Here is a 57266-nt window from a genome sequence, read left to right as displayed (position 1 = left end):
CGTGATCGTGCTGATCTCCAACTGCCCGCAACTGAACAACCCGTGCAACGCCTACAACCCGACACCTGCGCAGTTTTTGATATGGGACTGACCATGAAAAGTCTTCGCCGGTGGCTGTTCGTTCTGTGCCAAAGCCGGTCCGGACAGTGCCTCACGCAATCCTCTGTAGGAGCTGCCGAAGGCTGCGATCTGCCGCGTTAGCGGCAACCCCTACATAAGAACCAGAATCCTCCATCGGGGACGGCCTCGATGTACGACGAAAAACAGCGGGACGGCCCGCTTCCCATTACGAAACCGTGCAGCCAGCGGTTTCCGGGGTTTATGCCATGTTCGACACACTGCTGATTGCCAACCGTGGCGCCATCGCCTGCCGCATCCTGCGAACCCTGCGCACTTTGCAGGTCAAGGGCGTGGCGGTTTACTCCGAAGCCGATGCCGCCAGCCTGCACATCCTCCAGGCCGACGAAGCCCACAGCCTCGGTGAAGGCGGCGCGGCCGGAACCTACCTGGCAGTGGATAAAATCCTCGCCATCGCCAAGGCCACTGGCGCCAGGGCGATCCATCCCGGTTACGGCTTCCTCTCGGAAAACGCAGCCTTCGCCCAATCCTGTGAAGACGCCGGGATTGCCTTCGTCGGCCCGACGCCGGAACAACTGCGCGTATTCGGTCTCAAGCACACCGCTCGCGCGCTGGCCAAACAGCATGGCGTGCCGATGCTGGAAGGCACCGAGCTGCTCGACAGCCTCGACGATGCGCTGGGTGCCGCCGAACTGATCGGCTACCCGGTGATGCTGAAAAGCACCGCAGGTGGTGGCGGGATTGGCATGCGCGTGTGTCGCAGTGCTGCCGAGCTGAGCGAATCCTTCGAAGCGGTGAAACGTCTTGGCCAGAACAACTTCAGCGACGCTGGGGTGTTCATCGAGAAGTACATCCAACGCGCCCGCCATCTCGAAGTGCAGGTGTTCGGTGACGGCCAGGGCGAAGTCATCGCCCTCGGTGTACGTGACTGTTCGGTACAACGCCGCAACCAGAAAGTCCTCGAAGAAACCCCGGCGCCGAACCTGCCGGCAGGCATGGCCGACGAACTGTGTGCAGCCGCCATCAAGCTGGCCAAGGCGGTCAACTACCGTAGCGCCGGCACTGTGGAGTTCGTGTTTGACAGCAAAGACCAGCGCTTTTACTTCCTCGAAGTGAACACCCGTTTGCAGGTCGAGCACGGCGTCACCGAGCAAGTGTGGGGCGTTGATCTGGTCAGTTGGATGGTGCAGTTGGCGGCAGGTGATCTGCCCCCACTTGGCCAGTTGCGCGACGGCTTGCAACCTCAGGGGCACGCGATTCAGGCGCGTCTGTATGCCGAAGATCCGGGTCGGGATTTCCAGCCTTGCCCTGGCTTGCTGACTGCAGTGGACTTCCCGGTGGCCGACGGCAAAACGTTGCGCATCGACACCTGGGTTGAAGCCGGCTGCGAGATTCCGCCGTTCTTCGACCCGATGATCGCCAAGCTGATCAGTTGGGCACCGACTCGTGAACAGGCCAGCGCCGGCCTTGAGCAAGCGCTGGCGGACAGTCATCTGTACGGCGTGGAAACCAATCGCGATTACCTGCGCCAAATCATCGTCGACGCACCGTTCGCCAGCGGCCAGCCGTGGACCCGTTGCCTGGAAGCGCTGGTGTATCGCGCCAACACCTTCGAAGTGCTGAGCGGCGGCACCCAGACCAGCGTGCAGGACTATCCGGGGCGCCTGGGTTTCTGGGCCGTCGGTGTGCCGCCGTCGGGACCGATGGACAGCCGCGCGTTGCGTCTGGGCAATCTGCTGTTGGGGAATGCCGAGGGCTGTGCCGCGCTGGAAATCACCATGAGCGGGCCGCTGTTGCGCTTCAATACCGATGCGGTAGTCGCTGTTACTGGCGCGGTTATTCCAGTGACGCTGGATGGCGAACCTCAGGCGATGAATACGGCGCTTCTGCTGCCGGCAGGTTCGACCCTGTCCCTCGGCACCATCGCCGGTGCCGGCGCGCGCAGTTATTTGTGTGTGCGCGGCGGTCTGGAGTTGCCGGATTACCTGGGCAGCAAAAGCACCTTCACCCTTGGCCAGTTTGGCGGCCATGGCGGCCGTGCCTTGCGCGCTGGCGACGTGCTGCACATTCCTGCGCTGAGTGATCGCAGTGTCGGTCAGCGTGTACCTGAAGAGCAGCTTCAAGACCTGCCCGCCGTGCGCCAGATTCGAGTGATCTATGGCCCCCACGGCGCGCCGGAATACTTCACCGAAAACTACATCGAGACCTTCTTCGCCACCCATTGGGAAGTGCACTTCAACTCCAGCCGCACCGGCGTGCGCCTGATCGGGCCGAAGCCGGAATGGGTCCGCGCCGACGGTGGCGAAGCCGGGTTGCATCCGTCCAACATCCACGACAACCCTTACGCCATCGGCGCAGTGGACTTCACCGGCGACATGCCGGTGATCCTCGGCCCCGATGGCCCGAGCCTCGGCGGTTTTGTGTGCCCGGTAACCATCATCGAGGCGGATCTGTGGCAACTGGGGCAGCTCAAGGCGGGAGACAAAGTACAGTTTTCTCCGGTAACCGTCGAAGCCGCTCGCGCCGCCTTCTGTAGGAGCGGGCTTGCCCGCGATGCGGCCGGTACATCCGATACATCCCTGGTGGATGACAATCAGTCATCGCGGGCAAGCCCGCTCCTACAGTTGATGTCGCCGATTGTGTTGGACATTGGTCAGGACGACACCCGCCTCGTCGCACGCCTGTCCGGCGACACCCACCTGCTGCTGGAAATCGGCGCCCCGGAGCTGGATCTGGTGCTGCGGTTCCGTGGCCATGCCTTGATGCAAGCGCTGGAAGCCAAGGCGTTGCATGGCGTCATCGATCTCACCCCGGGCATTCGTTCGCTGCAAGTGCACTACCAACCCGAGCAATTGCCGCTGGCAAAACTGCTGACCATCGTCGCCGGCGAATGGGACGCCGTGTGCGCCAGCAAGGACCTGCAAGTGCCCTCACGCATCGTGCATTTGCCGCTGTCCTGGGACGACCCGGCCTGCCAACTGGCCATCGAGAAATACATGACCACCGTGCGTAAAGACGCACCGTGGTGCCCGAGTAATCTGGAGTTCATCCGCCGCATCAACGACCTGCCGAACCTCGACGAAGTACAGCGCACGGTGTTCGACGCCAGTTATCTGGTGATGGGGCTGGGCGACGTGTACCTCGGCGCGCCAGTCGCCACCCCGCTCGATCCGCGCCACCGTCTGGTGACCACCAAATACAACCCGGCGCGCACCTGGACCGCCGAGAACTCGGTAGGCATCGGCGGCGCGTACATGTGCGTGTACGGCATGGAAGGCCCCGGCGGTTACCAGTTCGTCGGGCGCACGCTGCAGATGTGGAACCGCTACCGCGAAGTCGCCGCGTTCGATGGCAAACCGTGGCTGTTGCGCTTCTTCGACCAGATCCGTTTCTACCCGGTCAGCGCTGACGAATTGTTGCGTATCCGCCGCGATTTTCCGCTGGGTCGCTTCGAGCTGAACATCGAACACAGCACCCTGAACCTCGCCGATTACCAAGACTTCCTCGCCCGCGAAGCCGAGGGCATCGCCGCGTTCCGTGCGCAACAGCAAGGTGCGTTCAACGCCGAGCGCGAGCGTTGGATCGCCAGCGGTCAGGCGAATTTCGAGAGCGACGAAGCGGCCGCACCGGCCACCGACGATGCGCCGTTGGACGCCGGGCAACACAGCATCGATAGCCATATCGCCGGCAACCTGTGGCAAGTCCAGGTCGAGGTCGGCCATCGGGTCGAAGTCGGTGATGTGTTGGTGATTCTCGAGTCGATGAAGATGGAAATCCCACTGCTGGCGACCCTGGCCGGCACCGTGCGCGAGGTCCGTGTGCAACCCGGATCGGCGGTGCGCGCCGGGCAACGGGTCGTGGTCCTGGAAGCAGACTGAATCTTTTAATTTTTAACGGAATTTCGCCATGACACTCACTGTTTTGAACGACCTACGCCTCGACAGCGTACGTGCTGCCTATTCAGCTGGCAGCCAGACACCTCGCCAATTGATTCTCGCCCTGCGCGACAAAGCCGCTGCGTTGAACCCGGATTATCACCTGTTCATCCACCTGCTCAGCGTCGCCGAACTGGAACCGTATCTGATTTCACTGGAAAGTCGCGACATCAAGGATCTGCCGCTGTACGGCGTGCCGTTCGCGATCAAGGACAACATCGATCTGGCCGGCATCCCGACCACCGCTGCCTGCCCTGATTTCGCCTATACGCCGCAGCACTCGGCGACCATCGTCGAACAGTTGATTCAGCTCGGCGCGATCCCGCTAGGCAAGACCAATCTCGATCAATTCGCCACCGGATTGAACGGCAGTCGCTCGCCTTACGGTGCCTGCCCGAACAGCGTGTTGACCGATTATCCATCGGGCGGCTCCAGCGCCGGCTCGTCGCTGGCAGTGGCTTTGGGCGTCGCCAGTTTCTCACTGGGCACCGACACCGCCGGTTCGGGTCGCGTACCCGCCGCGCTGAACAATTTAGTGGGCATGAAGGCCAGCAAAGGTCTGATCTCCACCGCCGGTGTGGTCCCGGCCTGTCGCACTTTGGATTGCGTCACTACCTTCACCGCCACCGCACGGGAAGCCAGCCAGTTGCTGGGGCTGACCGCCCGCCTCGACCCGCGTGATGAATACAGCCGCAGCAACCCGCTGTGGAACGACGGCTCGGCATTCGGCGCACCTCGGCCGTTCCGTTTCGGCGTGCCTCGCCCGCAAGACCTGGAGTTCTTTGGTTGTGAGCAAGGCCCGGCTCTGTTCGATGCCGCCATTCAACGCTTGATCGCGCTGGGCGGCGAAGCGGTCACACTCGACCTGTCACCCTTCCTCGAAGCCGCGAGCCTGTTGTACAACGGCCCGTGGGTCGCTGAGCGTTACAGCGTCGCCGGGGAACTGATGGAGACCCGTCCAGAAGCGGTGCTGCCGGTGATTCGCGCTGTGTTGGCCAAAGCCCCAGCAGTCGACGGCGTACAGACCTTTCGCGCGCAATACCGCCTGCAGGCACTCAAGGCGCTGTGCGACAAAGCGCTGGAACCTCTCGACTGCGTCATCACCCCGTCCATCCCGCGCCCGGTGACCCTCGCCGAGCTGGAAGCGGAACCGGTGCTGCGCAACTCGGAGCTGGGTTACTACACCAACTTCATGAACCTGCTGGACTACGCCGCGGTCGCCGTTCCCAGCGCCTTCATGGCCAACGGACTGCCGTGGGGCGTGACCTTGTTCGGTCGCGTGTTCACCGATCAATACCTGCTGAGCCTCGCCGACGCTCTGCAACGGCACAGCGACTTGCCGGTGATTGGCGGCCATCCACTGAACCTGTCGGCACCCGCCGCCACCGCTCGCAATGACAAAGCGCGTCTGGTGGTTTGCGGCGCACACCTCGACGGGCTGGCGTTGAACTGGCAACTCAAACAACGCGGCGCGCGCTTGCTGGAAGCCACTCATAGCTCGCCGGACTATCAGCTCTACGCCCTGGCTGGCGGCCCGCCATTTCGGCCGGGCATGGTGCGTGTTGCGCAAGACGGCGTGGCGATTGCCGTGGAAGTCTGGGAACTGCCGAGCAGTGAATTGGGTTCGTTCCTCACCGGTATTCCGGCACCGCTGGGAGTGGGCAAGGTGCAGTTGCACGACGGTCGCTGGGAAAGCGGATTTATCTGTGAACCCTACGGTCTGGAAGGCGCCACCAACATCAGCCATCTGGGCGGCTGGCGCGCCTATCTGAACGCGTAAAAAAAACCCCATAGCAGTCCGGCTTGCTGGCGTCAGTGCTCATAAAATCGCCATCGCCGGCAAGCCACGCTGCTACGACGGGATCATGATTTTACCGCTTGCCGTACATAGCTATACGATGTGAGGGCGCTTCAGGCGACATAGTGAGTGCTCACTTTCGCCAGCCCTTACGTCGACATGACCGCCACGCTCCCCCCGGTAACACCGCCCCCTGACCTCAACCAAAAAAGGCTCGAAAGCCTGAGAAAAAGCCCCGTTGCCCGGATGTTGACGGGTGCGACGCTGGTGCTGAAAGCCTACCAACTGGACATGGACTGGCCGCCGCCCGTACGCACTTACCTGCAACAGCGGCTCTCCCGCGCGCTGCAGGACACTGCCGGCAAACCGTTGTCGCCCGACGACCTGCATGTGCACTTCAGCACCGAGGACAATCCGGCGGTGGAGGTCGACGGGCACGAACACTACTCGCTGCAACTGTCGCTGACCGATCTGGCGCTGCTGTCATTTACTCCTCGAGATTTTCTGGCCTTGATTCGCTGTATCGAGCCCGATCGCCCGCTGGATCACTCAAGCCCACAGCTGACGACCACCGCAGCAGTACGACTGATCATGAACGCGCGCTGGACCGATGATTATGCCGTGTTGTGGGAGGTATTCTGGGCCCGGCATGAGGCCACCTACTGCGCCCTTGCCAAGCTTTCCTTCCTGGCAGGATTGGCCAGACAGTACCGCCAGAAAAAGATCAGTCGTGACGGTTACCACCTCGCACTCGACGCTTTGGGTCTGACAGCATTCCCCAAAACGCCTGACTGCCTCGAACGCCCGGCCAGGGCCACTCGCGCCGCCATCAGTCTGTTGTCGATCAACGAGCAGTGCATCCCAGGTGTTTTTCAGCTGCGATCAGCAACCACCTCCCATTGTTTTATCCACACCCTTGGGCGCAAACCGTCCGCCCTTGAATACATCAGCGACAACCCGGAACACATGACGAACAGACTGCTGGCCGCGGCCAATGCATCGCCATGGCTCGCGCCCTGCCTGGACGTCGTGCATAGCGAGAGCAAGGAGCTCGCCACTCTCGGGAGCAAAACGATTGAAGGCGATGTATTCGCGGCACTGACGGCGGCGCAGAAGCGATTCTCCCTGGATCGCCTGGACACCGATATTCATCAAACTGGCGACGACGCTGCCCTGTTCGAACCCATCGCACGAGGCCTGCGGATTATCAGCACCCTGGATCTTTGGCAATCAGAACCGCCCATTCTGGAGCGAGTGCCGGTGGCGCTCAAGGTCGCCGGGCGCGTCATGCGCACCCTGATCAAGCGGCATCACGGATTGGCAGTGAACCCGGATCAGGTGTTCATTCGCTACGTGCGCGGAACGTCGACCAGCCCCTTGGGCAACGCACGTACGCCCACCACTCACGTTCATGTACCGAATGAAAAACCGATCAGCTTGAGTCAGGCACTGATGACTAACTATCGCGTCGAACACGCCGAGGGTTATCTCGATCACGGCGCTCGCAACATCGTCTACACCGACCCTGATGGCAAGGGTCAGTGGACTGACGACAGGTTGTTGGCCATCGACGCCGATGCCATTGAACGTCTGGTCAAAGGCATCGATTTTCTCGCCCAGATGACTCAGGCCATCGATACGTTCTGGGACAATCAACAGGCGTTTATCGAGCAATCATTCAAGACAACGTTTCTCGCCCAGGCCGTGATCAGCCTGAAGAGAGGCACGCTGTCACGCGTTGGTTTCGATACCGTGGTCCAGGCGTTGGACACCCGCATCGACGCTGTGCGCTGGGTGGCGCTCGGTCTCTATGTGCAGTATTCGCTCATCGATGGGCCGCAGGAACACTATTGCGCCGGCTTGCTGGTACTGGTCCCTGCGGGCAAATCACCGAGAGTGCTCTATCAGGCCGGGCAAGCCCAAGCCTTCATCGAATTCAACAGCAGCGACGAACTGAACCAGCATATCGAAACCGCTGCCAAGGCCGCGCAGTGGCGGCAGGTAGTCCTGAGTTACCTCCCGGTCCGGCATCATCAACGGTTCGACTACCTGCTGAAACTATGGGCCCACGAGCAACAACCCACGGCACCGACGTCGGTGTTTCGGCCATGGACGGACGTTTTGTATAACCATGACGTGCGTAAGGCACAAGCTCACTCATTGTGCGAAAAAGCCCTGACCGGGTCGCCTTTCGCCTTCATGCGCGAGACCTTGAAGCAAAACTGTCTGGATGATGCGCAAGATCAAATCATCACCTCGAAACAGGTAGCGCTCGACTACTGGACACACCAACTCAATCGTCTACAGCTCCTGCTGGCACCCTTGGCATTTTTCCTGACACCCGCCGCGATGGCCTCTCTGGCCACCGAGCTCGGTGTCCTGTCACTGAACATCAGTTCGGCACAGTTACCCGGCGGCCGTTATCGCGAAAAGAATCAGGCATTGGTCACTGCACTCTCACTTGGTCTACTGCAAGCAGCACCCTCTACCCCGCGCTTGCTGCGTGCGCTCCGAAAAATCGCCACCCCAGCGCTCACTACCCGGCTGAGCATTCCTCTCAACTCAGTTATCCGCAGCAAATCGTTTAGCGCACTGCTCAATCGCTTGGTCAATGCGCGCAAAACCCGATTAGAGCGTTTCTTCAATACCGACAGCCTGCTCAAGACTTGGAACATTCCCGGTCATCCTGCTTTCGGTACCTTGCCGGTCAACGTCTGGAAACTTGAACGAAATTTCTTGCTGTGGACGTCAGACACCGCTCAGGCAAGGACGCTGTTGGTCAGTACTCATGGGTACGATCTGCCGTGGGGCAAAACCGCACAGATCCCCAACGGCACCGAACTCAGGACGTATGTCCCCCATGGTTACTCACTGCCCGACCCTGGTCTGCATCGGGTTATCCGCAAAAGAATCAAAACCTTCTCGATCCTGAACAACGTCGATAACACGCTGGCGTCGACATCGAACCTTCCAACGCCGTATGTCATGACGGACAAACTACTGGCTGGCACGTCGCGTCCGGGAATGATCAGAAATTATCGTCTGTCGAAATTTCAGAGTCAGGATGGCGAAAGCTATCAAGACATCAGCTACCTGGTGCGCAACTCGAACCTGTCACCGCTACACGGCCAGCTGGCATCGACACCGGTGGACGTGCTGACCGTCAGAAATCGCCTGGGCATCGCCCATCCCACGCTGGAAAATCTGTTCAATGCGTTATCCGCCCAAGGTATTCATTACGACAAAATCTTGCTGGTGCATTGTCGCTGCTCCGCGTTTAAAGGCCTGTTCGGACTTGCCCCGACGTATCAGCCACCCGTAGCATGACGCCATGAACGATCCCACAACGCACTCCAACCCGATCAGCCCTGACCTGTGCCCGGTCTGTGGCCTGAGCAACCGCTGCACCCTGGCCGACCCGCGCAGCGCGACCAAGCCCTGCTGGTGCTTCGCCGTGAGCATCGATCTCGCGGTGCTTGAAGCGTTGCCCGAAGCGGTGCGCAACCAGGCCTGCCTGTGCCCGGGCTGCGCTCGCATTGAAGTCGACAGCCATTCGCCACGCAGCGACTAGCTCGGTATGCGCCTGGATCGATTCCTCAGCAACCTGCCACGTTTCAGTCGCAAGGACGTGCGTTTCGCGTTGGTCGCCCGACGGATCAAAGTCGACGGATTGGTCGTCAGCGATCCGCTGTTCGAGGTGCGCGAATTCAGTCGAGTCGAGTGCGACGACGAGGTGCTGCAGGATGGCAAACCCGCACGTTATTTCATGCTGCACAAACCGCCAGGGTGTGTCAGTGCGACGCTCGACCCGCAGCACCCGACCGTCCTCGATCTGCTGGACGAGCCGGATAAGCAGGATTTACACATCGCCGGTCGGCTCGACTTCAATACCACTGGTCTGATGCTGATCACCAACGATGGCCTCTGGTCCCGCCGTTTGACCGAACCAAAAACCAGACAGTCAAAGATTTACTACGTCGAAACCGAGCAAGAAATCGGCCCGGACTACGTGAAAAAATTTGCCAAAGGTTTTTATTTTGCCTTCGAAAACCTCACCACCCAGCCTGCCGAACTGGAGGTTTTGGGCCCGCATTCAGGGCGCCTGAGCATCGTCGAGGGCCGTTATCACCAGGTCAAACGCATGTTCGGCCACTTCAACAACAAGGTGTTGCGCCTGCACCGGGAACGCATGGGACCGCTCTATCTCGACCCCTTGCTTGCACCTGGCCAATACCGCTCCCTGACCACAGAGGAAATTCTCGCCGTCTGAACCTCTGCTACCGTTCAGCAGAAGTTGTCCAACAATTTCCCCAACGGCACTTGCGACATCCCCGTGAGCCTGCTTGAATGAAATCGCACGGTCCACATGTGACTTGCCAGTCACGAGTGCCATCCAAGAAACCTTTTGCCGCGCCGAGAGCCTCTGGCTCCGAGCCGACAAACCGCCCGCCAATAACAATACCTGTCGACCAGACCACACGGGATCGACATGGGCTCACTTCCAAGGCGTATGCCTACCTGTCATGAAACTCGTGCAGTCTCATCTGCGCGCATACCTGTTCTACGCCAGGAGTCCTACGACATGAGGCCAGAAATCGCTGTGCTTGATATACAAGGCCAGTACCGGGTTTACACGGAGTTCTATCGCGCAGACGCAGCCGAAAAGACCATCATCCTGGTCAACGGCTCAATGGCCACCACTGCGTCCTTCGCTCAGACCGCTCGCAACCTGTACCCGCAATTTAACGTGGTGCTGTACGACCAACCCTACGCGGGCAAATCCAAAGCCCACAACCTGCACGGCAAACCGCTGACCAAAGAACTGGAAGGCCAGATCCTTCTGGAATTGATCGACCACTTTGCCGCCGAGCACGTGCTGTCTTTCTCATGGGGCGGTGCCGCCACCCTGATCGCCCTCGCGCAAAAACCGCGTCGGATCGAAAAAGCCGTGATCAGTTCGTTTTCGCCAGTGGTCAACGAACACATGCGCGACTACCTGGAGCGCGGCGTTCGCCACCTTGGCGCGTTCGACCGGCATGAAGTCGGCCATCTGGTGAACAACACCATTGGCAAACACCTGCCGTCATTGTTCAAACGCTTCAACTATCGGCACGTCAGCGGCCTCGATATCCATGAATACGTGCAGATGCACTTTCATATCAGCCAGGTCCTGTGCAAAGACCAGCTGTGCTACCTGAGCGCCGCACAAAACATCGACGTGCCTGTGTTGTTCCTCAATGGCGAGTGGGACGAATACACCGCAGTCGAGGGCGCGCGCCTGTTTGGTAACCACGTACGCAACTGCGAGTTCAGCACCATCAAGAGCACCGGACACTTCCTGGACATGGAGCACAAAGCGGCCTGCTGCGACTCGCAAAAAGCCCTGCTGGGTTTCCTGAAACCAGAACCGGCCCCGCAACGTAAACGCTATACCCAAGTCCAAAGCCACTATGCCTTTGCGCTTTGAAGGAATGCGTGTCTGTGGGAACCGGCTTATTTGCGTCCCCACAGACATTGCAGCGCATTCTATGACTGCGGCAGCAGGCTTCTCGGATCACCGCACCGCTGCTAAAGCAGTCTGCCGGGCAGTGTTGCTTGACCTGTAAAACGCGAAAAATCGCCTTCAGAAAAAATTAGCACTTCAACTCGGCGCTGACATCTGGTACAAAGTCAGCCGCTCTGAGCGGGTATAGTTTAATGGTAGAACAGTAGCTTCCCAAGCTTCCGACGAGGGTTCGATTCCCTCTACCCGCTCCACCTCTGCTTCCTTGCCAAACCGTAAAATCCCCCCCTGCTTTAACCCTCGAAGCTTGTTCGCACCGTTGTCGCCAGACAAACGGTAGAGTCGCTGCTGCCTTGATCAAATCAGGATTCAAACCAGACTGGGGATTTTCACCCGGAATGGGTGGGGAATGGGGGGGACGTGGATACTGCCTTGGTTCGACATACAAAACCCGTCCCCGGAATTTTGCATGAATGAATCAGTTGCCGTCAGGCGCCGCCCCGATCATCGCCCGGCTCGCCATTGGCGTGAACGCCATGATCATCGCCGACCTGGCCGGCATGGTTACCGTGGTCATCGCCGACTTCACCAGCATGATTACCGTGATCATCGCCGACTTCGCCAGCATGGTTGCCGTGGTCATCGCCGACTTCGCCAGCATGGTTGCCGTGGTCGTCGCCTGGTTCGGCATGTTCACTGTTGCGCCCGGAAGTGGCTACGCCAGCTGCATTTCCAGGTCCGGAATTAGCGCCGGGGCCGCTGTTGCTTGAGCCCGAGTGACCGCTGCTGGCGCTGGAACCGCCGTGACCGCTGCCGCTGGAACCGCCACCGCCGTTTCCACCGCCACCACTTCCGCCGCCGCCCCCACTACCACCGCCCCCTCCGCCGCTACCGCCTCCGCCACCTCCACCACCTCCACCGCCGCCTCCACCGCTGCCTCCGCCTCCACCGCCGCCTCCGCCTCCGCCGTCCTTGGCATAAGCACTGGAGTCGTGGGAAATGGTGTCCGGAACCAGCACGATGGATGCCGACAGCACCCCACCGATAGCCAACGTCAGTAAAACTTTCTGGAATAGCATATGAACCTCCGACTTGCGTCTGGTGGTGATTTACCACGCTCAAGGCTAGTGCAAATGAGGGGCCATTCTGCGAAAGCCCGACGGGAGTGGCTTGCGCGGATGTAGTCGCACTTGAGAGATGACCTGACGTTATCCCCAGTACTAAAGGATTTTCATACTGTTTTACGTCGGCAAATAAGAACTATTCCAGCTGAAACCATTCATCGGTTTACCACATCCGCCAGCCTGCGAATCAAGGGCGCTGCCATCAGCAGGATGGGCAGGATGGTGATCGAGGACGGCAGCCAAACGCCGAGCCAATGAACCACAAAATCTCCGGTGACCATGAACGACAGGCTGGCAATCGCCGCTGCGACGGAACAGGTCAGACCTGTCGCTTCTTCTTGTAAAGTGCTGCCGACAACTCTTCCACGCGCCGTTCCAGCTCTCGGGACCTCTTTTTCTCCTCGATCACGTTCAAGACCGCGCGCCGGTCTTCGTCCGTCAGCGCCCTCATATGACCGATCGCCGACGCTTCCCAATCACTGAGCGCCGGGCCACCAGCGCCCGCCATCGGCTGCTGATCACTGCGCATCGGGCCTTCGCCGGCAAAAAACCAGTTCAACGAGATCGACTCCGCCTCACATACTTTTATGCATAATGAATAAGGAATTGAGTTTCTGCTCCTCCAGCTGCCTAAGGTCTGTCGGTTCACATCGAGCTTTCGTGCCAAATCGCTATCAGTCTCCAGCCCATATATGGAGAGCAAGCGCTCAAGAACGGCATTCAAGGATCTGTTCTGCATCAAAATATGTAATCGCTTGTTTTATCATTTAATAGTAAATAGTCTGCGCGCAACGGGGCCATCTTAACCAACAACAAAACCCCGAACCACGCCTCTCCCGGGAAAAGCTATTACCTTTCACTACCAGGAACGACACGCGCTGCCGAGGAACTGCATCCCGACACCGGTCACACTCAAGGAGCTACACCATGCAAGTAAAACTCAGTCTTTGCCCCGCCAACTACAGGTTCCGAATCGGCGACAGGGCTGCCTGTGTCAAAGTTATCAACCGGCCGAAAATGGCGCACATTTACCGCTCACACGGTGTGATCATGAAGATCAGGGGCGACCGCGCGACGCTTAAATTCCCGAACGGCCGAGCCTCGTCCATCCCGCTGAAAAGCCTGAGCCCTTCCGGCACCCAGAATGAACTGACCCGGGCCCTTTCACGCCGCGCAACCCGTCGTAGTCGACGAGGCTGATAAACGGCAGGCGGTCGCCCATCCATCCCCCGGGCGAATCCGCCTTCCCTGCCTACACTCAAAATTCGATTAACCCGAACACTGCGGAGGCATTATGAAACTCAATACCTATCTCATATTCGACGGCCAGTGCGAAGCGGCTTTCAAGCATTACGCCCAGGCCCTCAACGGTAATCTGGCAATGATGATGCGTTTCGGCGAAGGCCCCGAGAGCGCAAAGCTGGCAGAGCAAGACAAGAACCGCATCATGCATGTTCGCCTTGAAGTCGGCGACCAGGCACTGATGGGCTCGGACACCACTGCCGACTACCCTTTCCAGGGTTCCAAGGGCTTTTCCGTGTCGGTCAATGTCAACAGCGTCGCAGAGGCCGAACGTGTATTCAGCGCGCTGGAAGCCGGCGGCTCGGTGACCATGCCACTGAGCAAAACCTTCTGGGCCGAGCGCTTCGGCATGTTGACCGATCGCTTTGGCGTGGCGTGGATGGTGAATTGCGAGAGTGCTTGAGCACCCCGCCCCTTTCCTGACTGTAGCAGTCCGGCTTGCCGGCGATGACGGGCTTATAAGCGCTGACACCGGCAAGCCGGACTGCTACGGAATCAGCGCCTCAAAGCGTCAGCAGCACCAACAACCCGAATTTACGACGTTGTCAAAACAAGCTATCCGTTCTCCGCATCAAGTTCTAAAGGCACCGTGCTAAAGTCCCCTCCCGCGCTGCCCCTCCCGATTTTGATAACGACGAACTGAGATTATGGAATTCACGGATTTTGATGCCGAACTGGCCCACTGGGACGACGTGCGTGCGAGCACTGTGTTTTCCGGCTTGTTGGTCGGCAATGGCGCGAGCCTGGCGATGTGGAAGAACTTTTCCTACGACGCATTGTTCGACGTGGCCGAGACCACCCGCAACAAACCGTTGAGCCAGACCGAGCTGGCGGTGTTCAAAGCCCTGGACACCAGCAATTTCGAGCCGGTATTGAGTGCGTTGAAAAGCGCCATGCGCGTCAATGCGGCGCTGACCATCAGTTCGTCGTCGCCGCGCAATCGCTACTTCGCGATCAAGGAAGCGCTGATCCACGCGATCCGCTCGGTTCATATTCCGTGGCGTCTGGTCGACGAAAAATCCTTGGTCCGGATCAATCAGGAACTCAGCCAATATCGCACCGTGTACTCGACCAATTATGACCTGCTGTGCTATTGGGCCGTGATGCAATCGCCGCAGAAATTCAACGATCAGTTCGACGAAAACGCCAGCTTCGACCGCTATCAGACGACCGCCAAAACCACGCGCATGCTGTACTTGCACGGTGGCCTGCACTTGGTGAAAAACCTCGACGGCAGCGTGCGCAAACTGCAGTCGTCGGAGAGCACCTTACTCGGCAGTTTTGCCATCAATGCGCTGGACGACGTGCCGATTTTCGTCAGTGAGGACAGCAGTGCCAACAAGCAGAAAATGATCCGTCACACCGACTACTTGTCGTTCTGCCACGCCCAATTGGCCAGTCACAAGGACGCGTTGTGCATCTTCGGCCACGCACTGGGCAAGCAGGATCGGCATATCGTTGACGCGATCAAACACGCAGGGATCAAGACCATTGCGTTGTCGATCCTGCCCCGCAGCGACGCGTTTATTCAGCATCAGAAGCGCCACTACAGCAGTCTGTTCGAAGGCCTTGGCGTGGCCCTGAAGTTCTTCAACGCCAAGACCCATCCGCTGGGTGATCCCGACCTGTCCGTGTCGATCGAAGGTCTGAATACGCCGCTGCCAACCCCTAAGCCTTAGCGCCAACAACTGGCCAACTGTACGGATAAATCTGTTACTAGCTGTGAGGGCGCTGAGCGACGGTTTGTGGCTAGATAACGCTTAACAAAACCAATAACCACAGGCCTTGCTTCGATCATGTCCTCTCGCGAAAACACCGGTATGGCCCTGGGCCTGATCGGGGTGATTATTTTCAGTCTGACCCTGCCCATGACCCGCATCGTGGTTCAGGAAGTCCACCCGCTCCTCAACGGCCTGGGCCGTGCACTGCTGGCGGCGATTCCAGCGGCGCTGTTGCTGTTGATCCGTCGAGAGAAATGGCCGACCTGGGCACAGATCAAAGGCCTGGCCCTGGTGGCGCTCGGCGTCATCATCGGCTTCCCGGTGCTGTCGGCCTGGGCGATGAAAACCCTGCCCGCGTCCCACGGCGCGCTGGTCAACGGCCTGCAACCGTTGTTCGTGGCGATCTATGCGGCGTGGCTGTCCCACGAACGACCGTCGAAAGCCTTTTGGGGCTGCGCGGCGTTAGGTAGCGCGTTGGTATTGGGCTATGCCCTGATCAGCGGCGCGGGCAGCATCCAGCCGGGCGATTTATGGATGCTGGCGGCGATTGGCATCGGTGCGCTGGGTTACGCCGAGGGTGGCCGACTGGCCAAGGAAATGGGCGGCTGGCAAGTGATCTGCTGGGCTCTGGTGCTGTCGATTCCGGTACTGATCGGGCCGGTGGTGTATCTGGCGATGCAACATCAAGGACCGATCTCGACCGGCGCCTGGTGGGCCTTTGGTTATGTGTCGATCTTCTCGCAGTTCATCGGGTTCTTCGCCTGGTACGCAGGTCTGGCCATGGGCGGTATCTCGCGGGTCAGTCAGGTGCAGTTGCTGCAGATCTTCTTCACCATGGCCTTTTCCGCACTGTTTTTCGGCGAACATATCGACCCGATTACCTGGGTGTTTGCTGGCGGCGTGATCCTCACCGTGGTTCTGGGGCGCAAGACCACAGTCATTGCGCCCAAAACCCTGGTCAGCAGTCGCTGATCAACCGATAAGGCCATCTGCCTGGAGCAAGGTTTCCAGGCAGTGTTCCTGAATCCCGTAGAACGTCTTCAACTCCTGGATTTTCGCCAGCAGTTCCGTCTGCTTCAGCGGTTCGGCGCGCTTCACCGCAAGAATCATTTTGTTCTTGTTGGTGTGCTCCAGTGAGATGAACTCGAAGACCTTGGTTTCGTAACCGCACACTTCAAGGTACAGGGCGCGCAGGCTATCGGTGACCATCTCCGCCTGCTGGCCCATGTGCAGGCCATATTGCAGCATCGGCCGCAGCAGGGCCGGGCTCTGGATCTGCAAGCGAATCTGTTTGTGGCAGCACGGCGAACACATGATGATCGCCGCACCGCAGCGAATCCCGGTGTGGATCGCGTAGTCGGTGGCGATGTCACAGGCATGCAGGGCGATCATCACATCCAGCTCGCTCGGCGCCACCGTGCGCACATCGCCGTGCTTGAACACCAGCCCCGGATGGTCCAGCCGCTCGGCAGCGCTGTTGCACAGGGTCACCATGTCTTCGCGCAACTCGACGCCCGTCACCTCGCCTTCGGCTTGCAAGGTATTGCGCAGGTAATCGTGGATGGCGAACGTCAGATAGCCCTTGCCCGAACCAAAGTCGGCGACCTTGATCGGTTGGTCCAGCTTCAGCGGCGACGTGCTCAAGGCGTGGGAAAACACCTCGATGAACTTGTTGATCTGCTTCCATTTGCGCGACATGGCCGGGATCAGTTCGTGCTGCTTATTGGTCACGCCGAGATCGGTGAGAAACGGCCGCGTCAGCTCCAGAAAGCGCTTCTTCTCGCGATCATGCCCGGCCGAAGGCGCTTCACGCTCCTGCTGCGCCTTGCTCTTGAACAGTGTGCTTTTGCCTTTCTTGCTGAATTCCAGCTGCACTTCGTCGGTCAGGGACAGCAGATGTGCATTCTTGAACGACTCCGGCAGCAGATCGGCAATCAGCGCCACCCCTTCCGACAGTGGAAAATTCTTGGTGATGTCGCGGGTTTTGTAGCGATACACGAGCGACAGGTGCGGCAGTTCCTTGATCGTCATCAGTTTGATGATGATTCGCTGCAACTCGACCTCAGCGCCAACGTACTTGGCCAGCACCAGCTTGATAAAGGAGTTCTGCGACAGACTGGTGTCGAGCAGGCTCAAGAATTGCGCACGGTGGTCCGGCACAGGCTGGGTGGAGGTTGCAGTGGCTGACATCAGAAAACGCCTCGGGGGGCTGGCAATAACGAGGCGGCCATTTTAGGCGGGTTGTCGGTGGAGGGTTAATTTAATTGCCGGCAGGCGATTGGCGGCACCCACTTACCCCAATATCACCAGCCGATTCGGCAATTCATTGCGCGTGTGTGTCACCGGCACATGCATCGCCAACAACTCACCACAGGCCTCGATACACCCCAGAAAACCCTCCAGAACCTGCCCGTCGGTCACGCGCTGGGTAAAGGTATCGATCAGCGCCTGCCAGACCTGATCATCCAGACGACTGCTAATGCCCCGATCGACCAGGATTTCCACATAACGCTCGGCTTCCGAGACAAAGATCAAAATCCCGGTTCCACCCACCGTGTGATGCAGGTTCTGCTCCAGAAACTGCCGCCGGGCCAGGTTGCTGGCGCGCCAATGACGCACTCCAAGCGGGATCAACTGCGAGGTCACCGTCGGCACGCGCATGATCAGCGCCGCCACAACAAAGGTGATGATTTGACTCAACAGCAGCTCATTGGCGCTCAGCCAGCCCGGAAAGTAGTTGAGCAATCCCGGCCCCAGCAACGCCAGCAACCCGGCCCAGATCAAGGGCACATAGGTGTAGTCATCCGATTGTGCGGTCAACACCGTCACCAGTTCGGCATCCGTGCGTTGCTCGACCCGAGCGACCGCTTCGGCCACCTGACGCTGTTCGTCGTAACTCAGTAAGGCCATGGCGTACATTCACTCGCAGATTCATTGATGACCAACGACTCGCTTCTATTTATTACCAACTGCCGGACGCGCCGCCCCCGCCAAAACTCCCGCCACCGCCACTGAAACCTCCGCCCCCGGAACTGCTGGAACCAAACCCGCCGCCACCGATGAATCTTCCCCCCGAACGTCCGCCACCACCCCAGCGTGAACTGATAAAGATGACAAACACCAGCAACACGAAAAACAACACGGTCTGAGTGATGTCCTCGCCAGGCGTGTTGCCAAGGTCCGCTGCCAACGGTTCGGGCTCGGCCAACGGATCGCCGCCCAGCACCTGAATCATTGCCTGCACGCCCTGCGTGATGCCGCCGGAAAAGTTACCCGCTTTGAACGACGGGGCGATGATTTGGTTGATGATCACCGACGACTGGGCGTCCGTCAGCCGATCCTCAAGGCCATAGCCGACTTCGATGCGCATTTTGTGATCATCCCGAGCGACGATCAGCAGCGCGCCGTTATTCTTGTCTGCATGCCCGATGCCCCAGGCACGCCCCAACTGATAGCCGTAATCCTCGATGGTAGTGCCCTGCAGGTTGGGCAACGTGACCACCACCAGTTGTTCACCGGTGGACTTCTCATGGGCGGCGAGCATTTCGGTCAATTGCGTACGGTTTTGTGCGTCAATCAGCTGCGCGCTGTCGACCACTCGTCCGGTCAAGGTCGGAAATGACAAATCGGCCAGGGCCAAGGTGGCAATCGTCAGCAACGCAGCCGCCAAAATCCGCCGCAGGGTTTTCATCAGAACTTCACTTGCGGAGCGGTATCCGCGCCTGGGGTGGTTGCGTCGAAATTCGGCCGAATCGGTAAATCGCTGTACATCAACGAGTGCCAGAGCCGACCGGGGAAGGTGCGAATTTCAGTGTTGTAGCGTTCGACCGCAGCGATGAAGTCCTTGCGCGCCACGCTGATGCGGTTTTCCGTGCCTTCCAGTTGCGATTGCAAGGCGAGGAAGTTCTGGTTGGATTTCAAATCCGGGTAACGCTCTGACACCACCATCAAACGACTCAACGCGCCCGTCAGTTGACCTTGCGCTTGTTGAAACTGTTTCAGCTTTTCCGGATCGTTCAAGCTATTGGCGTCGATCTGGATCGAGGTCGCCTTGGCCCGCGCCTCAATGACGGCAGTCAGGGTTTCCTGCTCTTGTTTGGCATAGCCCTTGACCGTCTCCACCAGGTTGGGGATCAGGTCGGCACGACGCTGATACTGGTTCTGCACCTGTGCCCACGCGGCCTTGACCTGTTCGTCATAGGTGGGAATGTTGTTGATACCACACCCGGTGAGCAGCGTGCTCAGCAACATCAAGGCTGTCATAGACCAACTGAAGCGGCGGCCCCGTGGGGTTTGCATGTCCTTTTCTCCCTTTGAAATACATTTTCTTTCGAGCCAGTAGACTGACTTTAGCCAAATCCAGCGAACCCCGGCATAATCCGCGCCCAAGACTGGTGTCCTGACGCGCAATGCGCTAAAACTCGCAGCGCTTGAAAGATGCTCTGCGCCATAAAGAGTTCAGCGGCGGCTCGCCCTGATCGATAACACGCGCACCAGACTCATACCTTAAAAAAATTGGCTGACCAGTACTTGCTCTGAGTGGCTGAAGAACGCCTTGAGAAAATATTCATGAATAAGCTGTGTTTGCTGGGCCTTGTTGTAGGCCTTGCCAGTCAATCGGTCATGGCCGAGACCAACGCCACCCTGTTGCACAATAAAAACGCATTCATTGCCAATTTGATGAAGCAAATGACCCTCGATGAAAAAATCGGGCAATTGCGACTGATCAGTATTGGCCCGGAAATGCCGCAGCCTCAAATTCTCAAGGAAATTGCCGCCGGTCGCATTGGCGGCACGTTCAACTCCATCACGCGCTCGGAAAACCGTCCATTGCAGGACGCGGCTGTCGCTCACAGCCGTCTGAAAATTCCGATGTTCTTTGCCTATGACGTCATTCACGGCCAACGCACGATTTTCCCGATCAGCCTCGGCCTGGCCGCCAGCTGGGACATGGACGCCATCGGTCTCGCTGGTCGTATCTCGGCCATCGAAGCGACCGCCGACAGTCTGGACATGACCTTCGCACCAATGGTCGATATCTCCCGCGATCCGCGTTGGGGCCGCAGCTCCGAAGGTTTCGGCGAAGACACCTACCTGGTGTCACGCATTGCCAAAGTCATGACCAATTCCTTTAACGGCCAGCATCCGGGCGGTGCCGACAGCCTGATGCCGATCGTCAAACACTTCGCCCTGTACGGCGCCGTGGAAGGTGGCAAGGACTACAACAGCGTCGACATGAGTCCGACGCGGATGTACCAGGATTACCTGCCGCCTTATCGCGCCTCCCTCGACGCCGGTGCCGGCGGGGTGATGATCGCCCTCAACGCCGTCAACGGTGTTCCAGCAACCGCCAACACGTGGCTGTTGAAAGACCTGCTGCGCAAGGAGTGGGGCTTCAAAGGCGTGACCATCAGCGACCACGGTGCGATCAAGGAACTGATTCGCCACGGCGTCGCTCGCGATGACCGTGAAGCCGCGAAACTGGCAATCAAGGCCGGCGTCGACATGAGCATGAACGACAAGGTGTACGGCGAACAGCTGCCGGCGCTGCTCAAGGACGGCGAAATCGCCCAGCAAGACATCGACAACGCCGTGCGTGAAGTGCTCGGCGCCAAGTACGACATGGGCCTGTTCGCCGACCCGTACCGCCGCATCGGCGCTGCCGCCCAGGACCCGCAAGACACCTACGCCGACAGCCTGCTGCACCGCCCGCAAGCGCGTGAAGTGGCACGCAAGACCCTGGTTCTGTTGAAAAACGACAACCAGACCCTGCCGCTGAAGAAACAAGGCACCATCGCGGTAGTCGGCGCCTTGGCGAAAAGCCATCTGGACATGCTCGGCAGTTGGTCCGCCGCTGGCGTGCCGAATCAAACCGTGACCGTGTTTGAAGGCCTGACCAATGCGGTCGGCAATAAGGCCAAGTTGATCTACGCCCGAGGCGCCAACGTTTCTGACGATCCGAAGATCCTCGAGTACCTCAACTTCATGATCACCGAGGTGGAAGTCGACCCGCGTCCAGCCCAGGAAATGATCGACGAAGCGGTCAAGGCCGCACAGCAGGCCGATGTGGTGGTCGCTGTGGTCGGCGAGTCGCGGGGCATGTCCCACGAATCGGCCAGCCGCACCACCCTCAACCTGCCAGGCCGCCAACGGGATTTGATTGCCGCGCTGAAAGCCACCGGCAAGCCATTGGTGCTGGTGCTGATGAACGGTCGCCCGCTGACCCTGGTCAAGGAACAGCAACAGGCTGACGCGATGCTGGAAACCTGGTTCCCGGGCACCGAAGGCGGTAACGCGGTGGCCGACGTGCTGTTCGGCGACTACAACCCGTCGGGCAAGCTGGCGATGTCCTTCCCGCGCTCAATCGGACAACTGCCGGTCTACTACGCGCACTTCGGAACGGGTCGCCCGTACGTGCCAGGCAAGCCGGGTAACTACACCTCGCAGTACTTTGAAGAAACCAACGGGCCGCTGTTTCCGTTCGGTTTTGGCCTGAGCTACACCCAGTTCAGCCTGTCCGACGTGACCTTGTCCAATGACACCCTTAAGCGCGGCGGCAAGCTGACCGCCAGTGTCACCCTGAAAAACAGCGGCAAATATGACGGAGAAACCGTTGTGCAGCTTTACCTGCACGACGTTGCGGCCTCGATCAGCCGTCCGGTCAAAGAGCTGAAGAACTTCCAGAAAGTCATGCTGAAGGCCGGGGAAGAGAAGGTCATCACCTTCACCCTGAGCGAAGATGATCTGAAGTTCTACAACTCGCAGCTGAAGTACGCCGCTGAGCCCGGTGTGTTCGACGTGATGATCGGCCTCGATTCGCAGGATGTGAAACAGCAGAGTTTTAGCCTGCTGTAACCCGATTGGCAGGAGCGGGCTTGCCCGCGGTCAGCTTGACGCGGTGTGTCAGAAACGACGCCATCGCGGGCAAGCCCGCTCCTGCACACCAACGGCCTGCCCGGCGACACACTATCTGCCAAACAGCTGATTATTCTCCACCTCGCCGCATGCTAAGGTGCCCGCCGGTTCACCTATGCTTGCATCATCATGCCCTTTACCCCTCGCCTTTTGCGCCTCTGTTCCTACGTGCTGCTGATTCTCGCTGGCGCGGTGCTGGCTGCCGGGTTGGCGATACGTCAGGCCGAGCGCCACGCTTTGGCCGACGATGCCACGCGCGCCAGCGAGCAACTGGCGTTGTACGGCAATACCTTGCACACCCTGATCGAACGCTATCGCGCCCTGCCTGCCGTCCTCGCACTCGACCCTGAACTACGCTCGGCGCTGCTTGGCCCGATCAGCCCTGAAACCCAGGATGCGCTGAATCGCCGGCTGGAACGAATCAACAGTGCCGCGCAGTCTTCAACCCTGGAACTGCTGGACCGCACCGGCCTGGCCATCGGCGCGAGTAACTGGCGCTTGCCCAGCAGCTACGTCGGGCATAACTACGGTTTTCGCCCGTACTTCCTGCAGACCAAGGCGCAAGGCACCGGGCACTTCTATGCCGTAGGCGTCACTAGCGGCATTCCCGGTTATTTTCTGGCTAATGCGGTGACCAGCGACAGCGGCGACTTTCTCGGCGCCATGGTGGTGAAACTGGAGTTCCCGGATCTCGAACGCGAATGGGGCCAGGGAGAAGACGTGCTGTTGGTCAGCGACGCCAAGGGCATCGTGTTCCTTGCCAGCCAGGACGCCTGGCGGTATCGCGAGTTGCTGCCGGTTTCGCCCGCAGACCGCACAGAACTGGCGGCCACCCGACAGTACGACAAGCACCCGCTGTCAGCGCTGAATCGCCAGGTGATTCGTGAGTTCGACGCCAACAGCCACTTGAGCCGGGTCGACGCGCCCGATGGCAAGGCCGACTACCTGTGGGAGTCGCTGCCACTGGCCTCCGAGGGCTGGACCTTGCACCTGCTGCGCAAACCCGTGGTTCCTGCCGAGGACACCCGTAATGCGGCTCTGGCTGCCGCAGGTATCTGGCTGACCCTGGTGTTTCTCAGCCTGTTTCTTTATCAGCGCTGGCGCCTGGCGCGCCTGCGGCAGCGCAGCCGCGAGGAACTGGAGCGCTTGGTAGAGGAACGAACCCGTGACCTGCGCACCGCTCAGGACGGCTTGGTGCAGTCCGCCAAGCTGGCGGCGCTGGGGCAGATGTCGGCGGCGCTGGCCCACGAAATCAATCAACCGCTGACCGCTCAGCGCATGCAACTGGCCACGCTGCGCCTGCTGCTGGACCACGGCCGGGTCGATGACGCCTACAAGGCGCTGACGCCCATCGATCAGCAATTGACCCGCATGGCCGCATTGACCGGCCACTTGAAGACCTTCGCCCGCAAAAGCCCCGGTGGCCTGCGCGAACGGCTGGACCTGGCGACGGTGGTCGATCAGGCCCTGTTGCTGCTGGAGCCCCGCGTGCGTGACGAACAGATTGAATGCGTCCTGCACCTGACGCGCCCGGCCTGGGTACGAGGTGATGCCATTCGTCTCGAGCAAGTGCTGATCAATCTGCTGCGCAACGCCCTGGACGCCATGCGTGACAAGCCGCTCAAGCGACTTGAAGTCTGTATCGACGCCATACCCCCCGGTTGGTGCCTGAGTGTCAGCGACAGTGGCGGCGGCATTGGCGCGGAATATCTGGCCAACGTGTTCGACCCGTTTTTCACCACCAAGCCGGTGGGTGACGGTCTGGGGTTGGGGCTGGCAGTGTCTTACGCCATCATCCATGAATCCGGCGGGACGCTGACCGTGGCCAATCATGGCAACGGCGCACGCTTCATGCTTACCCTGCCCACTGATCCCGAGGCCTGATCCTACATGCTGAACTCTGTAATGGTGGTCGACGACGAAGCCAGCATCCGCGATGCAGTGCAGCAGTGGTTGTCGCTGTCGGGCTTCGACGTGCACCTCCATCGTCGCGCCGAAGACTGCCTGGCGGCCCTTCCCGAGCACTTCCCCGGCGTGATCCTCAGTGACGTGCGCATGCCGGGAATCGGAGGCCTGGAACTGCTGGATCGTCTGCAAGCCCTCGACCCGGATTTGCCGGTCATCCTGCTCACCGGCCATGGCGACGTGCCGATGGCCGTGGATGCCATGCGCGACGGTGCCTACGACTTTCTGGAAAAACCCTTCAGCCCGGAGAGTCTGATGCGCACGCTGCGTCGGGCATTGGAGAAACGCCAACTGGTGCTGGAGAACCGCCGCCTGCATGAACAGGCCGACGCCAAGGCACGGCTCGACGCAACCCTGCTCGGCGTGTCCCTTGGCTTACAGACCTTGCGCCGACAAGTGCTGGATTTGTCGGCATTGCCGGTCAACGTGGTGATTCGCGGCGAAACCGGCAGCGGCAAAGAACTGGTCGCGCGCTGCCTGCATGATTTCGGTCCGCGCGCCGGCAAAGCCTTTGTCGCCCTGAATTGCGCAGCGATTCCGGAGCAACTGTTCGAAGCCGAGCTGTTTGGCCATGAAAGTGGCGCCTTCACCGGCGCCCAGGGCAAGCGTATCGGCAAGCTGGAATACGCCGACGGCGGCACCTTGTTCCTCGACGAGATTGAAAGCATGCCGCTGGCCCAACAGGTAAAACTGTTGCGCGTCCTGCAGGAGCAACGCCTGGAACGCCTGGGTTCGAACCAGAGCATCCACGTTGATATCCGCATCATCGCCGCCACCAAACCGGACTTGCTGGACGAGGCGCGGGCCGGGAGGTTCCGCGAAGACCTGGCGTATCGCTTGAACGTCGCGGAGCTGCGCCTGCCGCCCTTGCGAGAGCGCCGGGAAGACATCCCGTTGCTGTTCGGCCATTTCGCCCGCACCGCCGCCGATCGCCTGGGGCGCAAGGCACCTGTTCTAAGCGGCATGCAATTGAGTCAGCTGTTGAGTCATGACTGGCCTGGCAACGTGCGTGAACTGGCCAACGCGGCAGAACGCCAGGTGCTCGGACTGGGTCAGACGGAACCTGCGGCGATTGAGGCGGGGCAATCGCTGGCCACGCAACAGGAAGCTTTCGAAGCTCACTGCCTGCGCGCGGCGTTGGGTCGGCACAAGGGCGACATCAAGGCCGTGTTGCAGGAACTGCAACTGCCGCGCCGAACCCTTAATGAAAAAATGCAGCGTCACGGGCTGCAACGGGAGATGTTCCTTCCCAACCCTTAGCCCTTCAGCAATAGGCAAAATTCCGCTTATGCAAACCAACGCACTAAGCGGATTTTCGCCGATAAAACCGGCAAAACCCCTCTAGATCGGCCCTCTCGGCACTGGCACAGCTCCTGCTATAGGACAGTCAGGCTGCGCTTGCGCGCGCTTCACTAAAAACAATGACTTACAGGATCCGTGATGGAAACTTCCAATACCCTGTCTCAAGGGTCGGCTGCCGTGTCGACCAAAGAACGCAGCACAGGCAATCGCCTGAAATCGATTTTCAGCGGTTCCGTCGGCAACATGGTCGAGTGGTACGACTGGTACGTCTACGCTGCCTTCTCACTGTACTTCGCCAAATCCTTCTTCCCAAAAGGCGACACCACCGCGCAATTGCTGAACACAGCTGCAATCTTTGCCGTGGGCTTCCTGATGCGTCCGATCGGTGGCTGGTTGATGGGCCTGTACGCTGACCGTGCCGGTCGTAAAGCGGCGCTGATGGCCTCGGTGCTGTTGATGTGCTTCGGCTCGTTGGTCATTGCCCTGACCCCGAGCTATGAAGTCATCGGCGTCGGCGCCCCGATCCTGCTGGTGTTCGCCCGTCTGTTGCAAGGTCTGTCAGTGGGCGGCGAATACGGCACCTCCGCGACCTACCTCAGCGAAATGGCGACCAAGGAGCGTCGCGGCTTCTTCTCCAGCTTCCAGTACGTCACGCTGATTTCAGGCCAGCTTATCGCCCTGGGCGTGCTGATCGTCTTGCAACAGACCCTGACTTCCGAGCAGCTGTACGCGTGGGGCTGGCGGATCCCGTTCGTGATCGGCGCGCTGTGTGCCGTGGTCGCGCTGTATCTGCGTCGTGGCATGGAAGAAACCGAGTCGTTCACCAAGAAGAAAAAGGAGCCAAAAGAAAGCCTGATGCGCACACTGATGCGTCATCCGAAAGAGCTGATGACCGTGGTCGGCCTGACCATGGGCGGCACGCTGGCGTTCTACACCTACACCACTTATATGCAGAAGTACCTGGTGAACACCGTCGGCATGAGCATTTCCGATTCCACCACCATCTCTGCGGCCACCCTGTTTCTGTTCATGTGCCTGCAACCAGTCATCGGCGCGCTGTCGGATAAAATCGGCCGTCGTCCGATCCTGATCGCCTTCGGGGTGCTGGGAACGCTGTGCACGGTGCCGATCCTGACCACTCTGCACACGATTCAAAGCTGGTGGGGCGCGTTCTTCCTGATCATGGCCGCCTTGATCATTGTCAGCGGCTACACCTCAATCAACGCGGTGGTGAAGGCTGAACTGTTCCCGACCGAAATCCGTGCGCTGGGCGTAGGTCTGCCTTATGCCCTGACCGTATCGATCTTCGGCGGTACCGCTGAATACATCGCCCTATGGTTCAAGAGCATTGGCATGGAGACCGGCTACTACTGGTACGTCACTGCCTGCATCGCCATTTCGTTGCTGGTGTATGTGTTCATGAAAGACACCCGCAAGCATTCGCGGATCGACACTGACTGATGTTCATAACGGTTTACTGATCAGCGATCAGGTAAAAAAACAGGGGTGGCCACTGCATGTGACCGCCCCTTTTTGTTGCCTGTAGTGCCTATCAATACTGCCCTTCGACCTCTCAAAACCTGCGTCAAAACCACTTGAAACTTTAGTCGACATACAGCTTAACCACATGATTTTAAATACTTTTATCGACTATCAATTTCAATAATGGTCAGTAGTGACTCGATTAACTTCTTAAAAAAACAGGGCAGCGTAGGATTCATTTCATGCCCACCCACAACTCCGTGTATGGCGTTGATTCCACAGGTGAATATCATGATGCTGCTAATGGCTTTGATCTCCTCGGTGCAAACCACTTTGCTGCTGATGGTGCTGGTTACCTTTCTGCTGACTGGCCTGCTATTGACCGCACTGATCACCTGGGCGCTGAAGGCCTGAAAGCAACCGCCTGATAGCGCCCTCAAGCACGCCGTTCGGCGCGCTCCCGGTTACAGTTCGCCTCGCTGAAAAAGTTCACCCTTCCCATACACCTTCAGTGGGTGTGGCGTTGCTTCGCCTGAAAAACAGTCATAACTAATTGATTAATATATTAATTATCACACTATCAATTCCGACGATAATCGATAGCACCCTTATTAACTTCTTAATAAATGGCTGAGGCGTAAAATTCATTCCATAGCGAGAGACAACGTCCTCGCACCTAAATTGAACGAATTGGAGCAACCCCCATGAAAACTTCGAAACTGATTTTTGGTCTGGCTTTCTCGGTACTGGCAAGCAGCGCGTTCTCCCTGCCAGCCTTCGCGGAAAATGGTTCGGCTCATACCCATGCCGCCCATATCACTTCCGATGGTGCTGATCACGTCGGTGCTAACCGCCTTGCTCAAGATGGCGCTGACCACGTCGGTGCAAACCGCCAGGCTGCCGATGGTGCTGACCACGTAGGCGCTAACCGTCTCGCTCAAGATGGCGCTGACCACGTGGGTGCAAACCGCCAGGCTGCCGATGGTGCCGACCACGTAGGCGCTAATCGCCTTGCTCAAGATGGCGCTGACCACGTCGGTGCAAACCGCACCAGCTAATACCGCAACACTGCTTTCCCTTTCAGCCCGGCCTTTGCCGGGCTTAATTTTGCCTGTCAGAAAATACCCCGATCGTGTTGATAGGCCCTTCGCAGGCAAGCCTGCCACAGAGGACGCAATGCACAACTAATCAGTTGATAACAAAGCATTTTTTCCACTATCAATTTCAGCAATGTTTGCTACTAACCGGATTGAATTCTTAATAAAAGTGGGAGGCGTAAAATAAACCCCAGAGCAACTTACAACCCCTTATCAAGTCTTTCGGAGCAACTAAAATGAAAACTTCTAAACTGATTTTTGGCTTGGCGTTCTCGGTACTGGCCGGTGCAACGTTCACCCTGCCAGCCTTCGCTGGTGACGCAGACCACCACACAGACCGCGTTACTCAGGATGGTGCTGATCACGTCGGTGCAAACCGTGTAGCTCAGGATGGCGCTGATCACGTTGGTGCAAACCGCGTTGCTCAAGATGGTGCCGACCACGTAGGCGCTAACCGCCTCGCTCAAGACGGCGCTGATCACGTCGGTGCAAACCGTACCAGCTAAGATTGCCCGTTCCAGTATTCAGCCCGGCCTTTGCCGGGCTTAATTTTGCGCGCGATGAAAGTCAAGTCTGGCAACCACAGCGGATGGCTTGCACTATGAGCGTCTATTTCGAACAACTGCTGTCATCAGGAAGCCCGCCATGTCAGACGACATTCACTTCTACGAACCTGGTAAAGGGCATGGACTGCCGCACGACCCCTTCAACGCCATCGTCGGCCCGCGGCCTATCGGCTGGATTTCATCCCATGACGCTGATGGCAAGTTAAATCTGGCGCCGTACAGCTTCTTCAATGGTTTCAACTACACGCCGCCGATTATTGGTTTCGCCAGTGTCGGTCGCAAAGACAGCCTGAATAATATCGAGCAAACCGGTGAGTTCGTCTGGAACCTGGCGACCCGTTCGCTGGCGGATGCAATGAATCAGAGCTGCGCGCCAGTGCCGCCCGACGTCAATGAATTTGAACTGGCGAACCTCACGCCCGTGGCCTCACGCATCGTCAAGGTGCCGCGCGTGCTGGAAACCCCTGTGGCGTTCGAGTGTAAGGTGACGCAGATTATTCAGCTGCAGCGCGCGGACAAGGAATTGGTGCCGACCTGGCTGGTGCTGGGGGAAGTGGTGGCGGTGCATATCGCCAAGTCGATGCTCAAGGATGGCATTTACGACACGGCGACCGCCGAACACATTTTGCGCGGAGGCGGTCCGGCGGATTATTTCTCGCTAGGCCCTGAATCACTGTTCAAGATGTACCGCCCGAGAGCGTAAATCGGTTTAAAACACCAGTTCGCCGTCCGCGTCGACATCGACCAGTCGCGCCAGTTCTTCTGTCGCGGCCTGGTCGGCTTCATGGGCAGTCTTAAAGGTTTGCCCGTCCAGCACACGATGAAAACGAGGCACACCCGCACTAAGGGCTTTGACAGCAATCGCCGCACTGTAGCCACCCTCGCCCGGAATCACTGCGGAAACTGCTTCGACGTCGTTGAATTCTTTACGTGCCATGCCACATGTCCTGCCAGTTAATGAAATCGTGGCGATTCTAAACTGTTTGCACAGTGTTTATGGAGGAGTACGACCTCTGTAGGAGCGAGCTTGCTCGCGATAGCGATTTAACTGACAAACCGCATCAAGCTGATCGCGAGCAAGCTCGCTCCTACAAGGGGCTTGTGCTCAGCCCACCATCTTCTGTGTTGGCTGACACGCGGTTTCGGCTTGAATGGCGGTCACTTGCTTGAAGGTCTGGAAATCCAGGCTGCTGACAACCCGCTCCTGCACCAGCTCGGAAAACACGCTCAGCTCCGGCGTCGCAAACCAACCCGTCATCGCCAACTCACTGGTCCATACACCGTTCAACATCCATATCTCAGGGTCAAGCAACGATTGCTGCAGCGCAAAACTCAGGCACCCGGGCAGGTCCAGTGCGGGTTCGATCAAGCTGCTCAAGCGCACGCCCAAGTGTGCGCTGCAGCCTGCTGCGGCGCGGGCAAAGACGAGGTGACTCACTGGGTTTGGCTTGGTCATGCTTTGCACTCCTGCGGGTGAAACGCTTGTGTAAGGTGTGTCGTGCGGTTTGTTACAGGAGCAAAGATTAAGGGTTGGCGGAAATATCCGTTAGCCGGTTTCTGCCCGGTTCTTGCCTATTTCTGCGCAGGGGTGCTTTCTCAGGACTGGGCAAGAGACCGCGAAACCAGTACTGGCGGCGCAGCATCGAGCAAGTTCAAACTAGTCTAGACAGCGCTTTGTGACACTTTATGTGCCCGCCAGCAGAATCAGGCAAGCATCAGGCAGGATTCGGATAACGCTTTTCTTTGCACAAAAATAGGCTGTGGCCATCGGTAGATTTCCAGAGGATTCAAGGCATGACGCAGAGTGAGCATTTCAGCGCTCCCGTAGACGACGAGATGGAGAAGCAGCGCGTCGAACTGGCCAGCATCATTCGCCGCTTCGCACCTGAAGATGGCTCCTTCCCGACCGCCGTCCCGCAGTTGCACATGGTTTGCCATGACCATCCGCTACAGTCGATTCCGACGCTGGTGCAGCCAGCCCTGTGCATCCTCGCCCAAGGCAGCAAAGAGGTCAGCCTTGGCGAAGAAACCTACACCTATGACCCGCTGAATTATCTGGTGATCTCGGTGGCGATGCCGATGAGTGGCTGCATCCAACATGCGTCGCCTGAGCGGCCGAACCTCTCGGCACGTCTGGATATCGACCCGGCGCAAATCAACGCGTTGATTGCCGAAGCCGGCCCGATGAGCGTTCCCACCCGGCCCAGCGGGCGTGGGCTGTACGTGGAAAAGATCGATGCGCAATTGCTGGATGCCGTGTTACGCCTGGCTCGCTTGCTGGCGACGCCAAAAGACATCGCCATGCTCGCGCCGCTGATCCAGCGTGAAATCCTCTATCGCTTGCTGCGCAGTCCGGAAGGCTACCGGTTATACGAAATTGCCATCTCCAACAGTCAGACCCATCGCGTCACACAAGCCGTAAAGTGGTTGAACAATCATTTCGAGCAACCGCTGCGCATCGAGGAGTTGGCGCGCGAAGTGAATCTCAGCGTGTCGACGCTGCATCATCGCTTCAAATCGGTAACGGCCATGAGCCCGTTGCAGTATCAGAAGCAACTGCGCTTGCAGGAAGCCCGGCGTTTGATGCTCGCGGACGGGTTGGACGCGTCCGCGGCGGGGTATCGCGTAGGCTATGAAAGCCCGTCGCAGTTCAGTCGTGAATACAGCCGCTTGTTCGGCGCTCCGCCCTCGCGCGACCTGGCCCGGTTGCGCAAGAGCGTCTGATCGGCGGTCAGGCAGTCAGTACCCGACAGGCTTCGGCAGGAATGGTGATCGACACCGGATGACCAATGCCCAGACCGAAGTCCTGGTTCGGCGTGCTCAGTGCCGTCAGCGACAGGCCGCCACAATCCACCGTGGTTTCGATGGTGGCGCCGATGTCGCGAACGAAGGTCACCTTGCCCAACAAACGGTTGCCCGACGTCGGCAGCGGCGACGACAGTTGCAAGTCTTCAGGACGCACCAGCATCTTGATCGCAGACCCCGCCTGAATGCTGGTGCAGATCGGCACTTGCAGCGCTTCCCCACCCGGCAAACCGACGCGGCCATCACCCAGCGCAGTGGCTGGAAAGATATTGCCCGAACCAATGAAATCAGCGACGAATTCGTTGGCCGGGTTGCGATAGATCTCGATCGGCGTTCCCACCTGTTGCACCCGATTCTGCCCCAACACCACCACGATATCAGCCATGGTCATGGCTTCGCGCTGGTCGTGGGTCACCAGAATGGTGGTGATGTTCAGGCGTTGTTGCAGTTGGCGGATTTCCACCTGCATCGACTCGCGCAGTTTGGCATCCAACGCTGACAACGGCTCGTCCAGCAACAACAGTTTCGGGTGCGAAGCAATCGCCCTGGCAATCGCCACGCGCTGGCGCTGACCGCCTGAAAGCTTGGCCACTGGCCGATTGATCATCGGTTGCAACTGGATCAGGTCCAGCAACTCAACCACCCTCGCCTGTTGATCGGCTTTGCTTACGCCGCGCAGTTTCAACGGATAAGCAATGTTTTCACCGACGGTCATGTGCGGGAACAGCGCCAGCGACTGGAACACCATGCCGAAATTGCGCTGATGCGCCGGGGTGTGGCTGACGTCTTCGCCGTCCAGACGAATCTCGCCGCTGCTCAAGGTTTCCAGGCCAGCGATCATCCGCAGCAAGGTGGTTTTGCCACAGCCCGACGGGCCAAGGAAGCACACCAGTTTGCCTTCAGGCAGGTGCAGGTTGACGTCGGTTACCGCGCACGCCGAGCCGTAGAATTTCTCGACGTTTTCCAACATTAATCCGGTCATGGTCCAAACCTCAAAAAATCAGAACGAAACGCCACCTTCACCAACCAGCTTCTCCAACGCCCAGATCAGGACGAAGTCGATCAGCACGATCAGCACGGCAAACGAGAATACGGTTGGGTCGAGCGAGGACACGGTGCGGCTGTACATCCAGATCGGCACGGTCATCACGTCGATGTTGTAGAGGAAGTAGGTCACGGTGAACTCGTTGAACGAGACGATGAACGCCAACAACATCCCGGCGAGTATCCCTGACTTCATCAACGGCACGACCACATCGAAGATCGCACGGGTCGGTGAGGCGCCGAGCATTTGCGCGGCCTCTTCGACTTCGGTGCCGATGGACATCATCGCCGCCGTGCAGTTTTTCACCACGAACGGCAGCGCGAGGATGACGTGGGCGATGACCAACCGTGAGGTATTCATCTGGAACGGCAAGCTGTCGAAAATCAACAACAACGCCAGACCGAGCACCACCATCGGAAACACCAAGGGCAGCGACATCAGTTGCAGTGCCACGCCTTTGCCACGGAATTCACAGCGGGTCAGCGCGTAGGATGCCGGCACGGCGACTACGGTCGCCAGCGACCATGGTCAGGCACGCCACCCACAGGCTGGTGACCATGGCTTTGCCGAGGCTCAGCACATCGCTGGCATCCGGCGAGACGAAGGTCTGCCAGGCAGCTTTGTACCATTGCAGGCTGTAGCTGCTGGGCGGGAAGTCGAGGTTCGCCGCGCCGCTGAACGACATGACGATCATGGTCAGAATCGGCAACACCGCCAGCAACAGAATGAACCCCGACAGCAGGCCAGCGAAGCGCCCGGTATCACCCGGCAACAACGGTTGAAAGCGCAAACGGCTTTTCGAAGAACTGCTCATTGCGAAGCCTCCAGCTGACGGCGACGACGGCCCGTGATGTATTCGGAAAGGGTCATGATTGCCAAGGTGGTGACGATCAGCACGACGCCGGCCGCCGAGGCTGCGGGCCAGTTCATCAGTGGGGCGATCTGGTCATGGACCATCACCGCCAGCATCGGCACCCGGCGGCCACCCAGCAGCAGCGGTACGACAAAGCTGCTGGCGTTGTAGGCAAACACCAGCGTTGCGCCGGTGATGATCCCCGGCAGACTCATCGGCAGTACCACCTGGCGAAACACCTGAAAACGGCTGGCGCCAAGGGTGGCGGCGGCTTCTTCGTAACTGCGGGAAACCCCGCGCATGGCGCTGGCGATCGGCAATACGGCCAACGGAAAGGCGGTTTGCACCAGGCCCATCAACACGCCGTTCTGGTTGTACAGCAACATGATCGGGCGGCTGATGATACCCAGGCTCATTAACGCCTTATTGAGCATCCCGGCCGGGCCAAGAATCACCAACCAACCGTAGCTTTGCAGCAGCAGGTTGACCAGCAACGGCAACAGCACCGCAGCAAGGAAAATCCGGCGCAACAATGGCGCTTGCAAGCGCGACATGGTGTAGCCCACCGGGATCGCCAGGATCACGGCGATGACTGCGCTGAAAAGCGCCAGACGCAATGTCAGCAGCAAGGATTTCAGGTAATAGGGCTCAACCAGCTGTGCATAACTGGCAAGGCTGAAGCCGCTCCATTCGGCGCCCTTGGTGCCGACGCTCATGCGCAACACCAGTAGGCTGGCAGCGATCAGCACGGCAAGAAACAGCATCGATGGCGTCAGGAAAAGCCATGCGCGTGCCGTGGGGGAAATCGTTTTGGCCGGGCGTGGCAAGGCCACGCTGACCGCGGGGGTCAAAGACGGGTGTTCCATGGCAATGATCTCGTTGGGCGTCAGTTACACCGCAAATCGAGAGCAAGCCCGACTCCTACAGGGAATCGTGTCCACATGTAGGAGCGGGCTTGCCCACGATAGCGTCAGATCAGGAAGAGAAAATTTCCGTGTAACGACGAATCCATTGATCGTGAACGGTGGCCAGGAAGGCGTTGTCGTGCATGATCGCTTTGTCGGCGATCTGCTCCGGCGTGAGGATGTACGGGCTCTTGCGCGCTTCGGCCGAGATGATAGCTTTGGAGTTGACCGGGCCGTTGAAGATGTCTTCGGCCATCTTGCCTTGCACCAGCGGGTCCAGCGAGTGGTTGAGGAAGGCGTAGGCCAGGTCGGTGTCGCCTGGACGGTTTTTCGGCATCACCGACTGCATCAGGTCAGTATAAAAACCTTCCTTCATGCCGAAAGTAGCGCCCAGACCGTAGTTTGGATCGCGAATCTGCTTCGGGAAAAACGCCGGTGCGTACAGGCCACCCATGTCCAGCGAGCCGGTGCGGAACAGCTCGGCGATCTGGTTCGGGTTCTCGCCCAGGGTCACCACGCGGTCTTTCAACTCGGCCAGCTTCTTGAAGCCAGGCTCGATGTTGTGCTCGTCACCACCGGCCAGTTTGGCGGCGATGATGATCAGGTCCATGGCCTCGGTCCAGTTTGGCGGCGGCAGGAAGATGTTCGGCGCCATGTCCTTGTCCCACAGGGCGGCGTAGCTGGTCGGCGCCTCTTTCACGGTGCGGGTGCTGTAGATCAGGCTGTTGCACCAGAGCAGGTAACCGATGCCGTGGCCGTTGGCGCCGGTGCGGTATTTTTCCGGTACATCGACGATATTCGGGATGCGGTTCAGGTCAGGCTTTTCCAGCAGACCGGCTGCAGCCAGGCCTTCGGCGCCAACACCAGCCAGGGTGATGATGTCGTACTGCGGGCGATCACCGCCAGCCTTGAGCTTGGCGACCATTTCCGAGGTGCTGCCGGTGCGGTCGGCGATCACCTTGGCGCCAGTTTTGGCTTCAAAGGTGGCGGCGATATTGCGCAATGCGGCCAGACCGGTGTCATCCGACCAGGTGAGCAGACGCAGGGTTTTGCCCTGGAATTTGGTGTCGCTGGCACTCGCCCGGATGAAGGGCATGGACATCGCTGCTGCGGCCACCGATGTGACGCCCACAGCCTTGATGAATTGCCTTCTGTTCAAATCATGCTCGCCCATGCCGGACTCCTTTTGTTTTTCTAAAAGTAAGGTTTGATCGCTTCATTGCCAGCGGCTTAGAGCGTCTGTCGATCAGCTGGAGCGCCCGTAGACCGGGGCGTTTGGCCGTTTCGATAGGGTCATCCTGAGGCGCAGCGGAAGTCGCAACAATCGAAAGTTTGTCATTGAAGCCATGTGCCAGACGCATGCCTCGTAACGAGGCATGCGTGGGCCATTTAGAGGGCGCGAACGACGTGCTTGGTTTCCTGGAACGCTTGCAGGCCCCACGGCCCTAGCTCGCGGCCGATGCTGCTCTGCTTGTAACCACCCCAGGAGGTCTGCGGGAAAATCACTTGTGGCGCGTTGATCCACACCAGCCCTGCCTGCAGCGCGTTGGCGACGCGATCAGCCGCCTGCGGATCGCTGCTGACCACGCTGGCTACCAGGCCGAATTGACTGTCGTTGGCCAACGCGATGGCCTCCGCTTCGGTGGCAAAACTGCGTACACACAACACTGGGCCAAAGATCTCCTCACGCCACAGTGCACTGTCCAGGGGCACGTCGACGAACACGGTCGGCCGCAAAAAATAACCTTTCGGTAGATCAGCCGGACGTTCGCCACCGCAGACCAGCCGCGCACCCACACCCTGGCCACGCTGGATGTGTCCCAGCACGCGCTGGTATTGCGCCTGATTGACCAGCGCACCCATTTCCACTTCGGGATCAAACGGATCAGCGACGCGAATGGCTTCCGCGCGTGCCACCAGTTTTTCCAGAAACGCATCCGCCACTTCATCGGCGACCAGCACCCGACTGGTGGCGGAACACATCTGCCCGGCGTTGAAGTATCCACCGCCGCTGGCCAGTTCTACGGCCAGATCCACATCGGCATCGGCCAGCACCAGCAACGAGGATTTACCGCCCAGTTCCAGACTGACGCCCTTCACTGTTTCAGCGGCCCGTTGCATCACCTGAACGCCCACCGCGTTGCTGCCGGTGAAGGAGATTTTTGCGATACCCGGATGCGCAGACAACGGCGCACCGACCGCCAGGCCGGTGCCGCACACCAGGTTAAACACCCCGGCCGGCAGCCCGCATTCGGCGATGATCGCCGCCAGTTCCAGTTCCGGCAGCGGCGTGACTTCCGAGGGCTTCAACACCACGCAGCAGCCGGCGGCCAAGGCTGGCGCCAGTTTCCACGCGGTGGTGACCATCGGGAAGTTCCACGGCACGATCAGGCCGACGACACCGCACGGCTCGCGACGCAGACGCGCGGCAAAGTCGTCGCTGGGCAGCGGCACGGCGCTGTCTTGTTTGGCGTCCAGCGCTTCGGCCAGCTCGGCGTAATAGTTAAAGGTGGCGAAGACGTCATCAACGTCGATCCCCGCCTCAAACAGCGGCTTGCCGTTGTTCAGCGATTGCAGCTCGATCAGCCGTTCGCGGCGCGCTTGCACGCCATGGGCGATCTTGCGCAACAGCGCACCACGCTCAGCGCCGGACGTTTGCGACCAGTGAGTGAACGCCTGCCGTGCAGCTTCAACCGCAGCATCGACGGCTGTCTCGCCACCGCCGGTGACCGTTGCCAAAACCGTTTCTGTCGACGGGTTGATCACCGTCAGTTGTTCAAAACCGGCCAGCCATTGGCCGTTGATGTACAGGCCGTCATGGGCTTTGTTGTTCAGGTTCATTTGAGTGCTCAACGTTATTGCAGCCCGTTCATCCAGGTGGTCTGGTCGATTTCGATCAAGGTCGGCCCTTGGCGATCAGCGGCTGAGCAAAGGGCCGCTTTCAGCGCATCGACGCCAGCAACCGCTTCAGCGGCACAGCCCAGAGCTTTGGCAACACCGATGAAATCCGGGGTGTAAATGTCCACGCCCACCGGCTCGATGGCGCGATTGACCATGTACTTCTTGATCTCTTCGTAGCCCTGGTTATTCCACAGCAGGACGATGATCGGCGTGCGTGCTTCCACCGCGCTGGCCAACTCCGACAGGGTGAATTGCAAACCGCCATCGCCGATCAGGCACACCACCGCGCCGCGCTCGCTGGCCTCGGAACTGCGCCCCAGCCAGGCACCGACCGCCGCCGGCAAGGCATAGCCCAGGGTGCCGTAACCCGTGGACGAGTTGAACCAGCGACGCGGCTGCTCCAGGTTCAAGGTCAGGTTGCCGGCGTACACCGGTTGGGTCGAGTCGCCGACCAGTACCGCATCGGGCAACACGTCGAGAATCGTCTGCAGGAAAACCGTCTGCCCGCGAGTCGGCGCATCCCACGAGAGCTCCAGTGTTGCCCGCAATGCCGCCGCGCGTTTGTGGCCCCAGTCGTCGCGACGGGCCGCCAGTTGTTTCACGGACACGGCAGCCAGCAACGCCTGCGCCGCGCTGTCGGAATCGGAGACCAGCGCCACGTTCGGCAGGTAGTTACGCACAGTCTGGTCGGGGTCAATGTCAACGCGCAGCAACGCACCGCGAATTTCGAAACCGCCAGCGAAGGTGATGTCGTAGTCGGTCTCGGCCAGTTCGGTGCCGATGGCCAGCACCACATCGGCGTCGTTCACCAGCGCGCGGGTGGCGACCAGCGATTGCGTCGAGCCGATCAGCAACGGGTGACGCGACGGCAGCATGCCTTTGGCGTTGATGGTCAGCGCAACCGGTGCATCGAGCATCTCTGCGAGACGGGTCAATGCCGGTGCAGCGTCTATCGCACCGCCACCGGCGAGGATCAATGGGCGCTTGGCCGACGCCAGCAGGTTGGCCATTTGCTCGACTGCCGCCGGCGCTGCGCCGGCACGGCTGACACTGATCGGCTCGCTGCCGAGCAAAGCGTCGGCGTTCTCGACCAACACGTCGAGCGGGATTTCGATGTGCACCGGGCGCGGGCGACCAGCCTGGAACAGCGCAAAGGCACGGGCCAGCACGCCTGGCAATTCTGCCGCCGACATCAGGGTATAGGAGAACGCCGCCACGCCAGCCACCAGGTTGCTCTGCGATGGCAGCTCATGCAGCTTGCCGCGACCGCCGCCCAACTGGCTGCGCGATTGCACGCTGGAAATCACCAGCATCGGAATCGAGTCGGCGTAGGCCTGCCCCATCGCCGTGGTGATGTTGGTCATGCCTGGGCCGGTGATGATAAAACACACGCCCGGCTTGCCGCTGGTGCGCGCATAGCCGTCAGCCATGAAGCCGGCACCTTGTTCGTGGCGCGGGGTGACGTGGTTGATTGACGAACGGGCCAGGCCGCGATACAGCTCGACGGTATGCACACCGGGGATGCCGAAGACCTGCTCTACGCCGTAGCCTTCGAGCAATTTGACCAATACTTCGCCGCACGTTGCCATGTTTATCCGCCTTTCTTTTATTCGGAAACTGCACGCGGCCCCGGCACACAGGGCTCGAGACACGATACAGATGAGGCTTAATTGGACCCGTGCGGGCGTATGTGTGACAAGGCAAAAAATGTCATGCTAGGCATGTCCTCCATTCATGCCTGAGCGCCCATGAAACGCCTGCCGCCCTTGCCTGCCCTGCACACCTTCCTGATCACAGCCCAGTGCTGCAACTTCACGCGCGCGGCGGAGCTGCTGCACATCACCCAAGGCGCGGTGAGTCGGCAGATCTCCGGGCTGGAAAGTCATCTGGGTTACGCGTTGTTTCAGCGTCAGGCACGCGGCTTGAGCCTGACCACCCAAGGGCGTGAGCTTTTTCCACGAATTCAGAAAGTGTTTTCGCTGATCGATGAAGCCGTCGAACAAGTCGGCGCCAAGCGCGAAACCCTGCAACTCAAGGCCCCGACCTGCATGATGCGCTGGCTGCTGCCGCGTTTATTGCAATGGCAGAAGGAGCGCCCGGACGTGCCAGTGGAATTGACTACCACCGTGCAGCACGCGGTGGACTTTCGTCGGGAAGAGTTCGATGCCGCCGTGGTCTATGGCGCGCGGCCGGCGAATACGATGGCCGCACACCATTTGTTCGATGAGCAACTGACCCCGGTCTGCTCCCAGCAATTACTGGCCGGACCGATCCCGCTCAACACCCTGGCCGATCTGGAACAGCATATGCTGCTGCACCCGACCCGCGATGAACGCGATTGGGAAGCCTGGCTCAAGGTTGCCGGCACCACGGTCTGCAACATCGGCAAGGGCCAGCATTTCGATACGCTGGACCTGGCTATGTCGGTCGCCTCCCAAGGCACCGGCGTCGCGATTGGCGATTGGGCGTTGATCGGCGATGACCTCAGCGCCGGACGGCTGGTGGCACCCTTCGACCTCAAGGTGCGCACTGGCGCCGCGTATTACCTGGTCTACCCCGAGCGTTCTGACCCGTCGCCGCAGTTGCGCGAACTGATCGACTGGCTGTTGACCCAGGCCGCCGAGCGTGAACGCCCGTAAGCGCGATCAGTAACCGACGGTGAAACGCTGACGTGGGTGCGCCGGGCGCTCGATTTCGTCGAGCATGGCAATCGCGAAGTCAGCAAAGCTGATTGAGCTGTTGCCGCTGGCGTCGATCAGCAAATCATCCTTGCCCAAGCGAAACGCGCCCGTGCGTTCACCTTCGACGAACAATGCCGACGGCGACAGGAAGGTCCAGTTCAGGCTTTTCTCTGCACGCAACACGTCGAGGAACGCAGCGCCGGCAGTAGCTTCAACTTTGTATTCGTCGGGGAAGTTCGGCGTGTCGATAACCCGTACACCGGGTGCGACGAACAAGCTGCCTGCGCCACCTACCACCAGCAAACGCGGCACACCGGCCTGTTTCACCGGCTCGATAGTCGTTTGTGCGGACACTGTGGAAAAGTGCGTCGAGCTGATCACCACATCGTGACCGGCAACCGCTTGCGCATAGGCTTTGGCATCGCTGACATCCAGACTCTTGGGCACCACTCCTGCGCGGCCCGCCAACGACGAAGCGTCCCGCGCAATCGCCGTGACGCTATGACCACGGCGCAGGGCTTCTTCCAACAGTTGGCTGCCAGCACGGCCGGTGGCACCGATAATTGCGATGTTGCTCATGGTGTATCTCCGAAGATCAGGTGGATGACGATTGAGCAGAGCTTAGTTGCGTTTCCCGGTACAAAAAATGCGATGCTTGAACATAGTTTGTTTCTAAAATCGGGCAGATCATGGATCGTTTGGTGGCAATGCGCGTGTTCGTCACGGTGGTGGATCTGGGCAGCCAGTCAGCAGCGGCGGATTATCTGGAGATGTCACGGCCAGTGATTTCCCGCTACCTGGCCGAATTGGAAGAATGGGTTGGCGTGCGCTTGATGCACCGCACCACGCGCAAGTTGAGCCTGACCGCCGCTGGCAATGAAACCCTGCCCCGCTGCCGCCAGTTGCTGGAGCTGTCCGCCGACATGCAGGCTGCGGTGAAAATGCCCGAAGACGCCTTGCGCGGCGATTTACGGATCAGCGTCAGCACCTCGTTCGGGCACGCGCAAATGGCCGATGCCGTCAGCGACTTCGTCAAGCGTCATCCCGCCGTCAACATCGACCTGCAGGCGCTGGATCGCACTGTCAACCTGATCGATGAGCGCATTGACCTGGCGATTCGGGTCAGCAAAGAAGTGGACCCGAATCTGATCGCGCGTCCCTTGGCGGTTTGCGGTTCATCGATCTGTGCATCGCCGGCCTACCTGCGCGAACACCCCACGCCGCAACGGGTGCAGGACCTCAGCCAGCACAATTGCCTGACCCATTCCTACTTCGGCAGGACTCAGTGGCATTTCGAGCAGGACGGAAAGGAAGTGGCGGTGCCGATCCACGGCAATATCAGCGCCAACGAAACCACTACCCTGATGCGCGCGACCATGGCCGGAGCCGGGGTGGCGATGTTGCCGACTTTTTTGGTCAGACCCTTCCTGCTGAGTGGCGAGCTGATTCGGTTGGTACCTGACGCGCGACCACGGGAATTGACGTTGTACGCGGTCTACGCTTCACGCAAGCATATGCCTGCACCTTTGCGCAGTTTGCTGGACTTTTTGGTCGAGCGTTTCAAGGACCCTCAATGGGAACACACCCTCTGATCCTGACGTCAGAAAATCAGCGGGCGACTGACGTGCCGTCGGTCGGCAGCGCAACGAAAACGCTTCTAAATCCTGACTTGTGTTCGCCACTATTGTCCTACAATTACCTCAGTCCTTTTAAAACCTGTTTTAAAGTCGGATCGAGGTGGCAACATGATCATTACAACAAGAAGAACCATGGCTGCACTGTCCGTTGCTGTTGTTGTCGCGATCTACGCCGCAGGTGCCTATCGCATTGAAATGGCTCGGCAAGCTCCGCGCTTCACCGTGTTATGCGACGGTGCCCACTGCGCACCACAAGATGCAACGTTCGCAGCCTTGAGCGGGAAGTAACGGTTGGAAATCCTGCGAGAACATTAATACGAGCCTATCGAATAGCCTGCTATCGGATTAGACTAGCCCTCTTGCTGCTGCCATTTTTGGGCAGAATTTACTGCTAGTTGGGCTCTCCCTTGACCAGTCTCGGCCAACCAAAACCCGCCATTCGCAACGTGCTGTTCGCGCTGATGATGGCCGTCTTTCTCAGTGCGTTGGATCAGACCATTGTTGCGGTCTCGATGCCGGCGATTTCTGCACAATTCCATGACTTCGACCTGCTCGCCTGGGTGATCTCTGCCTATATGGTGGCGCTGACGGTGGCCGTGCCGATCTACGGCAAGCTCGGTGATTTGTATGGCCGCCGCCGCCTGATGCTGTTCGGGCTTGGCCTGTTCACCCTGGCCTCGTTGTTCTGCGGCATGGCCCAGAGCATGGAGCAGCTGGTACTGGCGAGGGTCATCCAGGGCATCGGCGCTGGCGGCATGGTCTCGGTCAGCCAGGCGATCATCGGCGATATCGTTCCTCCCCGTGAGCGTGGTCGCTATCAGGGCTATTTCAGTGGCATGTACGCGATCGCCAGCGTCGCCGGGCCGGTGTTAGGCGGAGTGATGACCGAATACATGTCCTGGCGCTGGGTTTTTCTGATCAACCTGCCACTGGGCCTGAGCGCCTGGTGGATCGCCCGTCGTACGCTGATCGGGCTGCCGATCCCACAACGTACGCCGATCATCGACTACCTTGGCACGGTGCTGATGATCATCGGCTTGAGCGCGCTGCTGCTGGGCGTCACCGAGATCGGTCAAGGCCGCGGCTGGCGTGATCCCGAGGTGCTGGCGTTGTTGGGCGTGGCACTGCTGACACTGGCCGCCTTCGTTGCCTACGAACGCCGGGCACGCGAGCCGCTATTGCCGATGCACCTGTTCGGCATCCGCAGCGCGGTATTGTGTTGGTGCACGATATTCTTCACCAGTTTTCAGTCGATTTCGCTGATTGTGCTGATGCCGCTGCGTTTTCAGACCGTCACCGGCGGTGGTGCCGATGCGGCCGCCCTGCACTTGCTACCACTGGCGATTGGCATGCCGATGGGCGCGTATTTCGCCGGGCGGCGCACGTCGTTCACCGGGCGTTACAAGCCGCTGATTCTGACCGGCGCCGCCATGGTGCCGGTCATGGTGCTGGGCATGGCCCTCACTCCGCCGGATTCGCTCGTACTCGCCAGCGTGTTCATGTTGCTGACCGGCATCGCCTGCGGCTTGCAGTTTCCTACATCGCTGGTCGGCACGCAGAACTCGGTCGAACAGCAGGACATGGGGGTGGCCACCAGTACCACCAACCTGTTCCGCTCGCTGGGCGGCGCGGTCGGCGTGGCGTTGATGTCGGCGTTGTTGCTGGCGATGCTGCAAAGCGCCGGTCTCGGCCAGGTCAGTGACGCGGCGGTCGGTGAAGGCCATTCCGGCAATGTGTTGATGGATAGCCTGAACGCCGTCAGCGGCCCTGCGCTCGAACTGTTGCGCGGTGAGTTGCTGGTGACCTTCCGTCATCTGTTGATGATCAGCGCCGGCATTTCACTGCTAGGGTTGGCGGCTGCGCTGGCGATGCCGAACAACCTGCTGCGCGGGCGGGCTCACGGCGACAAGAGCTGACAGAGACCGTCAGCTCGCCCGTTGCTGTCAGCGACTGTAATAGCCCACGGCGACCAGATAGTGGTCGACCTTGCGGATATACGCGTGTTTGTTCTCGATCTTGTTGGTCACCGGGTTACGCCAGTGATAGTCGTACTCGCCCTCGTCCTGCTTGTTGATCAAGGCCAGGATCGGCTCGCCGACCGGTTGCCCTTCTGGATCGCGAACCTTGCTGAAGTCGGTCTTGACCATCCGCAGATTGGTGCCGTGCGCGACGTAGCGCTGGTCCTTCAGATCAACCACGAACACGTATAAGTCGTCCTCGAGGAAGCCGCCTTTCAGGCCGTTGATGGCATTGATGGTGCCTTTTTCATCCTTGACCAGTGCGCTGGAAGCCTTATCCAGTAGGGCTTTGGCTTGCTCGGGAGAGGCGCGGGGAATGTAGTAACCCACTGCCAGCACCCGATCACCGACACGTTGGTAGTACACGCGCTTGCGCTCGACCTTGCCATCACTCCAGTTCTGCCAGCGGTATTCGGACTCCTGAATGCCGTTGGCTTCGGGCGTCGAGAGCACGTCTTTAAAGACTTTTTGTAAATCCGGCGACAGCGTCCCGGACACGTCGCGACCGATCAACACGGCGGAAGGTCCGCCACTGGCGAGCATCACGCCTTTGGTGTCGAGGACGTAGACATACAGGTCACCTTTGACGAACTCGCCCTGACGGCTGAATTCGGCGAATGCCTTGTCACCCTCATCGTGATAGCGCGCCAACGCCTTGACCAACAACGCCTTGGCCGCCGGCCCATCATCCACCGCCCCACCTGCCGCCCACGCCTGACTGAAGCTCAGGCACAACAGCGATCCCAACAGCACCCGCTTGAGCAGCCCCGTCATTGCGCGTTCCCCGTTTTTTATTAGTGTTTGCAGAGCTTAGACGGCGGTTGAGTATTTAACCGTTATTCACGCTACATGTAGGAGCTGCCGCAGGCTGCGATAAGGCCCGCAGGGCCTTCAAGATCAACAGCATTGGCAGCCTTCGGCAGCTCCTGCAGGATGTTTATTCAGTCAGTGATGATCTTGCAGCCGGTCGCCTCTTTCAGCGCTTCGAGGCTGACGCCGGTTGCCAACTCCACCAGTTTCAAACCGGCCTCAGTGACGTCGATCACCGCCAAATCGGTGATGATCCGATCCACCACCCCCACGCCCGTCAACGGTAGCTCGCACTTTTCCAGCAACTTGTGCACGCCGCCCTTGGCTGTGTGTTCCATCAACACCACCACCCGCTTGACCCCGGCCACCAGGTCCATGGCGCCGCCCATGCCTTTGACCATCTTGCCGGGGATCATCCAGTTGGCCAGATCGCCCGTCTGCGAGACCTGCATCGCGCCGAGGATCGACAAGTTGATGTGCCCGCCGCGAATCATCGCGAATGAGTCGGCGCTGTTGAAAAAACTGCTACCGGGCAAGGTGGTGATGGTTTGTTTGCCGGCGTTGATCAGGTCGGCATCGACTTCATTGTCCCGGGGAAACGGACCGATACCCAACAGCCCGTTTTCGCTTTGCAGCCAGACATCCATGCCTTCAGGAATGTAATTGGCCACCAGCGTAGGCAAGCCGATGCCAAGGTTGACGTAAAAACCGTCCTGCAATTCTTGCGCGGCGCGTTGCGCCATTTCTTCACGAGTCCAGGCCATGATCAGGCGCTCCGCACAGTGCGTTGTTCGATACGTTTTTCCGGCGTCGCATTCAATACCAAACGCTGCACGTAAATACCCGGCAGGTGAATCTGATCAGGCTCCAGCGCGCCGGTCTCGACGATTTCTTCGACCTCGACCACGCACACCTTGGCCGCCATCGCCGCCAGCGGGTTGAAGTTGCGCGCCGTCTTGTTGAACAGCAGGTTGCCGGACTTGTCGGCTTTCCATGCCTTGACCAGCGCCACGTCTGCCCGCAGCGAGCGCTCCATCACGTACCACTCGCCGTCGAACTCACGGGTCTCCTTGCCTTCAGCCACCAGGGTGCCATAGCCGGTTTTGGTGAAAAACGCCGGAATGCCAGAGCCGCCCGCGCGCAGTTTTTCCGCCAGCGTGCCTTGCGGAGTGAATTCCAGTTCCAGTTCGCCTGCCAGAAACTGGCGCTCGAACTCTTTGTTCTCGCCAACGTATGAAGAGATCATCTTGCGGATCTGCCGCGTCTCAAGCAGTTGCCCGAGGCCGAAACCGTCGACGCCGGCGTTATTGCTGATAACGGTCAACTGCCGTCTGCCGCTGTCGCGCAGCGCCGCAATCAGGGCTTCCGGGATGCCACACAGCCCAAAACCGCCGACAGCCAGGGTCATGCCGTCTTCGACGAGACCTTGCAGGGCCGATTCGGCGGTCGAGTAGATTTTATTCATTATCATTCCTCGTCATGGTCCGTCGCGTACGACGGTGCGTATTCGAGTGTAGGCCTAACTCAGTGCGTTGCCTTGAGCCAAAACCATTGCGTTCGCTTGCCATTGGAAGGGCCGAGCGTCGGCATGATTTCCCCTGTGCGGAACACGCAACGCGAGCCTGCCGCCGAGCTGTTGAACCAGTACCCGTCACGGGTGCAGGCCTGCCCGGCAAATAAAGGCGGTACTGGTTTGTCGTCGAAGCGGGCGTACCACTGCGCCGAAGAGGCTTCGCAGAACCCACCACCACCGTTCACCAGAAAAGGGTGCAAACAGCCGCCCGACACGCGTATCGGCCTGATCACACGGTTCACTTCAACGTAGGCAGCCAGGGAGTCTTGCGCATCACCGCCCAGCACGGGCAAGGCGCCCGCACGAATGATCAAGCCGTCATCATAGGTCTGAAACTCCACCTCGCGGCAACCACTCAGCTGTCGGCGCACGGCATCGTTACCGCCCAATTGCTTGACGAATCGCTGCCCCAGCACCGTGTACCAATTCGCGCCCTTGATGTGATTCAGCAGGCGCAAGCTTTCAATCTGCGGCATCGGATCGACCATCAAACCGATATAGCGTTGCGCCAGTCGTTGCTCCAGCGCAAAGCAGTGCTGACCGTCATGCGGCAAGATGCACGCCAGCCCACCAAAACCGTGATCGGCATTGAGCTGACCGCACAGGTAGTTCAGCCACTCCTCGTAGCGTCGCGGGCCATCAGGGCTAAGCAGAATCGACCAGGGCAGCACCATCTTCAGGCACGAACAATCAATGTCGGCCAGACCGTCAGGCACGTTCATCACAAACATCCGATAGCCGGCGACTTCTTGCAGGGTGCCGCTGCTGATTGCCCAAATCAGCTGTTCATCGACTGAACTGGTGCGCACCAACTTACGGCGATAACCGAAATTACCGTCGTTCAGGCGAAATAGAGTCCGGTGAAACTGCCATCGGAGTTCACGCTTGAACGCGTGCCGAAAGCGGCTGAAGCACTCCGCGATCCGCAGCTTGGCCTGCGCGGTGTGGCCATTCTTGAAGTACAGCGTCGTGATCAGTCCGAGGCGAACCAGTGGCACGCCTTCATCGGAGTTGATCATCAGGTGCGCCGCCTGATTTCTGAGTTTGATCAGCTGACACACATCATCAGAGGCGTTGTCTGACATCCTTTGTCCCCCTAGTCCGAAAATTTCTGACTGCGGAGACTGATAGTTCTTTCAGAGAGGATCAATACAGGAAAATGGGTTTGGGAAATGGACTACTTTTTTCAGGAAGCGTCCTACTTTATTCCTACACAGCAGCGAGCTGGTTCAACGTTTTCGCTGGCCCCACGCCACCGCCAGGCCACTCAGGCAGATCACGCTAATACCCACCACGCCGTAAATATCCGGGGTGTGATTGAAGATCAGGTAGCCATACATCCCGGCAAACAGAATCTGCCCGTAACTGAAGGGTGCCAGCAGCGCGGGAGGTGCATGGCGGAAGGCCTCGGTCAGCAGTAAATGGCCCAACATGCCGCAGGTGCCAAGGCCAATCATCAACAGGCCGTGGCTAAGGGTCGGGGTGCTCCAGAAAAACGGCACCAGTGCCGTCATGATCAGGCTGTTGAAAATACCCGTGAGGAAGTTACTGGTGGTCGGGCTGTCGATGCCACTGAGTTGGCGGGTCAGTATCTGGTAGAAACCGAAGCACAGTGCGGATGCCAGCGGGAACAGGATCTCCGGGGTAAACAGCGAGCCGCCGGGGCGCACCACAATCGTCACGCCAACGAAACCAGTGAGCACCGCCAGCCATTGGCTGCGACTGACGTGCTCCTTGAGCAGCGGCACCGACAAGGCAGTCACCAACAAGGGCGCAAGAAAGTTGACCGCCGTGGCTTCCGCCAACGGGATGTACCGCAGCCCGGTGGTGAAGAACAGGCTGGTGCCGATCAGGCACAGTGCGCGCGCCAGTTGCATCCCCGGGCGCTTGGTGCGGACTACGCTCAAGCCGCTTTTCGGGATAAAAATGAACAGCATCATCAGGGTGTGCACTACATAACGTGCCCACACCACCATGACGATGGGATAAAAACCGGAAAGGTATTTGGATATCGTGTCGTGAGTGGAAAACAGCAGCAATGCCAGACAAATCAGCGCAATTCCTTTGGCTGGCTGATCGATCCCTTTGCCCAGGGAGTTCTGCACACTCATGCACACGCTCACAAACAGGAGGTAAATACTTAGTAAACTAACTACTCAAGCAACGCAGATGGCGATATAAATACAGGCTCACTGCCATAAAGCCAGCGTCACGCGGTTTCCGCGTTGGTCAGGGCCGGATGTCGTAAAGAAGGACTCAGGCGCAGCATATCCAAGGCTGTATCGACCAGGGACTCGGCATCTTGACTGAGCCCGAAGCTCTCGGGGACCAGTAACCACTGACCGAGAATGCCATCAATATAGGCATGCAGACAGATCGCTGCACGAGCAGTATCCAAATTAGCCGGCATTTGGCCTCTACGCACGGCGTTGCTCAGGGTAAGAGCAATTCGATCATTGCAATCGAGTGAGGCCATTTGTCGCTGACGCCGCATGTCACACATTTCATCAGTGAACTCACACTTATGAAACAGAATTTCATTAATGCGACGGGTTTTTGGGTCCAGTGCAACTTGATGAAACAATTTGATCAGCAATTTTCGCATGCAGCCCAGCGGGTCGATTTCTTCCTCACTCTCGCTGGCCTTGGCCATTTCCTCCAGCGGTTCATGCAGGCTGTCGAGCATCGCCTGCACCAGGTCCGCCTTGTTACTGAAGTGCCAGTAGATGGCACCGCGCGTGACGCCCGCGAGCGTCGCGATGTCTCCCAGCGTGGTGCGCGCCACTCCACGTCCGTAGAAAGCTTTTTCCGCTGCCTCGAGAATCTGGCTGCGAGTCTCCTGAGCTTCCTCTTTGGTGCGACGGACCATGGCAGTAAAACCTCACTCAAAATGTTCACGGCAAATCATCACAATCGGCCCGAAGCCTTATCGGGCGGCTTTTGTATTGCCTTGCCCCGGACGTACACTTCAGGGCTGAGCATGCCGCAGGGCCAACGCGCTGACTATTTACAAACAGCCATGAACGTAAGTATATTCATTAGCATCCTACTTATCTAGCTGACTCTCTTCAGTCTTTCCACTTTCTTGAGCCATAAACGCTCCAGACCCGAGGATCTTCATGCATTTCAAGCCAGCTGTTTCCGTTCTGGTTACTGCCGTTGCCCTGGCCTCGCTGCTCAGCGGTTGCGACCAAAAGCAACAGGCGGCGCCTGCCCCACCACCTCCTCAGGTCGGCGTAGTCACGCTGCAAACCCAATCGTATACCCTGACCACCGAGCTTCCGGGCCGCACCACGGCCTACCGCGTTGCCGAAGTGCGTCCACAGGTCAACGGCATCATTCTCAAGCGCCTGTTCACCGAAGGCTCGGACGTCAAGGCCGGTGACCAGCTGTATCAGATTGACCCGGCCATCTACGACGCCACGGCCAACAGCGCCAGGGCGACCTTGCAGTCCGCCAAGTCGCTGGCTGATCGCTACAAGCAACTGGTCAACGAGCAGGCGGTCAGCCGTCAGGAGTACGACACCGCTACCGCCTCTGCCCAGGAAGCCCAGGCTGCCGTGCAGACCGCTGAAATCAACCTGCGCTACACCAAAGTGCTGGCGCCTATTTCCGGTCGCATCGGTCGCTCGTCCATCACCGAAGGTGCACTGGTCAACAACGCACAAACCGACGCCATGGCGGTCATCCAACAGCTCGACCCGATCTATGTCGACGTCGTGCAGTCCTCGGCTGACCTGATCAAACTGCGTCGCGAACTGGAAAGCGGCCAGCTGCAAAAAGCCGGCGACAACGCGGCCAAGGTCAAACTGACCCTGGAAGACGACAGCCCGTATCCGCAGGAAGGCAAACTCGAGTTCTCCGAAGTCTCGGTTGACCAGACCACAGGCTCGGTGACCCTGCGCGCCAAGTTCCCCAACCCGAACCACACCTTGCTGCCGGGCATGTTCGTTCATGCGCGTCTGCAATCCGGCGTTCAAGCCGCCGCCATTCTGGTTCCACAGCAAGGCGTGACGCGTGACCTGAAAGGCACACCGACCTCGCTGATCGTGAACAAGGACAACAAGGTCGAGCTGCGTCAGATCGTGGCCACCCGTACCGTGGGCAACGACTGGCTGGTGGAAAGTGGCTTGAGTGCCGGCGACCGCGTGATCACTGAAGGCCTGCAATACATTAAGCCAGGCGCTGAAGTGAAGGTCGCCGACGCGACCAACGTCAAGCCTGCCAACCCGGTCCCTGCAACTGCTCCAGCTCCTGCACCGGCAACCGAAAAAGCCGCGAGCAGCAAAGGGGAGTAAGTCATGTCAAAGTTTTTCATCGACAGGCCGATTTTCGCCTGGGTAATCGCCCTGATCATTATGTTGATCGGGACATTGTCGATCCTCAAACTGCCAATCAACCAGTACCCGGCCATTGCACCGCCGGCCATCGCGATTTCGGTTACCTACCCGGGCGCCTCTGCACAGACCGTGCAGGACACCGTGGTTCAGGTGATCGAACAGCAACTGAACGGTATCGATAACCTGCGTTATGTCAGTTCGGAAAGTGACTCCGACGGCAGCATGACCATTACCGCGACGTTCAACCAGGGCACCAGCCCGGACATCGCCCAGGTTCAGGTGCAGAACAAACTGAACCTGGCGACCCCGCTGCTGCCGCAAGAAGTACAACAGCAAGGTATCCGCGTTACCAAGTCGGTGAAGAACTACCTGCTGGTAATTGGTCTGGTGTCGGAAGACGGCAGCATGACCCGAGACGACCTGGCCAACTACATCGTGTCGAACATGCAAGACCCGATCTCCCGGACTTCCGGTGTCGGTGACTTCCAGGTGTTCGGTGCGCAGTACGCCATGCGTATCTGGCTCGACCCGGCCAAGCTGAACAACTTCCAGCTGACGCCGGTGGACGTGAGTACCGCCATCGCGGCACAGAACGTTCAAGTGTCCTCGGGCCAGATCGGCGGTCTGCCGGCCGTTGCCGGCCAGCAGTTGAACGCCACCATCATTGGTAAAACCCGTCTGCAAACGGCCGAGCAGTTCGAAAACATTCTGCTCAAAGTCAATCGTGATGGCTCCCAGGTTCGCATCCGTGACGTGGGTACCGTTGGCCTGGGCGGTGAAAACTATGCGGTCAGCGCTCAGTTCAACGGCAAACCGGCTTCCGGTCTGGCGATCAAACTGGCGACCGGCGCCAACGCCCTCGACACGTCTAAAGCGATTCGCGCCACCGTTGCCCAGCTGGAGCCGTTCTTTCCGCCTGGCATGAAAGCGGTGTACCCGTATGACACCACGCCCGTCATCACTGAATCGATCTCCGGTGTAATCCATACGCTGATCGAAGCGATCGTCCTGGTGTTCCTGGTGATGTTCCTGTTCCTGCAAAACATGCGGGCCACGATCATCACCACCATGACCGTGCCAGTGGTGTTGCTCGGCACGTTCGGCATCCTCGCGGCAGCCGGCTTCACCATCAACACCCTGACCATGTTCGGTATGGTGTTGGCCATCGGCTTGCTGGTGGACGATGCGATCGTGGTGGTGGAAAACGTTGAGCGGGTGATGGCGGAAGAAAAACTTTCGCCGCGCGACGCGACACGCAAATCCATGGGCCAGATTCAAGGCGCCCTGGTGGGTATCGCGATGGTGCTGTCGGCGGTATTGCTGCCCATGGCGTTCTTCGGTGGTTCAACCGGTGTGATTTACCGTCAGTTCTCGATCACCATTGTTTCGGCGATGGCGCTCTCGGTACTGGTAGCACTGATCTTCACCCCGGCACTGTGCGCAACCCTGCTCAAGCCGATCAATGAAGAAAACCACGGCCATCCGAAAACCGGTTTCTTCGGCTGGTTCAACCGCACGTTCGATCGCAGCGTCTTGAGCTACGAGCGCGGCGTCGGCAACATGCTCAAGCACAAGATCCCGTCTTTTCTGGCCTATGCGCTGATCTTCGCCGGCATGATCTGGATGTTTACCCGGATCCCGAGTGCGTTCCTGCCAGAAGAAGACCAGGGCGTGATCTTTGCCCAGGTGCAGACACCGGCAGGCTCTTCGGCACAGCGTACCCAAGACGTCCTCGACAAGATGCGCTCCTACTTGCTGGACAAGGAAAGCGGCACGGTCAAGTCGGTGTTCACCGTCAACGGTTACAACTTTGCCGGTCGCGGTCAGAGTTCGGGCTTGGCGTTCATCCTGCTCAAGCCATGGGACGAGCGCCCTGGCAGTGACAACAGCGTATTCGCCCTGGCCAAGCGTGCTCAGGCACACTTCTTCAGCTTCCGCGATTCGATGACCTTCGCGGTCGTACCGCCATCGGTACTGGAACTGGGTAACGCCACCGGCTTCGACTTCTATCTGCAGGACCAGGCCGGTGTCGGCCACGCCAAGTTGATGGAAGCGCGCGGTAAATTCCTCGGGTTGGCGGCACAAAGCAAGATTCTCGCAGGCGTGCGTCCTAACGGTCTGAACGATGAACCTCAGTATCAATTGAGGATCGATGACGAGCGCGCCAACGCCCTGGGGGTGTCTCTGGCGAGCATCAACACCACGCTGTCGATTGCGCTGGGTGGTAACTACATCAACGACTTCATTGACCGTGGTCGAGTGAAAAAGGTCTTCATTCAAGGTGAACCCGACAGCCGGATGAAACCTGAAGACCTGAAGAAGTGGTACGTGCGCAACGCGTCAGGAACCATGGTGCCCTTCGCCTCCTTCGCCTCCGGCGAGTGGGTCTTCGGCTCACCGAAACTGTCGCGTTATAACGGCGTGTCGGCGGAAGAAATTCTCGGTACGCCGGCGCCGGGTTATTCCACCGGTCAGGCGATGGACGAGGTTGAACGCATCGCCAAAGAGCTGCCACCGGGCATCGGCTACTCATGGACTGGTTTGTCCTACGAGGAACGGCTCTCCGGTTCTCAGGCACCTGCGCTGTACGCCCTGTCGCTGCTGGTGGTGTTCCTTTGTCTCGCGGCGCTGTATGAAAGCTGGTCGATTCCGATCGCGGTCATGCTCGTGGTACCGCTGGGGGTTATCGGTGCGTTGATGGCGACCAGTTTGCGCGGGCTGTCCAACGACGTGTTCTTCCAGGTCGGTTTGTTGGTGACGGTGGGGCTATCGGCGAAGAACGCGATTCTGATCGTCGAGTTTGCCAAAGAGCTGCATGAACAAGGCAAGAGCTATGTCGACGCGGCCATCGAGGCCTGCCGCATGCGTCTGCGTCCGATCGTCATGACCTCCGCCGCGTTCATTCTCGGCGTGGTGCCACTGGCAACGTCCTCGGGCGCAGGCTCGGGTAGCCAGCACTCCATCGGTACCGGTGTAATCGGCGGTATGATTACCGCGACGATTCTGGCGATTTTCTGGGTGCCGCTGTTTTTCGTTTCGGTATCCTCGCTGTTCAAGACCCAACCGAAAAAAATTCACAACGATGATGAGGCTGGCCAATGAGCAAGTCCCTGATCTCTCTGGCAGTCACCGCGTTTATTCTCAGCGGCTGCTCGTTGATCCCCGATTACACGCAGCCAGCGGCACCGGTTCCGGCCCAATTCCCGCAAGGTCCGGCCTACTCGCCACAAGAGGCGGCCAACGCCGCGGCGGCCGAGCAAGGCTGGCGCCAGTTCTTCAAGGACCCGGCGCTGCAACAGTTGATTCAGTCCGCACTGGTCAACAACCGCGACCTGCGGGTCGCGGTCCTGAACATCGATGCATTCCGCGCGCAATACCGTATTCAGCGTGCAGACCTGTACCCGGCTGTTTCAGCCGATGCCAGCGGCAGCCGTCAGCGGGTTCCAGCCAAGTTGTCGCAGACCGGTGAAGCCGGGATTTCCAGCCAGTACTCCGCTACGCTGGGCGTCAGCTCCTACGAGCTGGACATGTTCGGTCGCGTGCGCAGCCTCAGCGAACAGGCGTTGGAAACCTACTTTTCCAGCGAGGAAGCCCGACGCAGCACGCAGATCAGTCTGGTGGCGAGCGTCGCCAATGCCTACCTGACGTGGCAAGCCGACAAAGAACTGCTCAAGCTGAGTCAGGACACCTTTCACACCTATGAGGAGAGTTACAACCTCACCTTGCGCAGCAGTGAAGTCGGTGTGTCTTCGGCCCTTGACCTTGCACAGTCGAAAACGGCAGTGGAAGGCGCTCGCGTCAAGATTAACCAATACCAGCGTTTTGTCGCTCAAGACCTGAACAGCCTGACGCTGTTGGTGGGCGCGGGTCTGCCTGCCAACTTGCCAGCAGGTTTGCCACTGCTCAACAGTGACTTGCTGACCGAAATGCCAGCGGGCTTGCCGTCGGAGCTGCTGCAACGCCGTCCGGACATCCTTGAAGCCGAGCACCAGCTCAAGGCCGCCAATGCCAATATCGGCGCAGCACGCGCGGCGTTCTTCCCGAGCATCACCCTCACCGCCAGTGCCGGCACCGGCAGCCCATCGCTGTCTGGCCTGTTCGATGGCGGCTCGGGCACCTGGTTGTTCGAGCCCCGCATCAATCTGCCGATCTTCAACGCCGGCAGCCTGCGAGCCAGCCTGGACTACTCGAAGATCCAGAAAGACATTGGCGTCGCCAAGTACGAAAAGAGCATTCAGACGGCGTTCCAGGAAGTCTCGGATGGCCTGGCCGCACGCCTGACCTTCGTACATCAATTGCAGGCGCAACGTGACCTGGTCGCCGCTAACCAGGACTACTATCGCCTGGCCGAGCGACGCTACCGGATCGGCATCGACAGCAACCTGACCTTCCTCGACGCCCAACGCTCGTTGTACGTCTCACAGCAGTCGCTGATCAGCGATCGCCTGACGCAGCTGACCAGCGAGGTCAATCTGTACAAGGCACTGGGTGGCGGCTGGAACGAGCAAACCGCGCAAGGCAACAAGCCGGTAACCGGCGATGTTCCTGAAATGCGGATGTTCTGATAGTTGTGTCGCAATAAAAAACCCACCGACTTGGTGGGTTTTTTATTGTTGCTGATCAGTCCGCCGACACCGCCGGGTAGTTCGCCAGTACCGAAGTATTTAACAGTCCCGGATCTGTCTTGCGCCGCGCCGCCCAGTCCACAAGGTTCTTTGGACGGTACGTCGAATCTTTCTGCCAGCGCTCGAACACTGAAACATCGATGCTTTCATTGATGGTCGTGGTGATGGCAACGCCGGTATCGATCGGCTCGGCACCGATAGGCCGATAATAATGTTTTCCCAGGGTCAATATTTCATAGGCCCCGTGCGCCATTTCCGCTAACGAATCGCGAATGGGGCACGTGATTTCATCGCCATCGATTACCACTTCATCGGTGAACTCAAGGCCATGCACGATCGCCTTGTCCATCAACCACTTCAAAGGAACCTGTGCCAACAGATCGTTTTCGTAGCCGCCACCCACATTGGCATGCGCGCCGACGAACCAGCGTTGCTCCACGTGATCCAGGTCGCGAGGTTTGAACGTCTCGCCTTGTTTGGGCGTGTCCTTGGTCCACAAGGTCGGCTTAAACGCTTCGCGGTGCTCATCAATCGCCAATGCGTGAAAGGCATAGGTATCGTTGATTCGGAGGTCTGTTTCGAGGAATTTGAAGTCGGCTTTATTGACCTTGGGCAGCCAAGGGATCGGTACACCCAGCGAGCCGACCGTGTCCCAGACACCCTGAAACCAGACCGGGATCGGCCGTGAGTACTTCTTGAGCCACTGATCTTCCTGCGACAAGCCGCTGATATCCGTCTCGTGCGACAACGACAGAATGGAGGTGGCATTGCCTCGACGATAGCGCTCGAACAGTTGATTCATCGAAACCGGAGAGCCGGGCTTGAGAAGACCGCACTTTGAGATAAAACCGGCCAGACTGCGGGCGGTGAATGCGCCCCGGCTAAAGCCAAAAATGAAGATCTTTGCATCAACCTCGTAGTGCTCCACGAGCCATTGATAGGCGGTAGTAACCTCTTCATTTATGCCAATACCAAACATACCGCCCGAGAGATGTTCCCCCGTTTGCGTCCCCACGCCGGCACTGTAGTAACACAGCTGCTCAGGCGATTTTGTGCACAGGGACTTCAAGCGAAAAACGTTGGTGTTGTCGTCAACGTTGTTCCAGGTGCCATCCAGGAACAAGGCGATGCGTTTGACGTCAGTCATGGCGGTGATTCCTTTCAGGGTGATTGAGTCAACAGTGGCTGCGGACCAACAATACACCTACTCCTGTAGGAGATCCCCCGTCGTCCAGACGCCGCGCTGTCGCGCTGCAAACGCGGTTCCTGTAGGAGCCAGCTTGCTCGCGATCGGCTGCGCAGCAGTCGTAAAATCAAGTTGTCGGATTTAACTAACACTCCGCGTACTCAGGTTTTACTGCCGCTGCGTCCGAGTGCGGCCCAGCCAGATCGCGAGCAAGCTGGCTCCTACACCTTCGGCAGAAGCAAATTTCGGAGCCTTTTAAATCAACAGGTTATCTTTTGTTTGATAGGAGCAGCCTGGAAAAACCCTCAAGCACCTTGGGTCAGCAGGAACTCACGCACATGGCTGGTAAACACTTCACCCGCTTCCACATTGGAAAGGTGCGCCGCATGCACGACTTCAAACTGGGAACCACTGACATGCTCATGGATAAACCGCCCGCCTGCAGGTGGCGTGACCGCATCTTGAGTGCCGGAGATCACCAGCGTCGGCGCGCTGATCGCGCCCAGTTGTGAACGGAAGTCCGCGTCGCGCACAGCCGCGCAGCTTGCGGCATAACCTTGCGGCGAAGTTGCCGCGAGCATGTCGGTAACACGCTTGGCTTGATCCGGGTGGGCCGCCGCAAACTCGGGGGTGAACCAGCGGGCGATGGACGCATCGCGCAGGCCGATCATCGCCGCTTTGCCGTCGCGCAACACGGTTTCGATGCGCGGGTCCCAGACCTCCGGGCCGGCGATTTTCGCCGCAGTGTTGCACACCACCAGCTTGCGCAAGCGGTCGTTGGCGTGGATGCCCAGCCACTGACCAATCAGGCCTCCCATGGACAAACCACAGAAGTGCGCCTGCTCAATGTACAGACCGTCCAGCAACGCCAGCACGTCACGCCCCAGCTGTTCGATACTGTACGGCCCCGGCGTCACCAGCGAGCGCCCGTGACCACGGGTGTCGTAGCGCAACACGCGAAAGTATTTGCTGAAGGTCGGCATTTGGGTGTCCCACATGTGCAGGTCCGTGCCCAACGAGTTGGACAACACCAGCACCGGCGCATCGACCGGCCCCTCGAGTTCATAGTGCAGCTCACCATCTGCAAGTCGCAGGGATC

At 59.1% G+C, this 57266-nt stretch carries 50 protein-coding genes, 1 tRNA gene and 1 pseudogene (2 of these 52 running past the window's edge); 28 read left to right on the top strand and 24 right to left on the bottom strand.

Annotation, left to right across the window (positions count from 1 at the left end; translation table 11 throughout):
- The 8 genes from ACF0H7_RS04450 to ACF0H7_RS04415 all read left to right on the top strand — a co-directional run.
- Positions 1-91, top strand: partial view of an urea amidolyase associated protein UAAP2 gene (locus tag ACF0H7_RS04450; RefSeq protein WP_397451589.1) — the 3' portion only. Its footprint begins 539 nt before the window's first position; only the last 91 of its 630 coding nucleotides appear in the window; its start codon lies beyond the left edge, outside the window; it ends in the stop codon at positions 89-91.
- A gap of 235 nt (positions 92-326) precedes the next feature.
- Entirely contained in the window at positions 327-3956 is a 3630-nt protein-coding gene (uca, locus tag ACF0H7_RS04445; protein WP_397451588.1) for an urea carboxylase, read from the top strand.
- Between the two features lie 28 nt (positions 3957-3984).
- Entirely contained in the window at positions 3985-5793 is a 1809-nt protein-coding gene (atzF, locus tag ACF0H7_RS04440) for an allophanate hydrolase (RefSeq protein ID WP_397451587.1), read from the top strand.
- A gap of 147 nt (positions 5794-5940) precedes the next feature.
- Positions 5941-9138 carry a dermonecrotic toxin domain-containing protein gene (locus ACF0H7_RS04435; protein ID WP_397451586.1) on the top strand — a complete coding sequence of 1066 codons (3198 nt, stop codon included), beginning with the start codon at positions 5941-5943 and terminating at the stop codon, positions 9136-9138.
- A gap of 4 nt (positions 9139-9142) precedes the next feature.
- Positions 9143-9382 carry a cysteine-rich CWC family protein gene (locus tag ACF0H7_RS04430; protein ID WP_397451585.1) on the top strand — a complete coding sequence of 80 codons (240 nt, stop codon included), beginning with the start codon at positions 9143-9145 and terminating at the stop codon, positions 9380-9382.
- Between the two features lie 6 nt (positions 9383-9388).
- Positions 9389-10081: a pseudouridine synthase gene (locus tag ACF0H7_RS04425; RefSeq protein WP_397451584.1), complete on the top strand. Its 693-nt coding sequence runs from the start codon at positions 9389-9391 to the stop codon at positions 10079-10081.
- A 312-nt stretch (positions 10082-10393) separates the two neighbouring features.
- On the top strand, positions 10394-11278 hold the full coding sequence (locus tag ACF0H7_RS04420) for an alpha/beta fold hydrolase (RefSeq protein ID WP_397451583.1): 885 nt from the start codon (positions 10394-10396) through the stop codon (positions 11276-11278).
- Between the two features lie 216 nt (positions 11279-11494).
- Positions 11495-11568: transfer RNA gene (locus tag ACF0H7_RS04415), tRNA-Gly, on the top strand.
- Between the two features lie 234 nt (positions 11569-11802).
- Here the strand turns inward: ACF0H7_RS04415 and ACF0H7_RS04410 are convergent.
- The 3 genes from ACF0H7_RS04410 to ACF0H7_RS04400 all read right to left on the bottom strand — a co-directional run bounded on the left by ACF0H7_RS04410 (position 11803) and on the right by ACF0H7_RS04400 (position 13162).
- Positions 11803-12393, bottom strand: coding sequence for a hypothetical protein (locus ACF0H7_RS04410; RefSeq protein WP_397451582.1), 591 nt, complete (start codon positions 12391-12393; stop codon positions 11803-11805).
- A 200-nt stretch (positions 12394-12593) separates the two neighbouring features.
- Positions 12594-12719: a DUF2798 domain-containing protein gene (locus ACF0H7_RS04405; RefSeq protein WP_397451581.1), complete on the bottom strand. Its 126-nt coding sequence runs from the start codon at positions 12717-12719 to the stop codon at positions 12594-12596.
- A 38-nt stretch (positions 12720-12757) separates the two neighbouring features.
- The gene (locus ACF0H7_RS04400; protein ID WP_397451580.1) at positions 12758-13162 is read right to left on the bottom strand and encodes a helix-turn-helix domain-containing protein; all 405 of its coding nucleotides are present in this window, start codon (positions 13160-13162) and stop codon (positions 12758-12760) included.
- Positions 13163-13365: 203 nt separating this feature from the next.
- Here ACF0H7_RS04400 and ACF0H7_RS04395 point away from each other — a divergent pair, with 203 nt between their 5' ends.
- The 4 genes from ACF0H7_RS04395 to ACF0H7_RS04380 all read left to right on the top strand — a co-directional run bounded on the left by ACF0H7_RS04395 (position 13366) and on the right by ACF0H7_RS04380 (position 16433).
- A complete protein-coding gene (locus ACF0H7_RS04395; RefSeq protein ID WP_397451579.1) occupies positions 13366-13638 on the top strand; it encodes a hypothetical protein in 273 nt (90 codons plus the stop codon).
- 94 nt (positions 13639-13732) lie between these two features.
- Positions 13733-14143, top strand: coding sequence for a VOC family protein (locus ACF0H7_RS04390; RefSeq protein ID WP_397451578.1), 411 nt, complete (start codon positions 13733-13735; stop codon positions 14141-14143).
- Positions 14144-14387: 244 nt separating this feature from the next.
- Complete coding sequence (locus ACF0H7_RS04385; protein WP_397451577.1) at positions 14388-15419, top strand: DUF4917 family protein; 1032 nt, start codon at positions 14388-14390, stop codon at positions 15417-15419.
- A gap of 117 nt (positions 15420-15536) precedes the next feature.
- Entirely contained in the window at positions 15537-16433 is an 897-nt protein-coding gene (locus ACF0H7_RS04380) for a DMT family transporter (protein WP_397451576.1), read from the top strand.
- Here the strand turns inward: ACF0H7_RS04380 and ACF0H7_RS04375 are convergent, their stop codons facing one another.
- The 4 genes from ACF0H7_RS04375 to ACF0H7_RS04360 all read right to left on the bottom strand — a co-directional run bounded on the left by ACF0H7_RS04375 (position 16434) and on the right by ACF0H7_RS04360 (position 19760).
- On the bottom strand, positions 16434-17651 hold the full coding sequence (locus ACF0H7_RS04375) for a class I SAM-dependent methyltransferase (protein ID WP_397451575.1): 1218 nt from the start codon (positions 17649-17651) through the stop codon (positions 16434-16436).
- A gap of 102 nt (positions 17652-17753) precedes the next feature.
- Complete coding sequence (locus tag ACF0H7_RS04370; RefSeq protein ID WP_397451574.1) at positions 17754-18371, bottom strand: TPM domain-containing protein; 618 nt, start codon at positions 18369-18371, stop codon at positions 17754-17756.
- Positions 18372-18423: 52 nt separating this feature from the next.
- Positions 18424-19152, bottom strand: a complete 729-nt coding sequence (locus ACF0H7_RS04365) for a TPM domain-containing protein (protein ID WP_397451573.1) — start codon at positions 19150-19152, stop codon at positions 18424-18426.
- The gene (locus ACF0H7_RS04360; protein ID WP_397451572.1) at positions 19152-19760 is read right to left on the bottom strand and encodes a LemA family protein; all 609 of its coding nucleotides are present in this window, start codon (positions 19758-19760) and stop codon (positions 19152-19154) included. Before ACF0H7_RS04360 ends, ACF0H7_RS04365 begins: the two co-directional genes overlap by 1 nt.
- A gap of 270 nt (positions 19761-20030) precedes the next feature.
- On the opposite strand from ACF0H7_RS04360, the gene bglX reads away from it, so the two are divergent.
- The 8 genes from bglX (at position 20031) to ACF0H7_RS04320 (ending at position 29491) form a co-directional block, all read left to right on the top strand.
- Positions 20031-22316: a beta-glucosidase BglX gene (bglX, locus tag ACF0H7_RS04355; protein WP_397451571.1), complete on the top strand. Its 2286-nt coding sequence runs from the start codon at positions 20031-20033 to the stop codon at positions 22314-22316.
- A gap of 189 nt (positions 22317-22505) precedes the next feature.
- The gene (locus ACF0H7_RS04350) at positions 22506-24260 is read left to right on the top strand and encodes an ATP-binding protein (RefSeq protein ID WP_397451570.1); all 1755 of its coding nucleotides are present in this window, start codon (positions 22506-22508) and stop codon (positions 24258-24260) included.
- Positions 24261-24266: 6 nt separating this feature from the next.
- On the top strand, positions 24267-25601 hold the full coding sequence (locus tag ACF0H7_RS04345) for a sigma-54-dependent transcriptional regulator (RefSeq protein WP_397451569.1): 1335 nt from the start codon (positions 24267-24269) through the stop codon (positions 25599-25601).
- A 180-nt stretch (positions 25602-25781) separates the two neighbouring features.
- A complete protein-coding gene (locus ACF0H7_RS04340) occupies positions 25782-27104 on the top strand; it encodes an MFS transporter (protein WP_397451568.1) in 1323 nt (440 codons plus the stop codon).
- A gap of 312 nt (positions 27105-27416) precedes the next feature.
- Positions 27417-27539, top strand: a complete 123-nt coding sequence (locus tag ACF0H7_RS04335; RefSeq protein WP_397451567.1) for a hypothetical protein — start codon at positions 27417-27419, stop codon at positions 27537-27539.
- A 290-nt stretch (positions 27540-27829) separates the two neighbouring features.
- Complete coding sequence (locus ACF0H7_RS04330) at positions 27830-28183, top strand: hypothetical protein (protein ID WP_397451566.1); 354 nt, start codon at positions 27830-27832, stop codon at positions 28181-28183.
- Between the two features lie 275 nt (positions 28184-28458).
- Positions 28459-28728 (top strand): hypothetical protein, encoded by a 270-nt coding sequence (locus ACF0H7_RS04325; RefSeq protein ID WP_397451565.1) that lies wholly within the window; start codon positions 28459-28461, stop codon positions 28726-28728.
- 139 nt (positions 28729-28867) lie between these two features.
- On the top strand, positions 28868-29491 hold the full coding sequence (locus ACF0H7_RS04320) for a flavin reductase family protein (RefSeq protein ID WP_397451564.1): 624 nt from the start codon (positions 28868-28870) through the stop codon (positions 29489-29491).
- Between the two features lie 6 nt (positions 29492-29497).
- Here the strand turns inward: ACF0H7_RS04320 and ACF0H7_RS04315 are convergent, their stop codons facing one another.
- Positions 29498-29725, bottom strand: a complete 228-nt coding sequence (locus ACF0H7_RS04315; RefSeq protein WP_397451563.1) for a hypothetical protein — start codon at positions 29723-29725, stop codon at positions 29498-29500.
- Positions 29726-29893: 168 nt separating this feature from the next.
- Entirely contained in the window at positions 29894-30244 is a 351-nt protein-coding gene (locus ACF0H7_RS04310; RefSeq protein ID WP_397451562.1) for an antibiotic biosynthesis monooxygenase family protein, read from the bottom strand.
- 338 nt (positions 30245-30582) lie between these two features.
- On the opposite strand from ACF0H7_RS04310, the gene ACF0H7_RS04305 reads away from it, so the two are divergent.
- Complete coding sequence (locus ACF0H7_RS04305) at positions 30583-31512, top strand: AraC family transcriptional regulator N-terminal domain-containing protein (protein WP_397451561.1); 930 nt, start codon at positions 30583-30585, stop codon at positions 31510-31512.
- Between the two features lie 7 nt (positions 31513-31519).
- On the opposite strand, the gene ACF0H7_RS04300 is transcribed toward ACF0H7_RS04305, so the two are convergent.
- From ACF0H7_RS04300 to ACF0H7_RS04275, 6 genes and pseudogenes are all read right to left on the bottom strand, one after another.
- Positions 31520-32575, bottom strand: a complete 1056-nt coding sequence (locus tag ACF0H7_RS04300; protein ID WP_397451560.1) for an ABC transporter ATP-binding protein — start codon at positions 32573-32575, stop codon at positions 31520-31522.
- An 18-nt stretch (positions 32576-32593) separates the two neighbouring features.
- Positions 32594-33452 (bottom strand): annotated as a pseudogene (locus ACF0H7_RS04295) (ABC transporter permease).
- On the bottom strand, positions 33449-34357 hold the full coding sequence (locus ACF0H7_RS04290; RefSeq protein WP_397451559.1) for an ABC transporter permease: 909 nt from the start codon (positions 34355-34357) through the stop codon (positions 33449-33451). The pseudogene ACF0H7_RS04295 and the gene ACF0H7_RS04290 overlap by 4 nt, the downstream one beginning before the upstream one ends.
- A 109-nt stretch (positions 34358-34466) precedes the next feature.
- Entirely contained in the window at positions 34467-35570 is a 1104-nt protein-coding gene (locus ACF0H7_RS04285) for an ABC transporter substrate-binding protein (RefSeq protein WP_397451558.1), read from the bottom strand.
- Positions 35571-35785: 215 nt separating this feature from the next.
- Positions 35786-37237: an aldehyde dehydrogenase family protein gene (locus ACF0H7_RS04280; protein ID WP_397451557.1), complete on the bottom strand. Its 1452-nt coding sequence runs from the start codon at positions 37235-37237 to the stop codon at positions 35786-35788.
- A 14-nt stretch (positions 37238-37251) separates the two neighbouring features.
- Positions 37252-38886: a 5-guanidino-2-oxopentanoate decarboxylase gene (locus tag ACF0H7_RS04275; protein WP_397451556.1), complete on the bottom strand. Its 1635-nt coding sequence runs from the start codon at positions 38884-38886 to the stop codon at positions 37252-37254.
- A 159-nt stretch (positions 38887-39045) separates the two neighbouring features.
- Here ACF0H7_RS04275 and ACF0H7_RS04270 point away from each other — a divergent pair, with 159 nt between their 5' ends.
- Entirely contained in the window at positions 39046-39936 is an 891-nt protein-coding gene (locus tag ACF0H7_RS04270) for a LysR substrate-binding domain-containing protein (RefSeq protein ID WP_397451555.1), read from the top strand.
- 6 nt (positions 39937-39942) lie between these two features.
- On the opposite strand, the gene ACF0H7_RS04265 is transcribed toward ACF0H7_RS04270, so the two are convergent.
- Positions 39943-40557, bottom strand: a complete 615-nt coding sequence (locus ACF0H7_RS04265; RefSeq protein WP_397451554.1) for an NAD(P)-dependent oxidoreductase — start codon at positions 40555-40557, stop codon at positions 39943-39945.
- A gap of 110 nt (positions 40558-40667) precedes the next feature.
- Here ACF0H7_RS04265 and ACF0H7_RS04260 point away from each other — a divergent pair, with 110 nt between their 5' ends.
- The 3 genes from ACF0H7_RS04260 (at position 40668) to ACF0H7_RS04250 (ending at position 43531) form a co-directional block, all read left to right on the top strand.
- A complete protein-coding gene (locus tag ACF0H7_RS04260; RefSeq protein ID WP_397451553.1) occupies positions 40668-41570 on the top strand; it encodes a LysR family transcriptional regulator in 903 nt (300 codons plus the stop codon).
- Positions 41571-41723: 153 nt separating this feature from the next.
- The gene (locus tag ACF0H7_RS04255) at positions 41724-41903 is read left to right on the top strand and encodes a hypothetical protein (protein ID WP_397451552.1); all 180 of its coding nucleotides are present in this window, start codon (positions 41724-41726) and stop codon (positions 41901-41903) included.
- Between the two features lie 119 nt (positions 41904-42022).
- On the top strand, positions 42023-43531 hold the full coding sequence (locus ACF0H7_RS04250) for an MDR family MFS transporter (RefSeq protein WP_397451551.1): 1509 nt from the start codon (positions 42023-42025) through the stop codon (positions 43529-43531).
- Between the two features lie 27 nt (positions 43532-43558).
- On the opposite strand, the gene ACF0H7_RS04245 is transcribed toward ACF0H7_RS04250, so the two are convergent.
- From ACF0H7_RS04245 to ACF0H7_RS04220, 6 genes are all read right to left on the bottom strand, one after another.
- Positions 43559-44407, bottom strand: coding sequence for a cache domain-containing protein (locus ACF0H7_RS04245; RefSeq protein ID WP_397451550.1), 849 nt, complete (start codon positions 44405-44407; stop codon positions 43559-43561).
- A gap of 167 nt (positions 44408-44574) precedes the next feature.
- Positions 44575-45207, bottom strand: coding sequence for a CoA transferase subunit B (locus ACF0H7_RS04240; RefSeq protein ID WP_397451549.1), 633 nt, complete (start codon positions 45205-45207; stop codon positions 44575-44577).
- 2 nt (positions 45208-45209) lie between these two features.
- Positions 45210-45908, bottom strand: coding sequence for a CoA transferase subunit A (locus tag ACF0H7_RS04235; RefSeq protein ID WP_397451548.1), 699 nt, complete (start codon positions 45906-45908; stop codon positions 45210-45212).
- 59 nt (positions 45909-45967) lie between these two features.
- Positions 45968-47101 carry a type VI immunity family protein gene (locus ACF0H7_RS04230; RefSeq protein ID WP_397451547.1) on the bottom strand — a complete coding sequence of 378 codons (1134 nt, stop codon included), beginning with the start codon at positions 47099-47101 and terminating at the stop codon, positions 45968-45970.
- Between the two features lie 144 nt (positions 47102-47245).
- Positions 47246-48127 carry a DMT family transporter gene (locus ACF0H7_RS04225; protein WP_397451546.1) on the bottom strand — a complete coding sequence of 294 codons (882 nt, stop codon included), beginning with the start codon at positions 48125-48127 and terminating at the stop codon, positions 47246-47248.
- Positions 48128-48225: 98 nt separating this feature from the next.
- Entirely contained in the window at positions 48226-48885 is a 660-nt protein-coding gene (locus ACF0H7_RS04220; protein ID WP_397451545.1) for a TetR family transcriptional regulator, read from the bottom strand.
- A gap of 250 nt (positions 48886-49135) precedes the next feature.
- On the opposite strand from ACF0H7_RS04220, the gene ACF0H7_RS04215 reads away from it, so the two are divergent.
- From ACF0H7_RS04215 to ACF0H7_RS04205, 3 genes are read left to right on the top strand one after another with little or no spacing between them, the layout of a single operon-like run.
- Positions 49136-50314 carry an efflux RND transporter periplasmic adaptor subunit gene (locus ACF0H7_RS04215; protein WP_397451544.1) on the top strand — a complete coding sequence of 393 codons (1179 nt, stop codon included), beginning with the start codon at positions 49136-49138 and terminating at the stop codon, positions 50312-50314.
- A 3-nt stretch (positions 50315-50317) separates the two neighbouring features.
- Entirely contained in the window at positions 50318-53458 is a 3141-nt protein-coding gene (locus ACF0H7_RS04210; RefSeq protein ID WP_397451543.1) for an efflux RND transporter permease subunit, read from the top strand.
- Entirely contained in the window at positions 53455-54921 is a 1467-nt protein-coding gene (locus ACF0H7_RS04205; protein WP_397451542.1) for an AdeC/AdeK/OprM family multidrug efflux complex outer membrane factor, read from the top strand. Before ACF0H7_RS04210 ends, ACF0H7_RS04205 begins: the two co-directional genes overlap by 4 nt.
- Positions 54922-54976: 55 nt before the next feature.
- Here ACF0H7_RS04205 and ACF0H7_RS04200 read toward each other — a convergent pair whose 3' ends face one another.
- Both ACF0H7_RS04200 and pcaD read right to left on the bottom strand, forming a co-directional pair.
- Entirely contained in the window at positions 54977-56128 is a 1152-nt protein-coding gene (locus tag ACF0H7_RS04200) for a DUF2235 domain-containing protein (protein ID WP_397451541.1), read from the bottom strand.
- A 344-nt stretch (positions 56129-56472) separates the two neighbouring features.
- A protein-coding gene (gene pcaD / locus ACF0H7_RS04195; RefSeq protein ID WP_397451540.1) for a 3-oxoadipate enol-lactonase crosses the window boundary here: on the bottom strand, positions 56473-57266 show its 3' portion. 4 nt of this gene lie beyond the right edge of the window; only the last 794 of its 798 coding nucleotides appear in the window; its start codon lies off the right edge, out of view; it ends in the stop codon at positions 56473-56475.

Origin of the sequence: Pseudomonas sp. NA-150 (assembly GCF_044336365.1) — a bacterium.
Classification (GTDB): domain Bacteria; phylum Pseudomonadota; class Gammaproteobacteria; order Pseudomonadales; family Pseudomonadaceae; genus Aquipseudomonas.
This window is presented reverse-complemented; position numbering and strand designations above follow the sequence as displayed.

What these genes read in the sequence shown, in the direction of transcription:
- ACF0H7_RS04340 (WP_397451568.1), top strand. Translation starts at nt 25,782, where the DNA reads ATGGAAACTTCCAATACCCTGTCTCAAGGGTCGGCTGCCGTGTCGACC.
- ACF0H7_RS04270 (WP_397451555.1), top strand. Translation starts at nt 39,046, where the DNA reads ATGAAACGCCTGCCGCCCTTGCCTGCCCTGCACACCTTCCTGATCACA.
- ACF0H7_RS04280 (WP_397451557.1), bottom strand. Translation starts at nt 37,237, where the DNA reads ATGAACCTGAACAACAAAGCCCATGACGGCCTGTACATCAACGGCCAA.
- ACF0H7_RS04345 (WP_397451569.1), top strand. Translation starts at nt 24,267, where the DNA reads ATGCTGAACTCTGTAATGGTGGTCGACGACGAAGCCAGCATCCGCGAT.
- ACF0H7_RS04320 (WP_397451564.1), top strand. Translation starts at nt 28,868, where the DNA reads ATGTCAGACGACATTCACTTCTACGAACCTGGTAAAGGGCATGGACTG.
- ACF0H7_RS04430 (WP_397451585.1), top strand. Translation starts at nt 9,143, where the DNA reads ATGAACGATCCCACAACGCACTCCAACCCGATCAGCCCTGACCTGTGC.
- ACF0H7_RS04330 (WP_397451566.1), top strand. Translation starts at nt 27,830, where the DNA reads ATGAAAACTTCGAAACTGATTTTTGGTCTGGCTTTCTCGGTACTGGCA.
- bglX (WP_397451571.1), top strand. Translation starts at nt 20,031, where the DNA reads ATGAATAAGCTGTGTTTGCTGGGCCTTGTTGTAGGCCTTGCCAGTCAA.
- ACF0H7_RS04380 (WP_397451576.1), top strand. Translation starts at nt 15,537, where the DNA reads ATGTCCTCTCGCGAAAACACCGGTATGGCCCTGGGCCTGATCGGGGTG.
- ACF0H7_RS04425 (WP_397451584.1), top strand. Translation starts at nt 9,389, where the DNA reads ATGCGCCTGGATCGATTCCTCAGCAACCTGCCACGTTTCAGTCGCAAG.
- ACF0H7_RS04335 (WP_397451567.1), top strand. Translation starts at nt 27,417, where the DNA reads ATGATGCTGCTAATGGCTTTGATCTCCTCGGTGCAAACCACTTTGCTG.
- ACF0H7_RS04365 (WP_397451573.1), bottom strand. Translation starts at nt 19,152, where the DNA reads ATGAAAACCCTGCGGCGGATTTTGGCGGCTGCGTTGCTGACGATTGCC.
- ACF0H7_RS04230 (WP_397451547.1), bottom strand. Translation starts at nt 47,101, where the DNA reads ATGTCAGACAACGCCTCTGATGATGTGTGTCAGCTGATCAAACTCAGA.
- ACF0H7_RS04375 (WP_397451575.1), bottom strand. Translation starts at nt 17,651, where the DNA reads ATGTCAGCCACTGCAACCTCCACCCAGCCTGTGCCGGACCACCGTGCG.
- ACF0H7_RS04310 (WP_397451562.1), bottom strand. Translation starts at nt 30,244, where the DNA reads ATGACCAAGCCAAACCCAGTGAGTCACCTCGTCTTTGCCCGCGCCGCA.
- ACF0H7_RS04370 (WP_397451574.1), bottom strand. Translation starts at nt 18,371, where the DNA reads ATGGCCTTACTGAGTTACGACGAACAGCGTCAGGTGGCCGAAGCGGTC.
- ACF0H7_RS04205 (WP_397451542.1), top strand. Translation starts at nt 53,455, where the DNA reads ATGAGCAAGTCCCTGATCTCTCTGGCAGTCACCGCGTTTATTCTCAGC.
- ACF0H7_RS04360 (WP_397451572.1), bottom strand. Translation starts at nt 19,760, where the DNA reads ATGCAAACCCCACGGGGCCGCCGCTTCAGTTGGTCTATGACAGCCTTG.
- ACF0H7_RS04410 (WP_397451582.1), bottom strand. Translation starts at nt 12,393, where the DNA reads ATGCTATTCCAGAAAGTTTTACTGACGTTGGCTATCGGTGGGGTGCTG.
- ACF0H7_RS04315 (WP_397451563.1), bottom strand. Translation starts at nt 29,725, where the DNA reads ATGGCACGTAAAGAATTCAACGACGTCGAAGCAGTTTCCGCAGTGATT.
- ACF0H7_RS04275 (WP_397451556.1), bottom strand. Translation starts at nt 38,886, where the DNA reads ATGGCAACGTGCGGCGAAGTATTGGTCAAATTGCTCGAAGGCTACGGC.
- ACF0H7_RS04420 (WP_397451583.1), top strand. Translation starts at nt 10,394, where the DNA reads ATGAGGCCAGAAATCGCTGTGCTTGATATACAAGGCCAGTACCGGGTT.
- ACF0H7_RS04225 (WP_397451546.1), bottom strand. Translation starts at nt 48,127, where the DNA reads ATGAGTGTGCAGAACTCCCTGGGCAAAGGGATCGATCAGCCAGCCAAA.
- ACF0H7_RS04300 (WP_397451560.1), bottom strand. Translation starts at nt 32,575, where the DNA reads ATGACCGGATTAATGTTGGAAAACGTCGAGAAATTCTACGGCTCGGCG.
- ACF0H7_RS04350 (WP_397451570.1), top strand. Translation starts at nt 22,506, where the DNA reads ATGCCCTTTACCCCTCGCCTTTTGCGCCTCTGTTCCTACGTGCTGCTG.
- ACF0H7_RS04265 (WP_397451554.1), bottom strand. Translation starts at nt 40,557, where the DNA reads ATGAGCAACATCGCAATTATCGGTGCCACCGGCCGTGCTGGCAGCCAA.
- ACF0H7_RS04395 (WP_397451579.1), top strand. Translation starts at nt 13,366, where the DNA reads ATGCAAGTAAAACTCAGTCTTTGCCCCGCCAACTACAGGTTCCGAATC.
- atzF (WP_397451587.1), top strand. Translation starts at nt 3,985, where the DNA reads ATGACACTCACTGTTTTGAACGACCTACGCCTCGACAGCGTACGTGCT.
- ACF0H7_RS04200 (WP_397451541.1), bottom strand. Translation starts at nt 56,128, where the DNA reads ATGACTGACGTCAAACGCATCGCCTTGTTCCTGGATGGCACCTGGAAC.
- ACF0H7_RS04285 (WP_397451558.1), bottom strand. Translation starts at nt 35,570, where the DNA reads ATGGGCGAGCATGATTTGAACAGAAGGCAATTCATCAAGGCTGTGGGC.
- ACF0H7_RS04305 (WP_397451561.1), top strand. Translation starts at nt 30,583, where the DNA reads ATGACGCAGAGTGAGCATTTCAGCGCTCCCGTAGACGACGAGATGGAG.
- ACF0H7_RS04390 (WP_397451578.1), top strand. Translation starts at nt 13,733, where the DNA reads ATGAAACTCAATACCTATCTCATATTCGACGGCCAGTGCGAAGCGGCT.
- ACF0H7_RS04220 (WP_397451545.1), bottom strand. Translation starts at nt 48,885, where the DNA reads ATGGTCCGTCGCACCAAAGAGGAAGCTCAGGAGACTCGCAGCCAGATT.
- uca (WP_397451588.1), top strand. Translation starts at nt 327, where the DNA reads ATGTTCGACACACTGCTGATTGCCAACCGTGGCGCCATCGCCTGCCGC.
- ACF0H7_RS04325 (WP_397451565.1), top strand. Translation starts at nt 28,459, where the DNA reads ATGAAAACTTCTAAACTGATTTTTGGCTTGGCGTTCTCGGTACTGGCC.
- ACF0H7_RS04255 (WP_397451552.1), top strand. Translation starts at nt 41,724, where the DNA reads ATGATCATTACAACAAGAAGAACCATGGCTGCACTGTCCGTTGCTGTT.
- ACF0H7_RS04385 (WP_397451577.1), top strand. Translation starts at nt 14,388, where the DNA reads ATGGAATTCACGGATTTTGATGCCGAACTGGCCCACTGGGACGACGTG.
- ACF0H7_RS04405 (WP_397451581.1), bottom strand. Translation starts at nt 12,719, where the DNA reads ATGGTCACCGGAGATTTTGTGGTTCATTGGCTCGGCGTTTGGCTGCCG.
- ACF0H7_RS04210 (WP_397451543.1), top strand. Translation starts at nt 50,318, where the DNA reads ATGTCAAAGTTTTTCATCGACAGGCCGATTTTCGCCTGGGTAATCGCC.
- ACF0H7_RS04240 (WP_397451549.1), bottom strand. Translation starts at nt 45,207, where the DNA reads ATGGCCTGGACTCGTGAAGAAATGGCGCAACGCGCCGCGCAAGAATTG.
- ACF0H7_RS04215 (WP_397451544.1), top strand. Translation starts at nt 49,136, where the DNA reads ATGCATTTCAAGCCAGCTGTTTCCGTTCTGGTTACTGCCGTTGCCCTG.
- ACF0H7_RS04245 (WP_397451550.1), bottom strand. Translation starts at nt 44,407, where the DNA reads ATGACGGGGCTGCTCAAGCGGGTGCTGTTGGGATCGCTGTTGTGCCTG.
- ACF0H7_RS04235 (WP_397451548.1), bottom strand. Translation starts at nt 45,908, where the DNA reads ATGAATAAAATCTACTCGACCGCCGAATCGGCCCTGCAAGGTCTCGTC.
- ACF0H7_RS04290 (WP_397451559.1), bottom strand. Translation starts at nt 34,357, where the DNA reads ATGGAACACCCGTCTTTGACCCCCGCGGTCAGCGTGGCCTTGCCACGC.
- ACF0H7_RS04260 (WP_397451553.1), top strand. Translation starts at nt 40,668, where the DNA reads ATGGATCGTTTGGTGGCAATGCGCGTGTTCGTCACGGTGGTGGATCTG.